At 75.2% G+C, this 57,671-nt stretch carries 24 protein-coding genes (1 of these 24 running past the window's edge); 7 read left to right on the top strand and 17 right to left on the bottom strand.

The window, feature by feature from the left end:
- Positions 1–217 (top strand): chorismate synthase (locus JQN83_RS13450; RefSeq protein WP_208567471.1); only part of this gene is annotated, 217 nt, incomplete at its 5' end.
- Positions 218–461: 244 nt separating this feature from the next.
- Positions 462–2,207 carry a ricin-type beta-trefoil lectin domain protein gene (locus JQN83_RS13455; protein ID WP_208567472.1) on the top strand — a complete coding sequence of 582 codons (1,746 nt, stop codon included), beginning with the start codon at positions 462–464 and terminating at the stop codon, positions 2,205–2,207.
- A 150-nt stretch (positions 2,208–2,357) separates the two neighbouring features.
- On the opposite strand, the gene JQN83_RS13460 is transcribed toward JQN83_RS13455, so the two are convergent.
- From JQN83_RS13460 to eccD, 16 genes are all read right to left on the bottom strand, one after another.
- The gene (locus tag JQN83_RS13460) at positions 2,358–3,377 is read right to left on the bottom strand and encodes a hypothetical protein (protein WP_208567473.1); all 1,020 of its coding nucleotides are present in this window, start codon (positions 3,375–3,377) and stop codon (positions 2,358–2,360) included.
- Positions 3,378–3,458: 81 nt separating this feature from the next.
- On the bottom strand, positions 3,459–4,061 hold the full coding sequence (locus JQN83_RS13465) for a sigma-70 family RNA polymerase sigma factor (protein WP_307799237.1): 603 nt from the start codon (positions 4,059–4,061) through the stop codon (positions 3,459–3,461).
- Between the two features lie 222 nt (positions 4,062–4,283).
- Positions 4,284–7,649: an AAA family ATPase gene (locus JQN83_RS13470; protein WP_208567474.1), complete on the bottom strand. Its 3,366-nt coding sequence runs from the start codon at positions 7,647–7,649 to the stop codon at positions 4,284–4,286.
- Positions 7,650–7,758: 109 nt separating this feature from the next.
- A complete protein-coding gene (locus JQN83_RS13475; protein WP_208567475.1) occupies positions 7,759–10,347 on the bottom strand; it encodes a hypothetical protein in 2,589 nt (862 codons plus the stop codon).
- On the bottom strand, positions 10,344–11,432 hold the full coding sequence (locus JQN83_RS13480; RefSeq protein ID WP_208567476.1) for a hypothetical protein: 1,089 nt from the start codon (positions 11,430–11,432) through the stop codon (positions 10,344–10,346). The genes JQN83_RS13475 and JQN83_RS13480 overlap by 4 nt, the downstream gene beginning before the upstream one ends.
- Positions 11,429–12,517, bottom strand: coding sequence for a hypothetical protein (locus tag JQN83_RS13485; RefSeq protein ID WP_208567477.1), 1,089 nt, complete (start codon positions 12,515–12,517; stop codon positions 11,429–11,431). The genes JQN83_RS13480 and JQN83_RS13485 overlap by 4 nt, the downstream gene beginning before the upstream one ends.
- A gap of 31 nt (positions 12,518–12,548) precedes the next feature.
- The gene (locus JQN83_RS13490; RefSeq protein ID WP_208567478.1) at positions 12,549–37,937 is read right to left on the bottom strand and encodes a toxin glutamine deamidase domain-containing protein; all 25,389 of its coding nucleotides are present in this window, start codon (positions 37,935–37,937) and stop codon (positions 12,549–12,551) included.
- Positions 37,938–38,020: 83 nt separating this feature from the next.
- Positions 38,021–38,353 carry a hypothetical protein gene (locus JQN83_RS13495; protein ID WP_208567479.1) on the bottom strand — a complete coding sequence of 111 codons (333 nt, stop codon included), beginning with the start codon at positions 38,351–38,353 and terminating at the stop codon, positions 38,021–38,023.
- Entirely contained in the window at positions 38,353–38,799 is a 447-nt protein-coding gene (locus tag JQN83_RS13500; protein ID WP_208567480.1) for a YbaB/EbfC family nucleoid-associated protein, read from the bottom strand. Before JQN83_RS13500 ends, JQN83_RS13495 begins: the two co-directional genes overlap by 1 nt.
- 83 nt (positions 38,800–38,882) lie before the next feature.
- Entirely contained in the window at positions 38,883–40,949 is a 2,067-nt protein-coding gene (locus JQN83_RS13505) for a hypothetical protein (RefSeq protein ID WP_208567481.1), read from the bottom strand.
- Between the two features lie 24 nt (positions 40,950–40,973).
- Complete coding sequence (locus JQN83_RS13510; RefSeq protein ID WP_208567482.1) at positions 40,974–43,112, bottom strand: hypothetical protein; 2,139 nt, start codon at positions 43,110–43,112, stop codon at positions 40,974–40,976.
- Positions 43,113–43,116: 4 nt separating this feature from the next.
- Positions 43,117–43,515: a hypothetical protein gene (locus tag JQN83_RS13515; RefSeq protein WP_208567483.1), complete on the bottom strand. Its 399-nt coding sequence runs from the start codon at positions 43,513–43,515 to the stop codon at positions 43,117–43,119.
- A 61-nt stretch (positions 43,516–43,576) separates the two neighbouring features.
- Positions 43,577–43,873: a WXG100 family type VII secretion target gene (locus JQN83_RS13520; protein ID WP_208567484.1), complete on the bottom strand. Its 297-nt coding sequence runs from the start codon at positions 43,871–43,873 to the stop codon at positions 43,577–43,579.
- A gap of 31 nt (positions 43,874–43,904) precedes the next feature.
- Positions 43,905–44,201 (bottom strand): WXG100 family type VII secretion target, encoded by a 297-nt coding sequence (locus JQN83_RS13525; RefSeq protein WP_204923310.1) that lies wholly within the window; start codon positions 44,199–44,201, stop codon positions 43,905–43,907.
- 66 nt (positions 44,202–44,267) lie between these two features.
- The gene (eccB, locus tag JQN83_RS13530) at positions 44,268–45,662 is read right to left on the bottom strand and encodes a type VII secretion protein EccB (protein WP_208567485.1); all 1,395 of its coding nucleotides are present in this window, start codon (positions 45,660–45,662) and stop codon (positions 44,268–44,270) included.
- A 4-nt stretch (positions 45,663–45,666) separates the two neighbouring features.
- A complete protein-coding gene (gene eccD / locus JQN83_RS13535; RefSeq protein WP_208567486.1) occupies positions 45,667–47,058 on the bottom strand; it encodes a type VII secretion integral membrane protein EccD in 1,392 nt (463 codons plus the stop codon).
- A gap of 146 nt (positions 47,059–47,204) precedes the next feature.
- Here eccD and eccCa point away from each other — a divergent pair, with 146 nt between their 5' ends.
- Positions 47,205–51,212, top strand: a complete 4,008-nt coding sequence (eccCa, locus tag JQN83_RS13540; RefSeq protein ID WP_208567487.1) for a type VII secretion protein EccCa — start codon at positions 47,205–47,207, stop codon at positions 51,210–51,212.
- On the opposite strand, the gene JQN83_RS13545 is transcribed toward eccCa, so the two are convergent.
- Entirely contained in the window at positions 51,178–52,647 is a 1,470-nt protein-coding gene (locus JQN83_RS13545) for a S8 family serine peptidase (protein ID WP_208567488.1), read from the bottom strand. The genes eccCa and JQN83_RS13545 overlap by 35 nt on opposite strands.
- 208 nt (positions 52,648–52,855) lie before the next feature.
- Here JQN83_RS13545 and JQN83_RS13550 point away from each other — a divergent pair, with 208 nt between their 5' ends.
- The 4 genes from JQN83_RS13550 to JQN83_RS13565 all read left to right on the top strand — a co-directional run.
- On the top strand, positions 52,856–54,358 hold the full coding sequence (locus tag JQN83_RS13550; RefSeq protein WP_208567489.1) for a LysM peptidoglycan-binding domain-containing protein: 1,503 nt from the start codon (positions 52,856–52,858) through the stop codon (positions 54,356–54,358).
- A 100-nt stretch (positions 54,359–54,458) separates the two neighbouring features.
- Entirely contained in the window at positions 54,459–56,084 is a 1,626-nt protein-coding gene (locus tag JQN83_RS13555) for a S8 family serine peptidase (RefSeq protein WP_208567490.1), read from the top strand.
- 32 nt (positions 56,085–56,116) lie between these two features.
- Positions 56,117–57,268: a S8 family serine peptidase gene (locus tag JQN83_RS33060; RefSeq protein ID WP_208567491.1), complete on the top strand. Its 1,152-nt coding sequence runs from the start codon at positions 56,117–56,119 to the stop codon at positions 57,266–57,268.
- A 162-nt stretch (positions 57,269–57,430) separates the two neighbouring features.
- Positions 57,431–57,671: the start of an acyltransferase domain-containing protein gene (locus JQN83_RS13565; protein WP_208567492.1), read on the top strand. The gene runs 704 nt beyond the window's last position; only the first 241 of its 945 coding nucleotides appear in the window; it begins with the start codon at positions 57,431–57,433; the stop codon falls past the right edge of the window.

Genomic DNA, 57,671 nt, shown 5'->3' on the forward strand with positions numbered 1-57,671 from the left:
CCGGGCTCTGTCGACGGTGGATGTGGCCACGGGTGAGCCGGCGACGGCGATCAACCAGCGTAGCGATGTGTGTGCGGTGCCGGCGGCTGCGGTGGTGGCGGAGGCGATGGTGGCGTTGGTCCTCGCGGAGGCTGCTGTGGAGAAGTTCGGTGGTGACTCGGTGGCCGAGATCCGCCGCAACCTGACCGGTTACCTCGACAGCCTGATCATCCGGTGAGCGCCGGCTGCCAGGAAGGGCTGGCACGGGTGAGCGCGAGGAGTGCGGCACAGCGCAGCCCCGCAGCCGCGAACGGAGGGCTCCACCGGGGAACCCGGGCCGGGGCGCTGCGGTGACGTCCGCCGCGTGCCCCGGCATTGCCGCCTCCCGGCGCTACCGGCAAACTCCTCCCTGATCCGACTGAACTTTCGACTTGCTCGGTGCGTTGAGAGGTCGAAGCCACAGCCTGTCGAGGAGCGCACCGGTGCCACTGACCTTCACGCCCCACCGCGAGCGGCTGGAACGATTCGTCGGTGGGGTGCGGCAGCGGTTGTCACCGCTGCCCGACGTCGTACGGCGACGGCTGTCGCGCCTGCCCGGCCCGCCGATCGTCGCGCGGATCATCGCCGGTCTGGTGGCCCTCGCGCTCGCTGTGCTGGCCGGTTTCGCCGCCACCACCGGGTTCGGCACGGCCACCGCCGACACCGTGGAGGGCAAGCCGGTCCCCGCCGACCAGGCACCGCTGATCGCCCAGGCCGCGCTCTCGTGTCCGACGCTCACCGCGCCCCGCCTGGCCGGGCAGCTCATGGCCGCCTCGGGTTTCGTGGCCGACGCGCGCACCGACAACGGTGGTTCCGGGGTGGCCGGGTTGACCGACGAGCTGTGGCAGCGGTGGCTGCCCTGGCCCGACGCGCCCCGCCTGGACGTCGCGGCGAACATCGTCGCGCTGGCCCACCACATGTGCGACCTCGTCGGGCAGGTCGCCCGGGGCGACGTCGACGGCGACACGTGGGAGCTGGCACTCGCGGCGCACCGCTCCGGGATGCCCGCGGTCCAGGCCGACCGGGGTATCCCCGAGGTGGCGGCCGGGTACGTGCGGACCGTCGTCGGCTACGCCGAGTGGTACTCCCGGCAGCCCGACTTCGACCGGGACGCGACGGGCGGGCCACCGACACCTGTCCCACCCGCGCCGACCGCCGGCAGCGCGCCGCGCCCCATCCCCGACGAGTACCTGTCGGCGGTCCTCGCCGCCGGCCGCGCCTGCCCGGCGGTGACCCCGGCCAAGATCGCCGGACAGCTCATGGCGGCGTCGGGGTTCAACCCGAACCTGCTCGGTGCGAACGGCGCGCAGGGCATCGCCCAGTTCCTCCCCACGGTCTGGAGCCGCTACGCGACGGCGGGTCAGTCGCCGTGGGAAGCCGCCACGGCGATCGCCACGCTCGGCCGGACCATGTGTGCCCTCACCACCGACCTGGGGGGACTCACCGCCGACCCGTACCCGCTCGCGTTGGCTGCCTTCCAGTGGGGTCCGGGGGTGCAGGCCGGTGGCGCCCCGGACCTGAGCATGGTGGACGAGAACGCCAGCCGGGTCCTGGCCTATGCCGCCTTCTACGCCCAGGATCCCCGGCTCGGCGGCCGGCCGTCGACGCGGCCTCCGCTGCCGGCCGGCACCCGGGGCCCGGTGCTGGCCCTGCCGCCCACGCCCGCCGGTGCGGGCCCCGGTCCCGGTCCCGGCGCCGGCACGACCAGGCCCGGTGCCAACCCGACCAAGCCCGCCCCGGCGGCCGCCGCCCCGTCCACGCAGGCAGCGGCCCGTCCCACCACCCCGGCGCCAGCGCCGGCGGCGTCCACCGGCTACCGCATCCGCGGGTACGGCAGCACCTGTGTGTACGCCCCCTCCACCGTCGACGGTCAGCAGTTGGTGATCTGGGACTGCAACAGCTCGGCCCGACAGAAGTGGACCTTCGGCGGTGACGGCACGATCCGGATGGGTTCGCTCTGCATGGATCTGGCGAACGCCTCCAGCGCCGACGGCACCCGCATCCAGTTGGCGACGTGCAACGGCGGCTGGGCCCAGAAGTTCTGGATCAACGGCTCCGGCGACATGGTCAACTCGGCGATCGGCAGGTGCGTCGACGTCCGGGACTGGTCCACCGCCAACGGCACCGGCCTGCAGCTGTGGACGTGCAACGGCGAGGCCAACCAGAAGTGGACGAAGGTGAAGGCCTAGCCGGCGAGGACCGACGGGACGGCCGGACCGACGGGACGACGGGAGCACGGGACGGCCGGACAGCCGGAGCATGGGACAGCCGGACCGACCGGACAGCCGGAAGCACGGGACGGCCCGGCCGGACCGGTAGGGGCGGCGGGACGGGGCTGGTCAGCGGGGGCCGGTGGGGCGGCCGATCCGGGCCGACACGACCGCCGTCCCGTCGGCCTGCGCGACCGCGAAGAACGCCAGGGTGTCGACGGCGACCGCGATCTCACCGGTGACCTCCTGCGGCCCGGTCGTCGCCGTCCACTGTGCCACCTGGTAGGTCCGGGTGTCGGCGGCGACCGCGTAGAGCCGGTACTCGACGCCCGCCGTCAGGCCGATCACTGTGGCCCGTACGTCGGCGACCGGCCCGGGTCGGTCGGTACGGGCCGAGACGGTCACGGAGAGCCGTGCCGAGGCACCCACTCCCTCCACCGTCACTCCCGCGTTGACCGGGTTGACGGTGGACCGTCCGGCGACGGGTGCACCGCTCTGCTGCCGCTGCCCGAGCGTCACCCCCAGGGACACCGCCGCGACCATGGCGAGCGTGCCGGCGACGAGCCACCGCCGTCGCCCTCGCCGGACCCGGTCAGGCTCACGGCCGGCCGGACCACGGCCGGCCGCGTCCCGGCTGCGCGGTCGATCGGTCGGGCCCGGCCGCGACGGCGCGGGAGCCGGACGTGACGACTCGGGCCGGCCGGGCGCGACATCGGCACCGGTGGCCGTGGCCGCGCCGTCCGCCCCGACGGCCGCCGGACCGGTGGACACCGTCGCGGGGTCGGAACCGGACCCCGCGCGCGGGGGCCGGGTCGGGGTGGACCCAGGGTGCCCGGTCGGGGGCGGGTCGGGGGCGGAACCGGGCCGCTCGACCGGGACCGGGCTGGGGGCGGGCGGGCCGCCCGGCGTCGCAGCGGTGTCGGCGGTGAGCAGGCCGGCGACCTCACCGGTGGTCAGCCCGGAGAAGGCACCCACCAGCGGGCCCAGCCGGTCACACTCGTCCAGGCAGATCACGCAGGTGCCGAGGTGGCGTTCGAACTCCCACTCGTCCTGCGGGTCGAGGTCCCCCCACAGGTAGGGAGCGCACTGCTCCAGTGGGGCGTGGGCCACCGGACCGGGGGCGTCGCTGTCGCTTCGGAGGTCGGTCATGGCCTGTCAGCTCTGCTCGGGGAGGCAGCGCCTCGCGGCCCGCCGCCGCAATCGTATGCCATCACGGCCGTGGTGGACGTCTCACGCACCGTCAACCTCCCCGATCACGGCGCGTAGCGCGCGCAGGGCGTAGTGTGCCCGGGATTTGACCGTCCCCTCGGCGATGCCGAACGCCGCCGCGATCTCGGCGGTGGACAGTCCCCGGAAATAGACGGCCTCCACCACCCGGCGGTGCTCGGTGCTGATCTTGGGCAGGGCGTCCCGGATGGTCTGCGCGGTCACCACCCGTTCGGCCACGTCGGCGGTCGCCGGCATCCGGTTGAGATCCAACGTGCCGACCTCGGTCGGGCGGGCCTGCCGGGCCCGCGCCACGTCGATGGCGACCCGGCGGGCCACGGTGAACAGCCACCGCCGTTGGGTCTCCAGGTCGTCGGCGAGACTGTCGATGCTGCGCCAGGCCCGCATCATCGTCTCCTGGAGCAGGTCCTCGGCGAGTTGCCGCTCGCCGACGGCCAGCCTGAGCAGGAACCGGAACAGCGGCTCGGCATGCGCGGCGTGCAGCGCCTGCAACCGTTCGTCGGGCGTCAGGTCGGTGGCGGGTGGTGGGACCCCGGCTGCGGTCGCCGCGTCCGCGTCGGCCGCCACCCCGATGCCGGCCCCACCCGGCGCGTCCGCGTCCGGCACGCGAGAAAGACCTGCCAACCGGTGCCTCCCCAGCACGCTCACCGTCGGCGTGACCGGCTGCGCAAGCGCTCTCGCACCTCCGGTCCCACGTCGATCCAGGAGAGCATACGGGGCGCCCCCGGGCATGCCGTCGCTGATGTCACCCGGTCTGCGGCGACGCCGCCGGGCCCGGCCCGGACGGTCCACCTGCCGGGCGGTCAGCACGCCCACCACCCGGTCCGGCTAGGCATGTGCCACCACCGGCGTGACGTCCTCCGCCAACAGGGTCCGCAGATCCGCGACGGTCGGCCCGGTCAGGCCGCGCAACCGACCGGCCTGCCGGGTCACCGCCTCGTCGAGGACCTGGCGGGCGTACCGGCCGTTGCCGAGGGCCCGGCCGGGCGGGGCCTGCTCGAAGTGCTGACGCAGGGCGGCCAGCGTCTCCCCCGGACAGTCGTACCCGCCGGAACGGGCCAGCCCCTCGAAGATGGCCACCAACTCGTCGGCGGTGTACGGGGCGAAGTGGACCCGGCGGGAGAACCGGGAGGCCAGGCCGGCGTTCGCGGCGAGGAACTGCTCGATCTCCGCTTCGTAACCGGCGACGATCACCACCACCTCGTCACGATGGTCCTCCATCAGCTTGACCAGGGTGTCGATCGCCTCCCGACCGAAGTCGTTACGGGCGTCGGGCGGTGCGAGCGTGTACGCCTCGTCGATGAACAGCACGCCACCGCGGGCCCGTTCGAACGCCTCCCGGGTGCGCTGCGCCGTGTGCCCGACGTACTCACCGACCAGGTCGGCGCGGGCCACCTCGACCAGCTGGCCGCCACGCAGCACCCCCAGCGCGGTCAACAGTTGCCCGTAGAGGCGGGCCACCGTCGTCTTGCCGGTGCCGGGCGGCCCCGAGAAGACCAGGTGCCGGGAGACCGAGGGCGCCGGCAGGCCGGCCCGCACCCGGGTCCGGGCGGCGGCCAGCAGGTCGGTCAGGTCGGCGACCTCCTGTTTCACCGCATCCAGCCCGATCATGGCGTGCAGCCGGGCCAGCAGCGTGTCCACTGCGCCGGCCGGTGGTTCGTCGTCCGCCGGGCCCGCCGTCTCGTCGAGGTCCTGCGGCAGTAACTGGGCCAGCTCCACCCCCGAGGCGGCACCGCTGTCGGACAGCCGGAACGCCTGCCGGCTGACCATCTCCTCGAAGGTCTGCCGGGCCACCCGGGCGTTGCCGAACGACCCGGTACGCGGCATCGACTCGAACCACGACTCCAGGGCGATCCGGGTGTCGTACTCCAGGGCGTAGTGGTGACTGCTGCACAGCCGTTCGACGATCTGCACCAACTCCGGGGAGGTGTAACTCTCGAACTCGACGGTCTTGGAGAACCTGGAGGCCAGCCCCGGATTCGCCGCCAGGAACGTGCGCATCTGCGCCGAGTAGCCGGCGACGATCACCACCACCTCGTCGCGATGGTCCTCCATCAGCTTGACCAGGGTGTCGATCGCCTCCCGACCGAAGTCGTGCCCCGATCCGCCACCGTCGACCGGGGCCAGGGTGTACGCCTCGTCGATGAACAGCACCCCGCCGATCGCCTCGGTGAACCGTTCGGTGGTCTTCACCGCCGTACCGCCGATGTGTTCGGCGACCAGGTCGGCGCGGGCCACCTCGACCAGTTGCCCGCCGGGCAACACACCGAGGGCGGCCAGGATGCGGCCGTAGAGCCGGGCCACGGTGGTCTTCCCGGTGCCCGGCGCACCCGCGAAGATCATGTGCCGGGACATGGGTGGGGCGGGCAGCCCGGCGGCGGCCCGCCGCCGGCCGATCCGGTGCAGCCCGACCAGGGTCGCCACCTCCCGCTTCACCCCGGCCAGGCCGACCAGCGCGTCCAGTTCGGCCAGCAACGGCGCGGCCGGGTCGTCGGCGGGCGCACCGGCGGGCGGTGCCACCGACACCACCGGGGCGGGGTCGGCGACCCGCACCGGGCCGGTCGGATCGGGGCGTGCCGCGGGTGGCGACGACGGGCACACCGGCGTCGCCCCGGTCCCGTCCGCCGCCGGGCCCGGCGGCGTCTGCCCACCGTCGGTACCGACGAGTTCGACCGCAGCGGCGTCGACCGTGGTACGCAGCCGACCGCCCCCGTTGCCCCGCAGCTCTGTCTCGACCAGCCGCACCGGCCGACGCGTCTGCACCAGCACCCCCGGGCCGGTGTTACCGAACACCTCGCACCCGGTCACCTCGCCCTGCGACTCCCCGCCCAACCACACCCCCGGCCCGTCGCTACCCCGCACCCGGCTACGCCGCAGCTGCACCGTCGCCCCGCGCTGTGCGGTCAGCCCGGCGCCCCGGCTGCCGAGCACGTCCACGCCGGTGGCCCGCAGCCGCCCGCCCGACACGACGAGACCGGTGGCGCAGTCGCGCAGGGTCATGCCCTCCACGGTCAGCTCCCCGTCGGTCACCGACACACCGGCCGACCCGGCGTCGGTCACCGCTCCCCCGCGCGCCCGCAGCCGGGCCGACTCCGCCACCCGCAGCCCCTCCTGCGTCGGCGCGGTGACGGTCAGGTCGTCGACCTCGGGCCGGGAGGTGCCCCGGGCCAGCAGCCCGGACCGGGCCCGGACGATCGTCACCTCCCGGGCGCTGCCGGTCGCCGCGTCGGCGAAGAGCAGGCCGACCCCGTCGGTGGCGGTCAGCGTGCCGCCCTCGATCCGGGGCGCCGCCGTACCGCTGACCACCACCGCCGCCCCGGTCTCCACCTCGACCCGTAACCCCAGGTAGCTGCCGGTGGCGGCGGCCTGGACACTCAGCCCGTGCCCGCTGCCGGCCCCGACGACGCAGTCGCGCAACGTCGGGTCGGCCGTCCCGTCGACCAGCACCGCCGGGCCGGTCGCCGTGCGGATCTCGCAGCCGGTCAGCTCGGGGCTGCCCCCGGTCACCAGCACCGGGGTGCCACCGGTGTCCACGATCCGGGTGTCGACCAGCCGGATCGTGCCGTCCTCGACCACCACGCCGGGGCCGTCGACGGCGGAGATCACACACTGCTCCACCAGCCCCCGGCCGCCGCCGGTGCACAACAGCCCGCTGCCGCGTACGTCGGTGATCGTGCAGCCGCGCAGCACCGGGTCGCCGCCGGTGACGGCCACCGCCACGGTGCCGATCCCGGCGACCGTGGTGCGGACGACCTCACCGGTGCCGGCGCGTTCGAACAGCAGACCCGCCCCGGCGGGGTTGCCCACCCGGCAGTCCCGCATGGTCAGCTCCCCCCGGGGCACGTGCACCGCGACGACACCACCGGCCCGTACGCCACACCGGGTGAGGTCCAACCGACCGCCGCCGACCTGAACGGCCGGCATGTGCCCGCCGCCACCGAGCAGCTCGATCCCGTGCAGCGTCACCTCTCCCGCGCCGACGTGCAACGCCACCCCGTCGCCCCCGTCGATGGTGACCGTGCCCGGCCCCTCCTCGGCGATCAGCGTGACGTCGCCGCCGAGCTGGAGCTGTTCCCGGTACACCCCCGGCTGCACGACGACGGTGGCGCCGAACGGGGCGACGGCCAACGCGCCGGCGATCGTCGGCGGGCACCCCGGTTCCGTCTGGGAGACCGCCATCACGGTGCTGTTCACCCCTCACCACCCTCTCGTCTGGTTGATCCCCCGCCCACCGCAAACCGCGCGCCGCCGCCCGGCCGACGGTGGGCGGGTTTCGTCGTACCGGCCCGCCCCGCCACCGGCATCACCCCGACGGCGGGACGAACAGCCGCCCCGCCCCGTCGACGCCGACCCCCACCGGCAACGGCGGGGTGCCGCCGCCCGGCACGTCCCCCACCCCGGCGACCGCCCGCAACCGCTGCAGCGTCTGCTCGCCACCCGGGGTCGGTCGGCCGGCCGGCAACTCCCGCAGGAACACCTGCCGCAGCTCGCGGTCCCCCACCGGCTCGTCCGCCAACACCTGGAAACAGGTCCCGGCGGGGAAGACCGCCGTACCCTCGGTCCGGGGTCCGGTGTGGACGCCGGCGGATGTGGTGCGGGCCCCGGTGCCGGCCGTGCCGAGTCCACCCAGCCGGCGGGCGCCGACGGACCAGATCACGAACTGCACCCCGGCGTCCGGCACCGGCGCGGACGTCGGGTCGACGTCGAGGAAGGCCGGCTCCACCAGCAGTGTGCCGGGCGGGTAGCCGCCCGGTGGTGCGACGGCCGCGGCGCGGAAGACCGGACCGAAGACCACCGGCAGGCGACGCAGCCCGTAGCCCACCCAGCGGGCCAGCACCGCCGCATCGTCGGCCGGCACGGCGTCGCCCCGCAGGACCGCGTTCACCGTCTCCCGTTCCCCGACGCAGTAGGCGCGGACGGCGACCAGGCCCGCCGGCAGGTCCGGCGCGCTCACCGCGGCCACCCGCAGGCCGGGTTCCTCCGCCAGGGTCCGGGTCACCACCTGCGTGTACGAGTCGTAGCGGCCGGCGAGGATCCGCCGCAGCGCCGTCCGGTCCCCGGCGGTGGGCGCACTCCCGTCCAGCCGGAACGTCACCGGGACCCGCGTCGGGCCCGGCGGGGCCGGCCGCGGTCCGGGGACGACGGCCGGCGGCACGCCGGGGCCGCCGGCCACCGGGCCGGGTGCCGGTTCCGGTCGGCCCGGCACCGCGTCGGGCGTCCCGACCGGGATGTCCGGACGGCCGAGTGCCGGGGCCGGTTGGTCGGGAGCTGCGACGGGTGGCACGGTCGGGCCGGGGGTCGGGCTCTCCGGGCCGGGCGGGGGCGCGTCCGTCGGCTGCGGGGCCTGCGGACGACCCTCCCCGGTCACCTCCGGCGACGCGACCCGCAGCAGGTCGAGCCGGGGAGCGGCGATCCGCTGCCACCGGTCCACACAGTCCACCGGCACGGCTGCCGGGTCGACGGCCGACGCGGACACACCGACCAGGAGCACCCCCGGGGTGTCGCGGGCCGTACCGGAACCGTCCGACGGCACGGCGGCCGGCCCGGCCCGGCGGGCGGCGGTCACGACGGGCCCGGCACGGGTCATGGCGGGCGCGGTGCCGGTCGTGGCCGGCGCGGCACCGGTCATGGCCGACGCGTCGTCAGGTGGTTCGGAGGTGGCGGGCGCGACGGGTGGCGTGGGGGACGCGGCGGGCAGGTCCGCCGGGGCGGGGAGCACCGGGCCGAGGTCGGTCACCGTGCGGGCGGTGCCCGCCGCCGGCCGGGGACGCCACCGGCGGAACGTTCCCGTGGTGGTCAGCAGCCCCGTCGCGGTGACCTCGACCCGGGCGTCACCGGCGACGACCGGAGCGCCGAGGGCGTCGGCGAGAGCCCCGAACAGCATCCCGGCCGTGGCCGGGTACGGTGCGTCCCCGCAGAGCACCACGGGTCGCCCGGTACGCCGCAGGGCAGCCAGGTGACCGGCGAGCACCCCGGGTGGCACCGGCCGCCCGTCCACCTGGAAGCCGCCCGCACCGAGCGCCACCTCGACCAGGTAGACGTCGAGCGGCACCGGAGCCTGCCGGCCCGGGTCCGCGACGTCGTCCCGCCCCACCGGCGTGCCGACGGTCGGCGGGCCGACGGGGTCGGGCAGGAAGGACCAGCCACCGGGGACCGGTCGTCCCGGCGGGCAGCCCCGGTCACCGGCCGACTGCCCGCCGGGAGCACCCGGACCGCCACCACCCGCCGGTTCCGGCCGTCCCGCGTCCGCAACGGACCGGACAGGCCCGACGGACCGGGCGGGCAGGGTGGGTTCAGCGGACAGCGCGGGCACGGCAGGCGGGGCGGGTTCGGGGGCACCGGGGCGGCGCGGCCCGGCGGGCGGCGGCCAGGCGGCGGGCAGCCACGTGTAGCCGTCGCCGACCGGGGCGACCAGCCAGCCCTCGGGGCCGCCGACCGGCCGGGACGACCCGGCAGGCGGCGGGCACCAGGCGGCGGGCGGGTGCTCCGGTCGGGCCGATCCGCCGTCGGCGACGATCCACCGGCGGGCCGCCGGCACCCCCCGGGTGGACACGGCCGGGGCGTCCAGCGGCACCGCCCCGTCGATCCCGAGATCCGTGGCGAGGCCGGCCGCCAGGTCCGGCACCGCCACCGGGTCGGCGTATCCGCCGAGCGGGACCAGCCGGAACCCGGCGGCCGACCCGCCGAGCTGACGGGGCAGCAGGTCGGCCAGGAGAGCGAACAGGTCCGGGCGGGCCGACACGGCCGCCGAGCAGAGCACCACGGTACGGTCCGGGTCGGCCGGCAGCCGGGCGGCCACCCCGGCCAGGGCGGCGTACGGCTCCGTGGCGGCGTGGACGAGGAGCACGGCACCGACGACGGCGGCGTGTACGGGGTCGGGCGGGTCGGTCATCGTCGGTCAGCCCGCCGTCGGACCCCGCCGGTGGCCTCGACCAGCGCCGCCCGGGACCGGTGCACCGCCACCGCGTCCACGTCGGGGGGCGCGTAGCCGGCCGCCCGGATCGCCGCCAGCAGGCCCTCGTCCGGGGCGATCCGGTACCGGGTGAGGTAGTGCGCGGTGGCGGCGGACCAGATCCACCGGCCGTCGCCGAGCAGGTCCACCGGCACCGTGCGGCCCGGGGTGACCACGTCGGGCACCCCGGCCGGGCCGGTCAGCAGGGGGAACCCGGCGGCGAGGTAGCCGGCGACCCGGTTCGCCTCCGCGGTCGACAGTCGGGCCCGGTCGGGGCCGAACGTCGGGTTCCCGGTCGCGTCGAGGGTGTCGAAGGTCGCCGCGACGCGTACCCGCTCGGCCGGTCGTGCGGCCCAGAGCAGGACGGCCCCCGCGAGCGCCCGCCGGTGGTACGCCGGCAGCCCGGCGAGGTGCCCGAAGACCTCGACCAGCGGTTCGGTCTCGCCCACCGCCGCCAGGGCGGCCTGGAGCCGCGCGGTGAGCGCGACCGCCCCGGTACGGGCCTGAACCAGATAGACCCGGGTGGCCGACGGGTACGGCGTGGCCGACGCCGGGCGTCGCCAGACCCGCCACAGCCCGGCGGGCTGTGCCGCCCCGCCACCGAGGGCGCCGACGGCGGCCCGGTCGACCTCGTCCACGCCGTCGGACGCGACGTCCCCGACGGGCGGGTGCACAGCGGAGCTGGCCGACCCGGTCGGCCCGGCGGTGTGACCGTTGCCGGGCTGGCCGGGGTCGGTGGGCGGGTCGGGTGTCCAGAGGTAGGGCGGGGTGCGGTCGTCCCCGGCGCGGGGCAGGTCGGCGAGCAGGTCGTCGGGCGCACCGGCGGCGACGAGCACCCCGCTGAGCAGCAGCACGTCGGGGTCGGTCAGCCGGATCTGCCGGGCGACGGCGGCGAAGGCCACCATCCGGGCCACCTCGGTCACCGCACCGTCGGCCAGCCGGGCGCGGGCGGTGCCGAGCAGCGCGGCGGGGGCCTGCCCGGCGATCCGCAGCAGGAGCCGGTGCATCGCCGACGGCACGCTCATGCCTCCACAACGGGGGGTCCGCCGTGATGGTTCACCCCGGTCCGGTCGGGGTCGCAGATCGCCGAGAAGAGGTACGACAGCGAACGGTGCACCGCCACCGCGTCGAGGGTCGGGGCCGTGTAGTCGGCGGCCCGGATCGCCGCGAGCAGGTCCGGTTCGGGGGCGAACCCGTACTGGTCGGCGTAGTAGGTGACCGCCTCCGACCACAGCCACCGCCCGTCGCCCCGGACACCCGTGGGCACCGGGTCGGCGGCCGACGCCGGATCGAAGCCGTCAGCCGACCGGTGCGGGCTGGTCAGCAGCGGCACCCCCGCGCCGAGGTAGGCGACGACCCGTTCCGCCTCGTCGTCGCCGAGGGTGCCGGGTGGGTCGGCGGGGTCCGGTGGGGTGGCCGTCCGCAGCGGCCCGGCGGGGCGGTCCGCCCAGAGCAGCGCCGAGTAGGCCAACGCCCGCCGCTGGTACTCCGGCAGCTCCACCGGCTCACCGAACGCCTCCACCAGCGGATGCCGTTCCCCGGCCGCTTCCAATGTGGACCCGATCCGGGCGGCGAGGGCGACCGGCTCCGCGCCCTGCACGAGGTAGAGCCGCTTCGGCACCGGATACGGCGTGTCCGCGGCCGGGTACCGCCAGGCCCGCCAGAGCCCCACCGGCCCGGGTGCGGCAGCCACCGCGGCGATGGCGGCCCGGTCGAGGTCGTCGGGCCCGCCCGGGCCGTCCCCACCCACGGTCAGGTCCATGCTGTACGGCATTCGCCCGCCGGCCCCGGCCAGCACCTGTGGGCCCACCGGGGCCATCCCGTACGCCACCGGCGGGGCTTCGCCGGTGGACAGCCCGGCGAGCACGTCGTCGTCCGTGCCGGCGTCGGCCAGGAGCCCGGCGAGCAGTACCTGCTCGGGTGCGGTGAGCCCGACGCCCCCGGTCAGGCAGGTGAACGCCACCGCCTGGGCCACCTCGGCCAGCTGATCCGCCGCGAGCCACTGCCGGGCCGCGCTGACCACCTCGTCCGGGGCCTGCCCGGCGAGGCGCAGCAGCAGCCGGTGCACGGCGGTACGCCGATCGGTGGTCGGCCCGGTCGTCGTGGTCATGCCCCCACAACGGCCCCCGGGGCGTGCCGGTTCACCCCCGATCGGCCGCCGGTCGCGGGGTGCGCCGTCGGCGGCGTGGCGGGCTGCCGGGGCGGTCCGGTACCGGGGCGGGTGTGGTCGACGGCGCGCCGGGCGGGTACACCGGCAGTCCGGGGAGTCCGGTGACCAGGATGTCACCGAGACCCGGCACGACGACGGTGTCCGGCAGGGCCACCCCCGCCAGGACCATCCCCACCAGGACCGCGCCCGAGGGCACCACCGTGCCCGACGGGACCGGACCGGCCGGCACCGTGCCCGGCGGGACGGCAGTAGCCGGACCGGCGTCCCGGTGGGCGACCGGGGGGACGGCGGTGCCGGCGGGTCGGTCGGCGGTGGCGACCGGGGCCGGCTCCGGGCGCGGTCGGTGTCGGGCGTTCGGCTCCCGCGTCGGCAGCATCCGGCTGGCCTCGTCGACGGTGATGACCGGGGTGTCGGCGGCGGCGAGCGCATCCAGGGCACGGGTGGTGTCGTCGACCGTCTCCGGGTCGGTCGCGTAGCTGTCCAGCGAGCCGGGTTCGGCCCGGCCGACCAGGGCCACGAAGTCACGGGCCGGAAAGACGTACACCTGCGCGTCGTCCGGGGCGGTGAACGCGTCGGCGTCGACCACGAACCGGCGTACCACCGGGCCGTCGCCGGAGGGCAGACCCACCTGCGCGAGGTGGTCGGCCATCCCCCGGGCCACCCCGTATGCGGTCTCCGGCCGGGTGAACACGGCGACGGGGGCGTACGGGTCACCGGTCGTGAGATGTACCCGTCCGGTGGCCGGGTCCTGGTACAGGTCGGTCGACACCGCCTCCGCAGCCCCGCTCTGCTGCCCCCGGGGCACCTCGACGACCAGGTGCAGCAGGACCTGACCGGGGCCCGGCCGGACCGTCCCGGGTCCGGTCACGCCCGTGGCAGACCGGACCGGGGTGGCCGGGCGGCGGGCCCCGGCAGCCGGCGCGTCGAGCACCCGGTCCGACACCGCACGCGGGTCGCCACCGGGAGCCTCCCGGTTGGCCAGTCGGACGAAGTCGGCCCGACCGGCCGCGATGCCGGCGCGGACCTGTCCGGCGAGGCCGTGCATGGCACGCAGCCGGGGCCGGTCCGGCTCCCCGCCGTTCCAGAGGGCGCTCATCTGCTGCAGGGTGCGCAGCAGCGTCATCCAGTCGGCGAGCGGGCCCGGCGCCCCGGGGATCCCGGCGAGAGCGCCACGGCCGGGGTCGCGGCTGATCCGGAACGTGTCCAGGGCGGCGGTCGCCGCGTCGAGCAGCCCGTCGAGCATCGCCTCCCGGGTGTCCAGGGCGAGCCGGTCGAGCTGCGCGTCGGTGCGCAGACCCACCACCGTCAGCGCGTCGTCGAGCCGGGCGAGCTCCCGGTCTGTCGCCGCCTGGTCGGGCTGGGGACGCAGCCAGCCGGCCAGCACCCCGACCGCCCCGGCGGCCCGGTCGATCGCCGCGAGATCGGCGGTGCCGGCACCGAGCCCGCCGACCACCTCGTGGTACGCGTCGAGCGCCGCAGCGGCAGCCCCGAGGGCGCGTGAATCCGCGACCGGTCCGGGGCCCCCGGTCACGCCGAACCACAGCGCCCCGAGTGCCTGGGTCAGCAGTTGCCAGCCGTAGACCTGCATGATCGGCCCGTCCAGCGCGATCCCGGTGGCGTCGCGCAGCCGGGTCAGCTCGGCACGGAACCGGGCCAGCGCCGCGACGTGGTCCGTGTCGTCCGCCTGGTCGCCGTCGACCAGCGGCGTCAGGTCGAGGTCGCGGTGGGCGGCCGGGGCCAGCTCGATCAGCGGCGTCAGGTCGACGATCACGTCGAGCGTCCCGGTCGCGCGGCTGACCAGCCCGGCGACCTCGACGTCGCCGGTGCGCCACTGCTGCGCCCACCGGCCCACCAGCCACCGGAAGTCGTCCAGCACGCCACGCACCTGGGCGGCGTGGGCCGCGAACGGGGCGGCCAGGGCCGGCGTGACGAGCACCGGCAGCAGCCGGACCAGGACGCTGCCGAGCTGGTGGACGACGACCGCCGCCGCGGTCTCCGGTTCCCCGGCGGGCAGCCCTTCGAGGGCCTGCCGCGCCTCGGTGACGCGCAGCAGCACGTCGTCGCGGAGGTCCCGACCGTCGTGGACTCCGCCGACCGCGCTGCCGGACGTCGGGACGTCGGCGTACACCGGGCCGGGGAGCACCCGGCGCAGGGACAGCTCGATCTGCATCCGGATCTGCTCACGGACCCCGTCGACGACCCCGTCGAAGGCGGTGACCTCGACGAGGACCCGTACCGGGAGCATCCCGACGGGGAGCCGGGCGTCGAGCTGGCCCCGGAGGAAGTCGGCGGCGGCGTCGGCGAGGACGCGGGCCACGGCGTTGTCCCGGGAATCGGCGAGCAGCTCCGGGGGCACGCCCAGCACCAGACCGAACTCCACCGCCGTGCCGGCTGTCGCCGGCTGCGGCAGGCCGGCCAACCAGGAGGTGACCAGCGCGGCCCGCCGGGCGATCGCGTCGCGGGCCGGTACGGTCATCACCGCCCAGTCAGCTACCGGTTCAGCCGGGGTGAGCCGCTGGTGGCCCCCAACGGCCGTCGTCGGCGGGGTGTCGCCGAGCAGTTCCAGGTCCCACGGCCGGCGGAGCAGCTCCACCCGGTCGAGAACCGCCCGGACGGCGTGGTCCGCGGCGATCCGGACCGGGGCCTCGACGTCGAGGCGCTCGGGCCGGGTGCGCCAGGTGCGTTCCAGCTGGGCCGCCCTGACCGGTGGCACCGTCGGATCGGCTGCCGGAGGCTGCTGCCCCGGCTGGCCCGTCGTGCTCTGCGGTGCGAAGGGCGCGACACCGATCGGTCGGAGCACCGGGTCCACCGCCCGGTACTCCCCGTCGGCGTCCGGTTCGCCGACCAGCGCCGCCAGCAGGTGGAGGTGCCGCGAGCGCAGCCCGGCCCACCGCATGCCCCGTAGTTGGGCCTTCTCCTCGTCGGACAGCGCCGCCCGTTCCTCGTTGGACAGGGCGTCGGTGGGACGACCCGCGAGGTCGCCGAGCAGGCTGCCCGGCACGTGCGGGCGGTGCGGTGCGGTGGCGTCGCGGTACTCCTCGCGCAGGCCGAGCTGGTGGGCGAACTCGTGTACCAGGTCCTCCTCTGCGGCGTCGCGACGCCAGTGGAACTGGTCGATGGGCCCCTCGTCGATCACCTGCACCCGCAGGTGGGCGTCGTGCGGGGCGGCGGCCCGCTCCACGGTCACGTGCAGCAGGTCGCCGAACCGGTTGGGCAGCCGGTACGCCGTCGCGTCGGCGCTGGTGTTGAACACCCGGTGCACCTCCCGTTCGAGGGCGGCGAACATCGCCCGACCGGTATCGTCGTCGAGCCACACCCGCACGGTCAGGTCGGTCACCGGCTGACCGCCGTACTGGAACCGGCGGGCCTCGAACCGCGACACGACCTCGTAGCGGTCGTCCCGGGCGGGTCCGGGCCGGCTGACCGGGTCGACCCAGTGGTGCTCGCGGACCGCGACCTGTGCCATCGCGCGCCGGATCGTCCACTCCAACGGCTCGTCCTCCCCGCGCGGCACCGTGCCGGGTTCGGGGCGGGGCGGGGCCGGCTCCGCCCCGTCGGGCCCCAATGGGTCCGCAGTGCCAGGCTGCTGGTCCGGGGGCGGGGCGGTGATCACCGCGCGCAGGTCGGCGGGGACGGCACTCATGCTGCCCTTCTGGTCCGGCCGGAACACCCGCCATCCGCCGAGGCCGTCGTCGGTGGACACCATCCGGGCCGCGCCGGCGCGCGTCGTGATGTCGATGTCCGCCCCGTGGGTCAGGACCACCGGTGTGACGAGAAGTCCCGGCTGCTCGGCCACCGCCTGTCCGAGCACGTCGACCAGGGTCTGCGCCGCCGAGTGCGGCAGCGGGTGCCCGACGAGCACGAGACCCTCGACCGGTGTCAACTGGGCGATGACCGTCTCGACGACGGCCGTCGCCCAGCCGGGCAGGTACGTCGGCGCGTCGGGACCGGCGAAGACCAGCTGGCGGCTGCCGGACGCCCGGATCAGGGGCACCAGGTCGAGCACGTCGGGGTCCTCGGTGCCGAAGAGGGGCGGCAGGACATGCGCCACGTCCGGCGGGTACAGGTTCAGGCGGACCGTCGTCGGCTCCAGCAGGTCGACCCGGTCGTCCAGCGGGACGAGCACCCCGTCGGGGTCGACACCCCGCCGGACCCCCCGGTCGCTGTCGGCGTCGTACAGCGCCGGCAGGAACTCCAGCCAGGGCCGCGTGCCGTCGGGCCAGTCGACCCGCAGCTCCCCCGCATCCGGATCCCACCTCGGCATCGCCTCCCCCGCCAACGCGTAGACGGGCCGGCCGGTGAGGTCCGCGAGGCGTTGCAGGAAGACGTAGTGCTCGGGAAGGCCCACGTGCTGGACGACCCGGATCGCGGTCACCTCGTCGGAGACCGGCAACAGGGGGCGTAGCGACCAGTTCAGCGCGTACAGCGGCAACTCGACGGTGAGCAGGCCGGGCGGGCCGGCGTGCCGCCACATCGGCCAGAGGTCCCGGTCGGGCAGGGCCAGCTGGAGGCCCCCCGGACGCTCCACCGCTATGCCGGTGACCTGCAACGCCTCGTCGAAGGCCGCCCCGGCCTCCCGGCGCAGCACGGCTGCCTCCACCTGGGCGGTGGCGCCGTCGACGTGCTGCGCGCCGAAGTACCGGACCTCCAGCACCATCAGCGGCAGCGCACCGTTGGACGTGTCGAAACCGTTGATCACGGTCATTCCGCCGTACCCGAGATGCTGCCGCACGTCTCCGCGGAGGTAGTCGATGATCGAATGTTGCTTGTTGTTGTTCTTCTCGTCGACGAAGGCGACGTTCTGGAGGAAGTCACCGACCAGCTTGACCCCGGTCCTCAGCTCGAAGCGCTCTTCGAGATCCGGGAACCGGTCCGTGAAGATCCCGCGGAACAACTGCGCGATCTCCGTGAAGTTGGCCTGGAAATAGGCCTGTGCCGCCGGGGACAACGCGTCGAGCAGCGTCCGCATGTCCTGCCGGGACAACGCCGCGACGTTCTCCTTGACCAGACCCCGGTGGAGCCAGGCTCCGGCGACGCCCGCGGTGTTGGAGTACAGCACGGTGGCGAAGCCGCGTAGCTCCGCGACGTCCCGGGGGTTGCCGCCCCCGTCGGCGAAGTGGTCGGCCACGGTGTCGGCGAAGGACAACGCGTCCTCCAGGTGGGGGCGGGCGTAGGAGGGGGACACACTCGTCGGGCTGCGCCAGGTGTGCCGGGCGACGTAGGTCAGGAACGAGTGGGCACCGGCGAGCGGGACCCCGATGCTGTGGTGCACCCGGGCGCCGGGCTCGCTGTCCGACGGGCGCGGGCCGACGTTCGCCTTGTGACCGAGCGGTGTCAGCGCCACCTGGGGGAGGTGGCCGGCGGCCTGCACCGTGCCCAGGAGCTGGGCGAACGGGACGGGCCCGGTGAGCGCCGACAGGGCCTGACCCAACGCGGTCATCGCCGGATACAACGACTCGCCGCCGTGGTGGGCGTCCATCTCGGCGTCGGTGTCGGGTACGACGCCGACGATGACCTCCAGGATGGCGACGGCCTCCTTGGTCCGCTTCGGGCCCGGTCGCCGGTAGAGCTGGCCGTCGCCGCTGTCGCGGAAGTAGGTCTTGGTCTCTACCTCGATGACTGTCGTTCCCTTGGGGTCCCTGGCGAGCGCTTTCGTCCGGGCCAGATCGGGCAGCGTCTCGGCGGTGGCGTCCGTGAACATGTCGGCGGCCGCGCTGAGGTCGAGCATCTCGAAGAACTCGAACTCCGTGCCATGGCCCAGGAAGGTCCGGTTCACCGGCGCGTCCACGATCGCCCGCGCCACCGAGGTCGAGGCGACGGGCGCGAACGTCCCGGTGTCGACGAGCGCCGCCGGATCGACAGTGCCCTCGGGATCCACCAGGACCGCACGGGCGGCGACCTCCGGGCCGAGGGCGTTGAGCCGGGGCAGCCGGTTGTCCGCCGCGGCCCCGGGCAGCAGCACCGCGCCCCGGTCACCGCCGAACTGCACCCACCGCACCGGATCGGTCTCCCGGTCCAACCGGTACCCCGCGAAGGCGTGCCCGGGGGCACTGCCCGGACGTTCCAGCAGGACGAAGACGGCGGTTCCGGGCACGGCGGCGACGAGCGCCCGCTCGACCTGCGCCCAGGAATCCACCACCGCCCAGTCGGACCGGTCACCGGCGAAGTCGCCGGCCCACCGGGTGCCGATCGCAGCGTCGTCCCGGGTCCGACCGACCCGCAGGCCCGGCCGGACGAACCCGTCGATGCCCGGATGCAGGACGACCGCGAACCGGCGGGCCAGAGCCAGACACGACAACGGATCCTCGGGCGGACGCCAATCCGTCACCGAGCCGGCCGGACGGACGGCAGCCTGCACGTCCTGGGTCTCCTGCACGGCCGTCTCCAACCCCGCCAGCGTCAACGGGTGCCGTCCCCGGCCGGTCCGCCGCGGCGCGCCGGCATGACCGCCCGGATGGCCGAGGACGGCACCGTCGGATCCGGCACCGCTCTCGGCGTCACTGTCCGCGTCGCTGAGCACGGCGTCGCTGAGCACGGCGTCGCTGTCCGCAGCGCCGTACCCGGGATCGCTCCCGGTCGTCGTGGGTCGCAGGGTCGCCGGATCGGTGCTCTCGCGCCAGAGGCCGGCCGTCGGGCGGGGCAGTTCGAGCGCCTCCTCCCGGGCCCGGGCCCGATCGAGCACGTCCGGTTCCGGGAGCCACGCCCGGTAGTGGCCGTTCGCCAGGTAGAGCAGCACCGGTCCCTCGCTGATCCGGGCCTCGGCACCGTCGAAGCGCGGGTTGTAGACCGTCCGGATCGACCAGCTGCCGACGTTCGCCTGCGCGTCGTCGGCCGCCTGATCACGGACCGCCGCCTGCGCGTCGTCGGCGGACCGGGAGCCGGCGGTCGGGTCGGCGGTCGGGCGGGCCGACGGGACGGGGGTGGCCAGCACCACCGGCCGGCGCAGCGCCGCTCCGACCAACAGGACGAGGTAGTCGCCGGTGTCGGCCGCCCAGTCCGCCTGCCACCTGTTGACGGTCCGCGCGAGTTGGACGCGTACCCGCCGCTGTGCCCTGACACCCCGGCCCAGCAGTCCACCGTCGGCGATCACCTGTTCCACCTCGGCGAGCCGGCCGTCGACGAGCAGGGCATGGATCTGGGCGCGCAGGCCGTCGGCGACCCGGAGGACCAGGGGGCGCAGGCGGGAGGGCAGGGTCACCTCGACGGGCCCACGGGCGTCCCGCCAGGCCTGGATCGCGTCGAGCTGCCCGTGGTACCCGTCGGGCAGCAGGCCGCGCACCTCGGGCAACGCGCTGACGACCACGGATTCGAGCAGGCAGAGGCCGTTGCGGTTGACGTCGACGACCTCCCCGGCGGCGGGGGGAGGAAGCGCGGTGAACTGGTTGTCGCTGACCGCACGGACCATCGACGGTGACGGTGACGGTGACGGCCCGGCCGGGGCTGCCGCTACGACCGCCCCGGCCGGCGCCCGGTCGTCGACGACCGGGTCGACGGGGGCAACCGGCTCGACGGGGGCAACCGGCTCGACGGGAGCAACCGGCTCGACGGGAGCAACCGGCTCGACCGACTCGACCGGGTCAACCGGGTCAACCGGGTCAACCGGGTCGACCGTCGGCGGGGCGGGTCGTCCACCGGGCGGCGTCGGATCGGTGCCGTCGGTCGGGGGAAGCAGGACCGGGTCGGCTGCGGAACTCCGGCCAAGGTGGCCGGCGGCCAACGCCACCAGCCGTTCGACCTCGGCTCGGGCCTCCCACCAGCGGCGACGGGCCGACGCCTCCGCCTCGGCCCGTTCCGCCGCGTTCGCGGCGGCCGCCCTGGCGACCGTGTCGGCGGTGGTGCCGGCGTCCCCGGGGAACTCCGCGACCAGGGCGATCCGTTCCAGCTCCCGCCAGGACTTCAGCGCCTTCTGCGCCTGCTTCGCGGCGTGGACCGCCTGCTCCAGGAGCCCGGCCACGACCACCCGGTCGACGGGCGCGCTCCCGGGTGCGTCACCGGCAAGCAGGTGGTCCAGGGCCTCGGCCTGATCGACCAGCACCGGCTGCGAGTCGGGCATGGTCACCTGCACGGCGGTACGGCGGGTGCCGGTGAGGTCGGTGTGTTCGGCGACGACGATCGTCTCGGTGGTCCACCACACCTTCGCCCGCGCGCCCTCGTCGTCCAGCCCCAGCCGCAGCACGTCGGTCCGGTGCGCGGCGGCCTCCTGGTGGCTGGAGTTGCCCGGCACGGAGACCCCGAGCGCCGGCACGACCCCGACCGAGGTGCCGAGGGTGTCCGGCAGGGCGGCGTCGGCGCGGGCCACCAGCCGGGCGTCGCCGTGCCGGCCGGCCCCACCGACACCGGAGTTCCCCTCGGCGGGCACGAGCACGGTGTCCAGCCGTACCGCGGTGACCCGGGTGTGCAGGACGAGCCGGTACCCGTCGGCGAGGGTGATCTCGTAGGGACCGGCCATCCGGTGCGGGGTGGCGGCCCACAGGTGGGTCCGTCCCAGCAGGGTCATCAGCTGGTAGTTGAGGGTCGTTCCGGGCATCCCGACCGTCGGTCCGGTGCCGACGATCCGCAGCGCCCGCATCGCGGTGGCCTGCAGGGCGGCGGCTCCGTTGAAGCCGAGCGCCGCATACCCGTCGGGCACCGGCACGGCGTCGGCCCGCCAGGCCAGCCAGTTGTCGGCCGGGATCGGCACCAGCCGCAGCGGCCCGTCCGTCCCGCCCACGGTCAACGGGGCGTCGGTCACCGCGGCCGGGTCGGGCAGCACGGTGGCCGGGCCGGCCGGCCGGTAGGTGAGGTTGAGGTGTTCGGCGGCGGTCTCGGTGCGCAGCGGCACGGTTATCTCGTGCCGGCCGATCTCCTGCCGGCGACGGTGGGCGGTGAAGACCAGCCGTTGTGGCCCGTAGTCGACCGGCAGCCAGGGGCCGGGGGTCTCGACGGCGCTGACCGCCCGGCCGAGGGTGACGTCGCTGGAGCGGCCGGCGGCGGTACGCCCCAGCACCCCGAGCGCGTTGAGCGCCGCCCGCTCGCCGACGTGTGCCACCGGGACCATCTCGTCGGTGACGGCCTCGCCCGACTGGCGTCCGCCGCCGACCTCGCTGACGGTGCTCAACTCCAGGTTGCTGGTGCCCGCCCGCAGCTGACCCACCTGTGGCGGGTCGGTGGCCGGTACCGCCCGGACGATGATCTGCACCGCCGGACGGCTGAGCAGCCCCGGGTAGCGCAGCACGAAGCTCAGGCCACCGTCGAAGAGGTCGCCCAGCTGCGCGGCGACGGTGACCGGGTCGGTGTGGTGCAGGACGGTGCTGATGTTCATGCCGGTGTTCCGGTCGTGGCCGACCAGTTCCATTCCCTCGTCGCCGCCGAGGCGCAGCGCACGCAGCCAGCCCAGCATGGCCTGACCGATGGCCGGGACGTCCACCAGCCGGCTGGTCTGGTGCATCACCTGCGCCGCCGGCGGGGTGACCTCGCGCGGTAGCCGCCAGCCCTCGGGGGTCGGGCCGAGGGCCCGCCGGTACTCCTCGGCCGATATCTGACCCAGCAGGGACACGTCGCCCACCTGCCGGTAGCGGGTGAAGGACCGGTCGGGCAGCACCCACTTCGGTTCGGTGAGCACCACGGCGAGGTGGACCCGCAGTCGACCGTGCACACCCAGCAGGACGGTCCGGGACTCGGAGTGCTTGACGGTCCGCTCGACCTCGGCGACGGCGAGGACCGTCTCGCCGTTGGTCCACTCGATCTGCCGCCGGCCGAACAGCCGCAGCGCCAGGGTCGCGGGCGGCTGAGTGGGGGTGCGGGCAGCCGGTTGGGTGGGGTTCGGGGCGGGTGCCTGACCGCCAGGCGTTTCCCCGCCCGCGTCACCGGGCTGGGCGGGGGCGCTGGGCTCGGCCGCCCGCCACGCCGCGCCGCCCCCGCCGACCTCCAGCCGGAACTGTCCACCCCGGTCCGCGGCCGAGCGGCGGACCGCGTACCCGGCGACCGCGCTCTCGTACCCGTCGCCGGTGACCGCGCCGGACGGCGTCTGGTCGTGGCCGATCACCTCGGCGAAGACGAAGACCGTGACCGGCACGTCGTCGCCGACGACCACGCTGGGGGCGTGCACCGGCTGGGGTTGCTGGGTCGCCGGGGCCAGCAGCGCCGCCAGGTGGCCCTGGTCGACGAAGGCGTTGAGCCACTGGTGCAGGGGGGTGCCGGGGATGTCGCCGCTGAACGCCGTGCCCCGCCGACGACCGCCGGTGCCGGACGGCAGGTGCCCGGCGTCCATGTAGTCCGCGGTGGCGCCCCGCAACGCGTCCAGCAGCTGCTCGCGCAGCTCGGGCAGGCCGTGGATGTGGTGGGTGACGGTGTGCTGGGCCAACGCCGCCCCGAGGTTGCGTAGCCGTTGCCGCGTCGGGGTCACGGCTGCGGGCAGGAGTTCACCGAGCGCCTCGCGCAGTACGATGCCCGCACTCGGTTCGCCGACCGGCGTGGGCAGCACGACCGGCTGCGGCTGCCCGACCGCGATGGTCTGGGTGAACGGCACCGAGAAACCGAGTTCGAGGTCGATGGTGGCGTCGCCGGCGAAGCGCAGTGGCTGCGCCTGCACGGGGTGGTCGGCCAGCCACCGCCAGGTGTCGGCGAGGAACCCGCGGTACTCGACGATGACCGACGCCGACAGTTCCAACCGGACGTCGTCGGCGAACACGGCGACCGCGCCGCCGCCGATGCCGACGACGCCGGCCTGGCTGCCCTGGGTCACCTCGATGACGTCCCGCCAGACGCCCTGGAGCCGCAGGCCGATGCCGGCGGCGCCACCGAGCGCGTCGCTGCCCACCGACGCGCCCGCCTGCACGCCCGACGCGACGCTGCGGACGGCCCGGTTCGTCGCCGCCTGCGCCCGGCCCTGGCTGGTGCGCAGCTTCACCGTCGGCTCGTCGTCCTCCGACTCGCTCGACCCGCTGTCGCTGGGCTCGGGGAGGTCGGCGGTGACCGGGTCCGGGTGGGTGCCCCGCCGGCCGAGGTACCGGGGGGCGGTGTCCGGGTGGCGACGCCGGACCCCGATCCGCACCTCCAGCGTGCGGCCGGAGAAGATGTCCCGCACCCGCAGCTCGATCAGCAGTTCCCCGTCGGCGGTGGCCAACAGGCGTGCCGAGTAGCGGCTCGGGCTGTTCTGCGCCGCGAGGCGTTCCTCGTTGCCGAGCCGGTCCAGGGCCCGCCGGATCCGGTCGGTCTGCACCCGCGGGTTGTCCCAGTCGGGCAGGTACTGCCGGTACACCGCGTTGCGGTCGTCGTCGAGCAGTCGCCGCAGCCGGTCGGCGACCAGGCCGGCGACCAGGTCCCCGCCGTGCAGGAAGCCGCGTCCGATCCGCAGCCGGTCACCCTGCCACAGGTAGTCGGGCAGGGTACGCGGGTCGGCCGGGTCGTCCTCGACGGTGCCGGCGAGCAGGGCGACCAGGTCGCGGTCGGGCCGCGCCGACGGGGTGACCCCGGCGAGCGCCGCCACGTGCTGTTGCGGCATGACCAGCAGCGTCCGCACCGACACCGGCTGCGACCCGCGCCGCAGCCCCCGGTGTGCCAGCGACCGGGTGACCGACCGGTGCATGCTCCACTGCACCGTGCCGGTGTACTCGGCCAGGTAGAGCCTCAGGACGTGGTCGCCCGTCTCCTGCCCGGCGGTGGTCTCGACCTGCGGTGCGACGGCCTGCGCCCGGCGGTCGACGACCGAGAGGGTCGGTCCGGCGGAGAGCCGGAACAGGCCGAATGCCCGGCCGATCAGCACCGCGAGGAAGCCACCCCGGTCGGAGGCGGACTGCACCGACTGGCCGGTGGTGACCGCGGCCGCCGCGCGCAGCAGTGCCGATTCGGGCAGCTCACCGATCGGGGTCAGCCGGGTGAGCCGCAGGGCGGGCCGGACCCCCTGGGCGTAGGCGGGCCGGCCCAGCCACGAGGAACTGGTCGCGGTCAGGCCGGTCGCGCCGGGCTGTACCGCGTCGAGTGCCCGCTGGCCGCCCCAGAGCCGCCAGACCCTGAGGTTGCTCCCCCGGCGGGCCACGTCGGGGATGCCGGACTGCACGGTGGTCGCCAGGGCGCCGTCGTCGACGACCTGCACCGGGTAGCTCGCGTCGCGCAGGAACGCCGCCCCGGCGCGACTCACCGTCAGCGCGGTGCCGTCGCTGATCGGCCGCATCGTGGCCAGCACCTCGGGGGTACGGAACCAGAGGCGGTCGCCGTCGCCGGGCACCCAGGTGGCCGGGACGTCGGCCCAGGCCGGCGGGGCGGGCCGCTCGGTGATCTCGACCTGGACGAACACCGCGCTGCGGGTGAGGAACGAGTCGGGCACCCCGATCACCATGCCGTTGTCACCGGTGGTGAGGGACTGCCCGATCGTGCGGACGGCCCGGCTGCTCAGCACGCCACCCAGGACGGTCACCCCGACACCTCCGGCGGGGATCGGCACCACGACCCGGGCGGTGGTGGCCTGGGGCTGCGCCCACGTCGACGCCGACACACCTGCCGTCCGCCGGTCCTCGATACCACCCAGGCCGGGGGCGAGCCGCACCTCGTCGGTGTCGCTCGGCCGGGGTACGAGGCGCACCCAGGCGTACCGCTTGTCCCGGCCCACCCGGACCGGGTGGCCGGAGCCGTGGTGCAGGAACCCGGTGGGGTCGGCGGCCAGCGCGTGCAGCAGGGGCCGGGCGCTGGCCATGGTCACGCCCAGTGTGCCCAGTCGCCGGGTCACCTGGGCGGTGAGCCTGTCGCTCCAGGCCGGGTGGCCGGTGTGCGGCACCCCGATCAGCAGGGGCTGCGCGGTGACCGCGGTCCGTACTGCGGTGACCTGCTCCGCCGTGGGTTCCCGACCGGGCACCTGGCGGGCCTCGCCGGTCGCGTCGAGCAGCAGCACCTGGGCCCGGCCGGTGCACAGCGCCTCGGTGAGGTCGGCGTCGCTGAGCCCGGCGGCGTCGACCCCGACGACCATGAGCTGCGCCGGCACCGTCGCCAACCCGGGCTCGACGACGAACATGAGCAGATGTCCCGGCTCCTGCGCCCGGGGCAGGTACGCCAGCGCCACCGAGCCCGGGGCGGCGCGCAGCGCGGTGACGGTGGCCTCGACGTCGTGCAGTGGTTCGAACTGCCCGCCCAGCGCGGCGGCCAGGGTGCCGGGGATGGTCTCCGGGGTCACCGTGAGTTGCCCGCCGAGCGTGCGGGGTGTCCGCCCGAAGTAGCCGTCGACCAGCCGCAACATGGCCTGGACCAGGTCGGTGGCGTCGGCCACGACCAGCGCCGGGTCACCGGTGGCCCGGGTGAGGCCGGCCGGCGACGGGGTGAGGAAGTCGGCCAGGTCCATCGCCTCGCCGTGGGCGTCCACCGCCAGTACGGTGGTGCCGGCGCGGGTCAGCGCCGCGGCGGTGACCGGGTCGTCGGCGGCGGACCGGGCGAACACCCCCGGCCGGGCGGGGTCGACCACCCGGGGCACCACGGCACCGTCCCGGTCGTCGGCGACCAGCCAGAACACCCGGCCGGGCGCGTCCGGCGGCTGCTCGTGGACCAGGACCATCGCCCCCGGCCGGCGGGTCAACGCCTGGATGAGCGAACCGGGACGGCCGACGTCGGTTGTCACCGGCCGCCCGCCCAGTGCCTGGTGGAACCCGGCCAGGCTGAGCGTGGTCACCGCCGCTTCGGTCACCGGGAGGTTGCCGATCCGCCCGTGCAGGACGAGGTGGGCGCTGACCGCCCGGACCCGGGAGCTGTCCTCGGTGGCGCCGGCCTCGTCGGTCTGCACCGCGTCGACCCACCCGGCGAGCCGGGGCAGGGACGGTCGGCCCCGGCGGACCTGCCGACCGACCGCGAGGCGGGCCGCCGGCAGCCGGCGCAGCGCCTCCCCGGCGGCGTGCAGCGCCGCCGGGGACGGGCCGGCTGCGGCGGCTGTGGTCCCTTCCGTCGAGCTGGTCGACACCGACGCGGTGCCGCCCGAGCCGGACTCCGTCCCCGCCGCGCCGGTCGACGCGGAATCCGGGTCCCGGTCCGACGAGGCATCCTGATCCGGCTCCCGGTCCGACGGCGCGTCCTGGTCTGCATCCGACGACGGGTCCTGGTCGGCCTCTGACGGCCGGTCCTGGTCGGCATCCGACGGCCGGTCCTGGTCGGGGTCCGAGGGCAGGTCCGGGTCGGAGTCCGCCGGCCGCTCCTGGGCGGGATACGGGGGCGGGTCGGATACGACCTGGCCGCCGAGCATCCGGTGGCCACTCGCGACGCGCACCGCCACCAGCCGTCCCCGCGCCAGCAGCATCCACGGTGGTTCGGTCAGCCCGTCGGGGTCGAGCGCGGTCAGCCGGTCGACTGACTCGGCCTGCGGCCGTACGAGCGTCAGCGTGCCGTCGGGGGCGCGATGGACGAGGACCACGGCGTCGCCCAGCCAGACCAGGGCGACCGCGTTGTCCGGCAGCAACCCCAGGGCCGTGACCGGCACCGGGGCGAACTGCAGCGCGTGCAGCCGTCGGGCCAGCAACGCCGGGTGCTGCCCCGCCGCTCCGGGCAGACCGAGGTGGGTGAGCACGCGGCCCACCGACTGTTCGCCGGAGGGGCCGTCGACAGCGGCCCGCAGCCGGTCCATCCCGAACAGGGCCGAGGCGAGCCGGGCGGCCCGGTCCGCCGGGGTGCCGGCGGGCAGCCCGGACAGCCGGCCCCACAGGTTGACGCCGTCGGGCGGGATGGTCCCGCCCCACTCCTGGCCCAGGTCGTTGACCGCACCCGCCAGCTCGGCCAGGTCGGCGGTGACCGCCGCGACGGCCTGGTGGAACAGCTGGTACGCCTGAGGTCCCGTCATGACGTCGGGAACGCCGGTGCCCGGCCGGGGACGGTGGGCCTGCCACTGTCCGTCCCCGGTGCGGACCAGCACCACGGCCGACCGCGCGGCGAGCGCCCCGGCGAACTCCTGGGCCGTCGTACCGGTGTCGAGCAGCACGACGACGGGGAGGCCGGCGGCGGTGTCCGGCAGGATCGCCCGGTAGTCGTCGGCGGGCAGCGCGCCGCGCCCGTCGGGACGCCCGGTGGTCACCCCGTCGCCGCTCACCACGCCGGGTTCGACGAGGACGCCCCGTTCGCCCAGCAGCGGGCCCAGCCCCCACGCCCAGACCTGGTCGGGCATGACTCCCAGCAGCGGTCCGTCCCGGTAGGGGACCGCGATCAGCTGCGGCGGCGGCACGTCGTCGGACGGTTGCCCGGTGTCGGTGGCGGGGGGTGTCACCTCCCACGCCAGCACCCGCCGGGCGGGGAGCCGACCGGCGGGGGTCGACGTGATCTCGATGACCGACACGTCCGCGCCGACCCACCAGGCCGGTCCGACCGGCGGGCCGACCGGCACCGTCCAGTCGGGTACGAAGGTGCGGTCGGCCGGGCGGATCCCGTGCTGGCGCAGCGGATTGTCGGTCACGGGCTGTCCGACTCCGACGAGACGGGCCAGTTCGAGCATGGCGAGCCGCCGGTCGTAGGACAGGTCGTCGGCGAGTTGGGTCGGCAGGGTCGCCGCCAGCGTTCCGTCCTCCTCGCCCAGGATGTCGTGCCCGACCTCGGCCAGTTGATCCCCGTCGATGAACCACCCGTGCAGGATGTGCTCCCCGTCCGGACCGGGCGCCATGACGCGCATCACCGAACCCTCCGGCAGGGTGTACACGTGGTCGTCGGCGCTGATCTCCTCGACGGCGACGAAGGCGACGTCGGTGACGGCGGGGCCGTCGGGCTGGTCGACGTCCCGGGCAGCCACCGTGTCGGCCAGGAACCGCACGGCGGCCCGGGGCAGCGCCAGCATCGTCGGGGCCGGCACGGTCTGCTCCCGGAGCGTCGGGTCCGTGGCGGCCAACCCGGCGATGACGTACGCCAGGTCCGCGCCGGTCAGCACACCGATGCGTTGTTCCTCGTCGGACCACGCGTACGCCGTCCACGTGCCGGGGTCGCCGATCGTGGAGCGGGTCACCACCGCGAACACCGCGTCGAAGATCTCGGGGATCTCCGCGATCGATTCGACCTCGCCGGGCACCACGATGATCCGGGTCCCCTCGGGCAGCCGCTCCTTCAGGACCGCGACCGCCTCGGCTGCGGGAAAACCCGCCCGGACGCCGTCGACGACGTCCTCCATCTCGGACAGTGGTACCACGGCCACCCGGGCCGCGGCACGCAGGGAGGCCGGCAGGCCGGAGCGACCGGGCGACCAGAGCACCACGCCGTCGCCGTACCGGTCGGCGGCGGGCACGGCCGACACCGGCATGCCCACGGCGAGCAGGGATTCACCGGCGTCGACCGGGAACTCCACGGCGGCCATCTCGGCGCCCAGCCACACCAGGGCCTGGGCGTCGTCGTCCGCGTCCGGGTCCACCGCCCAGCCCAGGCTGCGCCATGACGGGTTGTCGCGGATCGTCCGGATCAGGTCGTCGACGTGGCCGGCCGGGATCGGCAGCCCGCCCAGCGTGAGGTGGTCCGCATAGGGCCGGCCCACGTCCGCCGCCCGCGCCGCCCGACCCAGGTCCGGCGTCCAGCGGACGACGGGGCCGGTCGCGATCCGGTCGCGGAGGAAGTCGCTGACGGGCGCGATCGTGGCCTGGTCCACCGTGACCAGGTAAAGCTCCTCGCCGGACCAGCGCTGGAACACCCGGACCTGGTCGACGGGGACCCGCAGGGTCACATCGTGCTGCTGCTGGTCGGGGCCGCCGACGAGGACCAGCCCGTCGTGGCCGGCCTCGGCCGCGAACGCCTCGGCCGAGGCCCACCGGTCCAGGGGGAGGTGGAGCTGACCGTCGACGATCTCCTGCCCGAACGGCCGACCGAGCAGGTCGAAGACCGCGCGCACCAGCGCGGTCTGTGTCGGGGTCCGGCGGCGGGCCTCGGCCGCGCTGAGCACCACCGTGTCGAACTCGTGCCGGAGCTCGCGCAGCAGGTCCGCGCTGTCCGGGCCGGTCAACTCCAGCTGCCAGCCGGGGAGCTGGTAGACGGCGGTCCAGCCGGCCAGGTCGGCGTCGGGCGCGAGCACGCCGACGCCCCGCTCCAGCAGCCGCTCGACGAACGGGCTCCCCTCCGGCGGCGACCGGTCGAGCAGGACGACCCGGGGATGCGCCCGTAACGCCTCGCTCTCGATCACCTCGTCGGCGGTCACCTCCCAGCCGTCCCCGGTCAGCCGGTCGCCGTCGAGCTGCCCGGTGGCGACGACCAACCCCCGGCCGTGCAGGTCCTCGTGCTGCGGGACGGTGACCGCCACCCGGACCTCGGGTGGTTTCGGGACGAAGTAGACCATCGGATGATCGACGATTGTCCGGGCGGCCGTGTCGACCAGCAACAACGTCTGACTGGGCGACTCGGCGGACTCGGTCCAGATCACCCCCTCCCGGGTGGACCGGCCGGCGAACAGTTCCCGCACCTGCGCCAGTGCGGCGGGCGACACCGGGGCGAAGCGGTGACCGGCTCCCGGCCAGGCACCCGGGGTTTCACCGATGCCCCGCGCAACCTGGTCCCGATGTGCCATGGCCAGCAGGAACTGGTCCCAGGGATAGGTCCGGCCCGGGTCGAGGACGGCCAGCCAGGACTGGATGCGCGACCAGGGCTCGCTTATCACCCGCCACGTGTCGGGATGGTCGGCGGCGTACCTGCCGTCGAAGAGGAACTGCGCCCAGCGTGTCCCACCACGGGTGGTCTGGAAGGACTGCACCAGCTCCGGATGGGGATCGGTGATCTCGATCAGCACGCGGTGCCTCGGTAGCACGGCTGGATCGATCAACAGGACCCCGGCCTGCCGCAACTCCGTTCGGATGCTCGCGACGTCTCCCCTTTCCGCCCGACCGAGCAGCAGCCGCACGGGTTCGGTCGGCGTGGCCAACAGCCCGCTGTCGAAGATCTCGGTGAGCCAGTCGTCGTCCTCGTAGATCCGCAGGTCAGGGTCGGCGAGCAGCGCCTGGGCCAGCTCACGGCCCTCGACCGGGTCCGCGGCGTGCAGGGTGGCCCGGGCGAGCGCGTCGTCGAGTTGGGTGACGAGCTGGCTCACCTCGGCGCCGGTGACGGCACTGGTGCCGAGCACGATCCAGTGCACGTCGGCGGGCAGCAGCGTCGGCAGGACGACGATGGCGGAGGCCCGTACCCCCTGGATGAAACCGGAATCCACCACGGCGGCGTGGTCGAGGTCCGGGAAGAACAGCACCCGGGTGCCCCCGGTGGTCGGCAGCCGGGCCAGGTAGTCGGCCGCGGTGTAGCGGGTGCCGTCCGGGGTGACCAGCGCGTCGGACGACCCGGCGTCCAGCCGGCCGGGCTGTACGACGATCCGGTGTGCGCCCCGCCAGCCGTACCGGTCCACGTAGGTCACCAGCACCCCGGAGAGCAGCTGCCATGGACGCCGCATGATCAGCTCGCGGACCGGTTCGTGCTGCCAGTAGTCGTCCAGGGGCGTGTCCTCGGGCATCTTGAGGAACGCGGCCAGCCCGGCGGCGTACGCCGGGGTATCCCCGAACGTCTCCCAGAAGGTCTCCCGGATCGCGGCGAGGACGCGGGCCTGCAGCATCGCCCGCTCGATCCCGTCGAGCGGGCTGTCGTCGTGCTGGTCGGGCCGCTCGGCCAGGATCCCGGCGGTCTCGGTCTGCTCCGTGTCCTCGATCACGTACTGCCAGGCCCGGCGGACCATCTCGGGCGGGTCCGTGATCGGCTGGGCCACCGGGCCGTCGACGAAGTCGTTGCGCCACAGCGGGACCACGGTGATCAGGCGTGGGTCGACGTCGAGCGACGCCCCTGCCGGCGGTTCCACCAGCGCGTCCACCTCCAGCGCCGGCTGGTCCTCGACCGCGGGCAACGACAGCCGGACCAACCGGGTGGTGTCGGCCGGGGCCGCCACGGCCAGCTCCACCGGGGCCGCCCCGGTGGTGCCGGTCACCGTCGACGGCCATCCGCCACGCAGCAACCAGCCCCGGTGCCCGCCGAGACCGTCGGCCAGACCGGTGTCCGCGACGGTCACCCGCCGCACCGGGCCGGGCGGGGTGGACTCCGCGCGCAGCGGCGTCGCCGCCCCCGGCTCCGCCGTACCCTCGTGCCGCCGGTCCGGCGACGACGGCTCGTACGCCGGGGCCGGATCGCCGGCCGTGTAGTCGGGTGGGGCGACGTACGCCTGCCGGACCCGCTCGGGCAGGCCGGCGAGCTGCGCCCGGGACAGCTGCCCGGCGGGGGGTACGGGGAGCCGGAAGCGGAGCCGGGGTATCCGTACCGGCTCGGCGGGCACCTGGGACTCCTGCATGACCACCACGCTCAGGTGGGCCGGTGCCGCCTGGCCCACGTCCAGGCGGCGGCGTAGTTCCCGCTCGACGGAGCGACCGAACGCCACCGCGTTCGCGTCGTCGTCGCTGACCACGGTGAGCACCAGCGGCGCCCGCGGGTCGACGGCGATGGTCGGCGCCCACGGCCCGCCGTTGTGCCCGCCGGCGAAGAAGGCGTCCAGCACCGCCTCGGGCAGCACCCGCCCACCGAGCAGCAGCGCACGTTCGGCGTCGGCGAGCAGGACGAGCAGGTGCTGGCCGGGCAGGTCCACCGCGTCGACCTGCCGGATGAGCGTGGTCATCGTCGTGGCCAGGTCCTCGCCGTCCCAGGGCCACAGCACCCCCCGCTGCTTCGGGCTGCCGGCCACCCCTCGCCAGTCGGGCTCCTTGCCGCTGTCGCCGGTGTCGACGGTCCGGCCGCCGTCGTCGGGGACGCCGGCCGGGGTGGCCGGGGTGACGAGGGCGTCGGGGACCCAGGCGTCGTAGTGGTCGCGCCCGTTGTAGAGCAACCGCACCGGCGTCCCGTCGCCGTCCGGCCAGAGGACCGTCACCGACGGCGGGTCGAGCCGCCCCTGCCACACCGGCCGGCCGAGCGCCGCACCGATCACCAGGGGCAGCACGTCACCGACCCGGCCACCGTCGTCCGGATCGTCCTGGCCGGGCAGCAGCCGCTGCCAGTCCCAGGTGTCGACCGCGTCGAGCAGGGTGGTCTGCACGTCGTATCCGACCGGGAACAGCCAGGTCGTGGCCACCTGGTCGAACAGCTCGACCATCGCCGGGGAGGGGTCGGCCACCCGCCGCCGGATCTCGTCCCGCAGCGCCGTGTCGATATCGGTCAGGTCGGTGTCGTGGACGCCCGCGCGGCGTACCCGAAGCAGCCGGTCCACCGCGTCCGGCGGCATGCCCGGGATGTCGGCCATCGCCTCGGGCGTCGCGACGGCCACCGCACTGAGCAGGCAGAGCCCGTCGCCGATGATGCGGATCCGGTCCCACCCGGTCGGCGGAAGCGGGGCGTTGGTCAGCCGTACGCCGTCCGGGTCGGCGTCACCGGCCCGGCTGGCGTACCCGGCGAACGGCACGGCGAACGGCGCGTCCGACCGGTCGGGGTCGACGATCTCGTCGTTGACCACGTCCCACGCCCCGGTGCCGTCGGGCACGAACAGTGCCCACGGCCGACCGTCGACCGACACCGGCAGGTGCCCCGTCGTCCCGGCCACCACCAGGTCGCCCTCGGGCGCGTACACGTCGGTGTCGCGCAGGTCGGCCAGGCGCTGCACGGACCGCGCGCCGATCCGACCCGCCGCGCAGGACAGCAGCGCCAGTCGCCGGCCGTCCCGCTCGGGCGACTCCAGCATCGTGTGCAGCTCGTCGACGCTCAGGGTCACCTCGCCGGTACGGCCGTCGGTGTGCCGCAGTGGCACCCGGAACCGGTCGCCGGCCCCGTGCACCAGCACCGTCACCCCGTCGGTCGCGGCGGGTAGCCGAGGGTCGCGGGCCATCCGACGCCATTCCCGGTCCGACAGCAGGGCGATGCTCCCCGGTCGGCCGGGCACGTCGTGCGTCACCACCCGGCTGCCGCCGTACCACCAGGTCCCGTCCGGGTCCTGCCGCAGTCGGCCCGCAGCGGGCCGGTCCGCCCGACCGGCCGGGGTGGACCCACGCCCCCGTCGCCGGTCCCGGCCGGTACGGTCCTGACCGGCGCGCCCGGTCGACGCGGTGTCCCGGCGACGGATCCGGTTGGTGTAGGCGGGCCCCGGCTCGGTCCAGAGCACCGCCCGGCGGCGTTGCCCCGGGGTCGCCGGGCGCTGCGTGCTGCCGGGTGCCTTCGACCGGCCGGCACCCCGGCTACTCTGGTCGACCCGCACCATCCGTAGCGGAATCCCCTCGGTCCGCAGTCGCGCCGCCACCATCGTGCCGACCAGCTCCGCCAGCGAGGCCGCTCGCCGCTGTCCGGTGCGGTCGGCCCCCCGCCGCAGCAGCCGGCCGCCGTTGCCGCCGCCCTCGATCCGGACCCGCACCACCCGGGGCCGGTCGGATTCCCACGCCCGGCGGGCCTGGGCGACGACCTGGTCGACGAACAGGTCGAGCTCGGGCAACTGCCCGTCCTCGGCCGCCCGCTGGCCGGGGGCGAAGTCGACGGTGACGGTGGCTACCGGGTCGGCGTCGTCGGGGGTGTGCCGGACCGCGGTGACGTCCCGGTCGAGCCGGTCGCCGACCACCGCCGCGACGGTGTCCAACCAGCTCTGCACCTCGGCGGGGTTCATCGTCGGGCGGGTCGCCCCCATGTACTGGGCCGAGCGGTCGTCGACCTGCCAGCGCCGGGCCGACTCGTTCCAGGTCAGTTCGCCACCGACCCGGGCGTGCCGCTCGATGGCCCGGCCCCGCGCGTCGAAGCCGACCGCGAGGCCCGCGTGGCCCTGCCCGCCGAGCTGTTCCCGCAACCGCTCGGCGGTCAACTCCGGATCGTGCTGCCGCATCCCCGCCAGCAGTGCGCGGAAGTCCCGTGGCCGCATCGCTGCGGCGGCGTCGGCCGCACCGAGGTAGATCTCGCCGTCCTCGGCCACCACGTAGCGCCAGGACCGCGTCCGCGCCGGGTCGAGCAGGTGGGCGGGGAAGTCGGCCAACCGGTACCAGAGCGGATTGAGGCGTACGTCGCCGGTGTCGTCGCGTTCGCCCGGCGTGATCCGGGCGGCCCGTACCGCCGGCCCGTAGGTCTCGTCGAGATCCACGCCGACCGGCGACTCGTCCGGGACGTCGGCGACGCTCAGGGAGTCGGGACTGTCGGGGGTGACCGGCCTTCCCGGGGTGCCCGGCACGCCGAAGAGGTCGACGACGACCGGAGCGGCGATGGTCGCAGACGGGTCGACGACGACTGGAGGGGTCGGATCGTCGGCGGTCGCCGATGGGTCGACGACGACCGGAGCGGTCGGATCGTCCGCAACAGTCGGCGGGTCGGCGACGACCGGGGAGTCGGGAGGGGCCGGAACGTCCCGAGCAGCCTGGCGGTCGGGAGTGTCGGTGGCGGGGAGACCGGCGGGGGCGGGGGTGTCCGCCCCGGCGGACGAGGCGTCGAAGTGGTCACGGTCGTTGTGGTAGACCGACACCGCTGCGGCGTCGGCCGGTCCGTACACCGCGCGGACCCGGCCGTCGGCACGGCTGCGCACGCTCAACGACACGTCGAGCGCGTAGGCCAGCAGGGGCAGCAAGGCCACACCGACCGGTTCCGACCAGGAGCGGGACCAGTCGCGTACGGCGGCCAGGAGCACGGCGAACTCCTGGTCGGTCAATGGCCCGGCATGGAAGCCGTACCAGTCGAGGTAGGTGGTGCGCAGGTCGTCGTCGGTCAACCCGGTCAGGTCGGTGAACCCGTGCCGCTCCAGCACGGCGATCCGGTCGGCGCGGGAGACCAGGTCGGGTTCGACCCGTTCCCGGTCTGCCAGTGCCTGACGGACCTCGGGGATCACCGTCGGTAGGGCGTCGCGGTGCATGGTCAGATATCCGGCGACGAGATCGATCATGGCGTCGGCGGTGCGGTCCAGTGGTGCGTCGGCGGGGACGGGCACCGCGCCGATGGAGAGCTGTTCGGCATGCCAACCCACCGCCGCACGCACGTCGTCGGGCTCTGCCAGCCACCCAGCCACCTGCGGCGACAGCAGCTCGGCAGCCGCCAACCGATGCGACACCAGCCCCGGCGCGGACGTCAGGACCGCGTAGGGCAGACACCGCCCGTTGGCCGGCACCCGCACCAGGTCCGCCGGCAGCTCCTGGACGGTCCGGGTGGCCGGCTCGGCCGTCGGCACGGTCACCGGCTCGACGGGCTGGCTGGTGGTGGGGTCCGGGGGCGTCGGTTCCGGCCGGGACATGCCGTACCGGCTGGTGCTGGCGGGGTCCACCAGGGCACTCACGGTAGCCGTGCCGCCCGGCGTCACCGGCACCGGCATTCCCTGCCCGTCCCGCACGATGACCCGGGCGCCCACCGGCAGTTCCGGCGGTTCGCCGACCGGGCGGACCCGTCGGCCCTCGGTCGCCTGGGTCTCCACCCAGAACAGCTCGCCACCCTCATTGACCAGGGCGAAGGCGTGCCGTGGGGCGTTCGGTGGCTCCACCAGCACCGCCGCCACCGCGTTCGGGCCGGCGGCACGGACCGGGCCGAGCACCTGCGCCCAGTCGGAGACCGGCTGCCAGTCGGTGCCGAGCTGCGCGGCGAGGTTCCGCTCCGGACGGGCGGGGTCGACCGCCGTGTCGTCCCGGGTCACCCGGGGCATGGCCGAGAACTCACCGACCACCGCCGCCAGCCGGATCACGCAGTCCGCCGCCGTACCGTAGTACGGCGGCAGCACCCCGGTCAGCCGCTGCTCCAGGACGGCCCCACGGACCTCCCCCGGGGCCCCGGGGGCGACGGTCACCGCACCCACCGGCACCGGCTGTGGACCCGCCGCGGGTACGCCCGACGACGCACCGGTTCCGGAGGCGTTCACCGGCTGCGCCCGGGAGCCCGACCCGACCCCCGGCTGCGATCCGCCCGCCGCCTGCGTCGCCGACCCGGCCCCCGACGGCGGGGTGACGGGTGCCGATCCGCCCGGCACCTGTCCGCCCACCGGCTGCGGTCCGCCCGCCCGGGTACCGGCCGACGAGGACGGGTCCATCGGCGCGGACGCACCGGGCGCGGTGGACAGGTCCGGGGCGGTGGACACGCCGGGCGTGCCCGACGGGCCCGCCGAACCCGGAGTGCCACCCACGGCGAGCGGGTCCACCGGCACGGGCCCGGCCGGCTCCCCCGACGGTGTCGACACACCGTCGGCCGGCCGGGGCCCGGCCGGGTCGGCGTCGCCGGAGCCACCGCCGGCACCCGGACGGGCCGTCGGCCCGGTCCCGCCGGCCCCGGAGCCCGCACCCCCCGCCGCACCGCCCCGGCCCGCATCGCCCCGGCCCGTACCGCCCGGGGTCGCGCCACCGGGGGTCGTCCCGCCGGGGATCGCACCACCGGGCGTCATTCCACCGGGGATCGCGCCGTCGGTGCCGGTGCCGCCGGCACCCGCCTCGGGTACGGCGGCCACCGCCTCCGCGTACGACGGTGGTTCGTCGTACGCCGGCAGGCGGACCGGGTCGTACGCGGGCAACTGCTCGTCCGGCACCGGGTCCGCAGGTGCCGACGGGTCCGCCTTGCGGTCCCGGTCACCGCTCGTGGCCTTGTTCAGCTGCTGGCCGATGGCGGTGCCGGCGACGCTCGCCACCCCGGAGAGCGCACCCGCGACGACGGCCGCCCCGTCGGCGTCCCACTCGCCGGTCGTCATGCCGTTGTAGACGAACTCGGTCAGCCACTCGCTGATGCCCTCGTTGGCGACCTCCTGGGCCGCCTCACCCGGCCGGAAGCCGTGCGGGTCCGGGGTGTTCGACGAAGCCGTCAGCCCGACCCGCCGGCCGATGTTGGTCGACCGGACCAGCCGCTCCAGCCCCTGCATGAGCCCGCCGAGGCCGAGACCGACCGCGCCGCCGAGCGAGCCGACCTCGGCGGCGGCACGGGTCAGCTCGTTGTTCCAGCCGTCCCGGGTGTGGTTGCGGATCTGGTAGAGCTGCACCAGCCGGTCCATCACCGTCTGGAGGCCGATCCCGACGGCCTGCGCCATGGCGACCTGGAACAGGACCCGGGTGGTGACGTTCTGGAAGATGACCCGCATGATCACCCGGCCGACCGCGAGTCGGGCCAGCGCGGCGCCCGGGTTGATCCAGGCGATCGCCAGCGCCGTCAGCAGCTCCACCATCAGGGCGAGCAGCGCCGCGATGATCATCAGCTTGGCGTACTGCACCTCGGTGGCGGTGCCCCGGTAGCTGTCCCCCATCCGGTTGGTGTACTTCGACACCAGACCGAGGTAGCCCGGGCTGTGCAGGACGTAGCGCTCCATCGTGTCGACGAAGGAGTCCTCGGCCTGCCCGTTCACCCCGGCCCGGTACGCCCGTACCCCGTCGCCGAACGTCTCGCTCGACGTGGCCACCTGCTCGGCAGCCTGCCGCAGCGCCTCGGCGGTGGCGAAGAGGTTGGTCTCGTCGGCCTTCGGGAACTTCTCGCCGACCAGGAACCGCAGGAAGTTGGCCAGTTCGGCCGAAACCTCGATCGCCACCGGAGACCACCCCTCGTCGTCACGCCGTTGTCAGGTGTTGCGCCAGAGCACCGCCCGCCCGGGGCGGGCACCGCTGTCGGCCGTTAGGTGTGCCGCCCGCTGTTGACCCCGCCGGAGATGTCGGCGTTGGTCGACTCCATGTCCGCCAGGAGTCGGCCCAGTTCCCGCAGGTCCTCCTGGTAGCCCTGGGGCACCGCGCCGAGCAGCTTGATGAGGTCCGCGCCGACCGACGCCTTCGGCAGGTTCGCCACGATCTCGTCGATGTCCGCGTACGGTTCCCCGACGAGTCCGGGATGGTCGGTGTCGCTGCGCCGCAGCGCCCGCTGGACCCGGTCCAGTTCCTCGGTGAACGGGTCGAAGTTCGGGTTGGTCAGCCGGCCGGTGTCCGCACCGATCGGCCCCACGGCCGGGGGCATCAGTGGGCTCCGGCCGGGGGCGTCGGCGTCGGGTCGTCGTCCGGCCCGACCGTCCGGAACATCTCGTTGAGCAGCTGGTCCATCGGCAGCGGGCCGTGTTCCGGGTCGGCCCCGCCGGTCAGCAGGTCCATCATGGGCAGGCCGGCGGGGAGCAGCGACTCGAACGCGGCGACGGTACGGGCCATCGCCTCGCCCCGGGCCGCCTCGATCGTGTCGACCAGCAGCTCCCCCAGCTCCGGACCGGCCATCGTCCGGTACGCCGAGGTCGGAAACTTGATCCCCGTGACCGCTCCCCGACTGTCGACGGTCACCGCCACCGCCCGGTTCTTAGCGGTGACCGTGCTGTAGACGGTGTGCAGGCCACCCTGGATCTCGTCGATCGCGGTCTTCTGCCGTTCGAGTTCGGCGAGCGCCTGCTCGACCTGGTTGGACAACGGACTCGACATCTGTCCTCACCTCCGGTTGTCTCTGCGGTTCGTCTGCTGCGGGGCACCACGACGGTCGACCCGTCGTGCGGTGCCGACGGCGGTCAACCCCGGCCGCGCGCCTGTTCCCGGCCGTGCACCACCGGGCCGGCGGTGGGGGTCTGCTCCACCTGCACCGGTGTCGCCACCGGCCGCCGCCTCGGCGGGTCGGTCCGGCCGACCACGGCCGCCGTACACGTCGGGTCGGCTCCCCAGGCCTGCTCGTCCTCGGTCAGCCGGGTGGTGCGGCGGGTGTCGTCGCCCTCCCGGCCCGGTGCGCCGATCGGCGGCAGGACCGGCGGCCCGAACGGCCGGCCGCCGAGCTGGCCGGGTGCCGGTTGGCCGCTGCCCGCCGTGCCCGACAACCCCGGGCCGCCGGCCGCACCGGACGACCCGGCACCGCCGGGCAGCCCCGCGCCTGCGGGCAACCCCGCGCCGCCGGCACCGCCGAGCGGGCCGGCGAGCAGGGCGGCGAGTTCCCGGCCGACGGCGGAGCCGCCGACGGCCGCCCGCGACGGCGGGGCGACCGGCCCGTCCGCCAGGTCACCGATGTCGACGCCGCCGCCGGCCCAGTCGCCCAGCGCGCCACCGGAGCGGCGGTCGCCGTCCGGGACGCCACCGCCGGCCCGTCCGCCGATCACCGGACCGACGCCACCGGCCAGACCACCCACACCGGCCAGCGCACCGCCAGCCCAGCCGCCCACGCCGCCACGCCCCAGGGCACCGATCGCGCCGACGCCGACGCCGGTCGCCCCGGAGGTGCCGAGGACGCCGAGGTCTGCGGAGTCGCCGGCCAGGCTCGTCGCGCCGAGCGCCGACAGACCCGCCCCGCCGAACCCGCCGACGCCCGACGCGCCGAACGCGCCGATGGCCGCCGGGCCGCCGCCGAGAGCGGCACCCATCCCACCGGCTCCCGAGGAGGAGGACGAGAACGACAGGTCCGGCCCGCCGCCGCCGGCCCCGTCGAAGCCGGAACCACCACCGCCGGTCCCGTCGAACCCGCCGCCGCCGGACTGGATGGTGGACCGCACCTCGTTGGGGGGTGGAGCGCCGGTGGGGCCGTCCGAGGTGCCCGGCGGTGGCGGCGGTTGGTCACCGCCGCCGGGCGGTCCCGCGAACCGGTTGACGATCCCGCTGGTCTCCCGCAACGCGGCGACGAGCTGCGCCAACGCGTCGCGCATCGCCAGGTCGAGCCGGACGAGCTGGCGCAGCCAGGCGGTGCGCAGCAGCACGTCGAGGGCGGTCCAGCCGGCCGCGGTGGTCAGGTCGAAGGTGCCACCGACCGGCCCGGTGCCGTAGGTGTCCGGGATGGTGACCCCGACCGCGTTCAGGCTGCCCTGGTCGACCTGCGCGAGGATGCTGCGGACCGCGTTGAACAGCGCGGTCGGGTGGTACGTGTTGAACCACTGGTGGGTGTGGTCGCTGAACTCCCGCCACGCGTCGTTGATCCGCTCGCGGAACATCAGCAGGTCGTTGGACTGCCGAAAGACCCGGTCCGACCAGGCATTGGTCTCGTTGGTGGCGTTCATGTCCCGGGTCAGCCGGTCGATGTCGGCGTGCAGGGTGTTCAGGGCCGCCACGAACACCGCCGACGCCGACCCGTCGAAGCCGGAACCGGCCCCGCTGATCCCGTCGCGCAGCACCCGCAGCTCGGCGGCGGTGGTGAGCAACGTCTGCTCGACCCGCCACAGCAGGTTGCCGGCGTCGGTGAAGCTGCGTTCGCTGAACCAGCCGTTGGTGCCGGCGTACAGGCGGGTGAGGGCGTTGACGCTCGCCCGGTAGAAGCTGTCGAATGCGGTGGCCGGTGGGGGGCCGCCGGTCCCCTCCCAGAAGGTGACGTGGCCCCGCACGATCTCCCAGAGGTCCCGTTGCGGGTCGTCCACCCCGGGACCGACCCGGCGGTAGCCCATCAGTTCCCGGTCCCCCGGGTCGATCGTGGGGCGGGTGCCCCGGTCCAGTTCCTGGGTCCGTCGTTCGACGAACCGGACCCAGGTGACCCCGTGGCCGGCCACCAGGTTGCGGTCGATCAGCGTGCCGCTGCCCTGGTCGGTGCCGTCGCGGCCCTCGTTGAGGACGTCCTGGAGCATCCGTTCCCAGGTCCAGCCGGCGTACTCCGGGTTCGGGGCGGTCACCGCGCGGCCCGCCCGGGTCGCCGGTCAGCCACGGCGACGTCCCGTCGTACGGGTGGGGCCGGGCGACTGACCGGGTCGGCGTGGCGCGGCCGGCATCGTGGTGGCCGGTTCCTCGGCGTGCTCGGAGCGGCCGATGACGGCCATCCCGCACTCGGGGTCGGTGCCCCACACGTCCTCTTCCTCTTCCAGCCAGGTCTTGCGTTCACGGTCCTTCTCCCCCTGCTGGCCGCCCCCACCCATGCCTCCCATGCCGCCCATCGGCGGCATCATCGGGAACCCGCCGGCCGCTGAGCCGGCGGAGTCGACGCCCCGCGCCCCGCTGCCACCGGGCCCGAGCCCGGCCGGTTCGCCGAGCAGTGCGGCCAGTTCGCTGCCGAGGGCCACCCCGCTGGTCGAGGACTCGCCCGGCGAGCCGCCGCCCAGGTTGCCGACGTCGACACCGTCCACGTCGGTCGGGAACTGCGCCGACGGGTTGGTCGTGTCGTCGCCGAGGCCACCCGCCCCGCCGCCCTTGACACCGCCCACGCCACCGGAGCCGCCGGAGGATCCCAGGTTGCCCAGCCCACCCAGGCCGGGGGTCAGGCCGGGGACGACGACACCACCGCCGAGTCCACCGCCGCCCGCCGAGCCGGAGCCGGTGCCACCGCCCAGGTCGCCCCAGTCGATGCCGCCGCCACCGAGACCACCCAGCCCACCGCCCGACCCACCGGTGCCGAGCTCGCCGCCACCATCGAGGCCCAGGCCACCGGCCCCGCTCCCCCCGCCCAACCCGAGGCCGGACCCACCACCCAGACCGAGATCGCCACCGCCGCCCAGCCCGGAGCCACCGCCCAGGCCGAGGTCCCCACCGCCACCCAGGCCGAGATCGCCGCCACCGCCCATGCCCAGGTCACCACCGCCACCCAGGCCGAGGTCACCACCGCCACCGCCCAGGCCCAGGTCACCGCCACCGCCCACGCCCAGGTCACCACCGCCACCGCCCATGCCCAGGTCACCGCCACCGCCGATGTCGGGGCCGCCACCGCCGTTCAGATCCGGACCGTTGAGGTCGGGGGTGCCGCCCGGCGGCGGGGTGGTGCCGGTGGTGGTCGGTGGGGGCGAGATGACGCTCACCAGGTGGGTGACGGACCGCAGCCGCGTGGTCAGCCGCGCCAGCTCGGTACGCATCGTGGCGTCCAGCTCGTGCAACTGGCCGAGCCAGGCGCCCTTGATCATGTTGTCGACGCTCTGCCAGCCCGCCTCGGTCATCAGGTTGAACGTGCCGCTGTTCACCGAGCCGTTGCCGTACGCGTCCGGCAGGGTGACCGTGACCTGGCTGAAGTTGCCCGTCCTGACCTCGGTGACGATCTTCTTCAACGAGTCGATCAGCGTGGTCGGGTTGTAGCCGTTGAACCACTGGAAGGTGTGGTCGCTGAACTCCCGGAACGAGCTGGCGATCTTGTTGCGGAAGGTCGTCATGTCGTCGACCACGTCGTCGACCTGATCGGACCAGGCCCGGTCGGTGCTGTTGGCGTTCATGTCGACGGCGAGCCGGTGGACGTCGCGCCGCATGTTCGCCACCGCACCGATGAACACCCCGGAGGCGTTGCCCTGGAACCCGGAGGCGTCGTCGCCGACCCGGTCCAGGATGGTCTTCAGCTCCCGTTCGGTGCTGACCAGGCTGGTCTCCACGTCGTGCAGCATCTTGGCGGCGTCGGTGAAGCTCTTCCAGCTGAACACCGGGTTGGTGCCGCTGGTCAGCCGTTGCAACGCGCCCTCACTGGACTTGTAGAAGGTCTCGAAGGCGCCGCGCGGGGAGGGCGCCCCCTCGGTCTGCGAGTCACTGAAGACGATCTTCACCTGGATGAACTGGGTACGGGTGGTGTAGTGGGGTTTCCCGTCGCGCACCGAGCCGACCGTGCTGATCCGGTAGAGGAAGAACTCGTTGCCGTCGAGCGAGTCGATCCGGTTGGTCACGTCGCCGTCGCTGGGCGGCTGCGAGGACTCGGTCACGTCGTCCAGGTGGTCGACGAGACGCAGCCACCGCACGTCCGGGCCGGCCACCAACCGACGGTCCAGCATGGTGCCGCTGGTGCCGTCCGGGCCGTCCCGGCCCTCCCCCAGCACGTTCTGGAGCATCGATTCCCAGGTCCACTGGGACATGTCCTGGTACGGCGCGGTCACCGGATCACGCCGTCGGGTTCGGGGTGGGGTTGGGCGGGGTGCCGGTGTTCGGCGGGGTGCCGGTGCCGGGCAGGAACTCCAGGAAGCGCTCGGCGGTGATCGAGTTGAGCGACTCGATGTAGTCCGAGTTCGCCAGCAGTTCGGTCAACCCCACGGCGAGGCTGTTCATCGTGGTCCGGTGCGTGGTCATCCGGGCCAGCAGCGTGTCGCCGGTCTTGTTGAGCTGGTCACGGATGGTCTTGCCCGGCTCGAAGTTGTTCGTGCCGGCCGAGACGACCAGGTCACGCAGCGTCTGCGAGACGTACTGGCCCTGGCCGGAGGTGGCGGTGTCGACCGCGTCCCGCAGGCTGTTCAGCTTCGCGACGAGCTGGTTGATGTACGGCTCGTCGATGACGATCGGCATCTGGTGCTCCGTTCCGTGAGGTGGGGGGCGGGCGGCCCGGTACCGCCCGCCACACCGAAGGTCAGACGTTGCCCTGGAACAGCGCGGCACCCCGCGCGTCGCCCAGCCGGTAGTTGTCGTGGATCTGGTCCAGCCGGGACGAGGCGTCGGCGAGCGCGCGGCGCATCTCCTCGATCCCGGCGTTCCACTTCGCCTGCGCCGCGGTGAACGCCTCCCGGGTGTCACCGGAGTTGGCGCTGACGTACGTCTGGACGACGGTGTTGAGTTCGTCGATCGAGTTCTGGATGCTGTTGGTCACGCCCTGCAACTCGGCCGAGCTGTCCAGCAGACCGTTGGGGTTGAGTCCGTACGACGGCATGGGTCGTCCTTCGTGAGGGGTCGGTCGGTGGTCAGGTCCAGCTCGCGGAGAGGGCGTTGTCCTGCTCCACCTGCGCGCTGGTCTGGTAGTGCGAGGTCATCGCGGTGTTCAGGTCGAGCAGCCCCTGCTTGACCTTGCTCAGCCCTTCCAGCCACTGCTGGATGGAGGTGGTGAAGGCGGTCTTGGCCTCCCCACGCCACTGGGTGTCCAGGAAGCTGGACGTGTTGTCGACGGCGCGCTGCGCCGCGTCGCACTGGGCGTCGGTCTGGTTCATCGCCGAGATGGTGCTGCGGATAGTTTGCTCGTCTACCTCATTGCCGAGTGGCATCGGCGCTCCTTCCGGTTGGGGCGGCCGCGGCGGTTCCGCGTCGCCGGTTCCGCTGACCGGCCGGTCTCATCCGACGACCCGGGCGGGGTCGAGGGCGGGTCCGGTCGGCAGCAGATCGATCAGGTCCGGTGACACCACGGTCGCGGTCGCGGGGGCGTAACCCAGCCGCTCCGCCACCGCCGCACCGGCGAGGGGATACTTCACCCCGGCGTCGGTCACCAGGTGGTAGCCGGTGCCGGGCTGCCCGGCGCGACCGGTGACCACCAGCCCGCCGCGTCCCGGGGTGACCGCCACCGCGTCGGCGGTGTGCGCCGTCCGGGTCACCCCGACGCCGCCCCGGACGATGCCGGTCGCCGGCACCGGCCGGGCCGCCACGACCCGGGGGCGACCGTCGGCACCGAACCGCAGGCACCAGGCCAGGCCGGTGGCCCGGGAGGCCGCCGCTGGCGCCACCGCCGGCAGTTCCTCGGCCACGGGTGGTCGGGCCGCGAGGGGCAGCCGGGCCAGTGCCGCCGGGCTCAGCACGGTCGGGACCACCGCGCGGCCGCCGTACCCGGCGACGGTCGCCGGGTCGGCGGCCAGCAGCGCGTACGCCAACGGGGTCAGCCGGGCCAGCCCGTCGCGGCGCAGCAGGTAGTGCCGTTCCGCCCCGTCGGCCGGGCGGGCGGTGAACAGCTGACCGATCCGGGTCGGTTGCCCGTCCACCTCCGGCCCGGCCTCGCCGCGCCCCGGCACCGCCACCGGCCCCAGGTCCACCCCGGCGGGAATCAGGTCCAACCAGGCCGCCGGTACGGTGACCGGCGGCCCGTCGTGGCCCAGCACCGCCGGCAGCCACGGCGCGGTGAGCCGGAACCGGTGACCGTTCCAGATCAGATAGCCGGCGGTCAGGTCGCCGGTGGGCCGGGCCAGCACCGCCCGGTCGGCGGCCAACGGGGTCCCGTCGGCCGCCGGGGCGACGGACAGGGTCAACGCCGTCGTCTCGGTGCCGGCCAGATCCGTGGCGCTGGGCGCGCACGCGGTCCACCCGACCCCGGCCAGGCCACTCGTCGGCAGCACATCGGGGGCGCCGACGATGCCCAGCGGCTGCCCGTGCGCCACCCCACGCAGCGACTTCGCCGACACGGTGACGACGGCGAGTTCCTCACCGAGCAGCAGCCGGGCCGAGGCGTAGTTGAGCACCGGGCGCAGCCGCCCGCCCAGATAGAGGTAGCGCGAACCGGTCTCCTTCTCCACCACCAGCGACCCGGCCTTGCGCCAGGCGGTGGCCCCACCGGGGGAGAAGAAGCCGTACAGGGTGAAGCCGCCCATCACCAGCGCGGCGACCAGGACCCCGGCGAGCAACCCCACGGTGGTACGCCGGTGCGGCGTCTCCAGGCCGTCCGGTTCGCCGGCCACCAGTGCGGCGGTGAGCCGGCCCAGCAGGTGCGACTGCGCCTGCACCTGGTCACGTCGGGACTGCACGACGTCAGCCCCCGATCGCCCGGAAGTAGTCGTACACGTGCAGGACGGCGAGCCCGATCGGCAGCAGTGCCACCGCCGCCGCGGTCAGGGTCAGGTCCCCGACCCGCCCCCAGTACGGCGTCACCCGCCGCCCGGTGAGGCTCCGCCCGGCCAGCAGCAGCGCCGGTACGGCGACCGGCAGCACCCCGAGCGCCACCACCCGCCCCAGCGGTCCCGCACCGGCCAGGGCCTGCACGGCGACCGCGGTGGGTCCGACCAGCGCGGGCACCGCCTGGGTCAGTCGGTGCCAGGCGCTGGTCATCGGTCGGGCGTTGAGCGACCAGACCAGCGCGACCAGCAGCACCAGCGTCGTCTCCGCCCAGCCCGCCCGGTACGCCACCGGCAGCAGCGCCACGGCGGTGGCCGCCGACAGCCCGGCGTACAGGGCGGTCATCAACCGGTCGACGGCCCGCGCCCGGTCCATCAAGGGGCCGGCCGGTTCCGGGTCGATGTCCTCCTGGAGGTGCTCGGGTCGGGTCGGCAACGGGGCGAGACGCAGCCCGGCGAGGCGGAACGCGAACAGGGGCACCGTCAGCACCAGCGCGGTCGCGGCCACCGCCACCACCGCGCCCGCCTGCGGCCCGGTGCGCCCACCCACCGTGGCGGCGGCCCCGCCGAGCACGCCCAGCAGCAGCGCGGTGGACCCGGCGACGAAGACCGGGGTGGCCGCGCCGAGCAGCACGGCGGCGAGCACCGCCACCGCCGCCCCGGTCGCGGTCCCGCCCAGCACCTGCGGCCCGGTCAGCCCCGGCCCGACGGCCGCGCCGTCACCGGGCAGCACCAGCCCGGCCAGACCAGCGTAGCCGGTAGCGGCGACGGCCAGCAACACGCCGAACCCGCGCTCACCGCCGGCCCGGACCACCGCGGCACCGCCACCCAGCGCCACCGTCGCCACCGCCAGCGCCGCCACCGCCCGCAGCAGCACCGGTCCCGGCATGAGCAGGGCCACCAGGCCGACGACGAGCAGCAGACCGGCCAGCGCCAGCACCACCGGGCGGATCAGCTCGGGACGCCACCGGCCGGGCCGGTCCCGCACCCCCGTCGCCATCCCGTCGACGAGGTCGTCGAAGTCGACCTCGGGCAACTGGTCGGCGCGCGGACGCAGGTGGACCAGGTCACCGTCGCGCAGGTCGAGCGCGGTGACGGTGCTCTCCTCGTCCAGCGGGGGGGAGCCGGCGCGTTGCAGGACCCACCCGCCGTGGCTCAACCCCGTGTCGGCCAACCCGTCGCCGAGGTGGTGCAGCAGCGCCGGCAACAGGTCGGCGACGACCACCCCGACCGGCACGGCCACCTCGATTTGCCGGCTCGGTCCGCGTACGACCAGCCGGCACATCTGCTCGGTCTCGGTGCCCGTCACGGCTCCTTCAACGGAGCCGCCCGGAGATCGTTCAACGGCTCTGCGGAATTTTCTTTTCGCCGTCGCCCCGGGAAACCGGATCGACCCGCAACGGCCCGCGCTCCGTTGTGGAGGGGGGCCGACGGCCCGGGTGGAGGGAGACGACCATGGGTACGGTGCTGTTCCGGCGGCCGGCGCGACGCAGTGGGCCGGAGATGCCCACCGGCGAGTTGACCCTCCAGGAGCCGCCGGAGCTGAGCGAGCCGCAGCAGAACGGCGCCCGGCAGGCGATGATGGTGCTGCCGATGGCGCTGATGACCGGCGTGATGATGCTGATGTTCATGGGCCCGTCGCGGGGCCCGTTGACCTGGGTGATGGCCGGCATGATGGCGGTGGCCATGGGCGGGGTGATGATCGGCTCGGTCATCGCCAGCAGCGGGGAACGCAAGCAACGCCACGGCGGTGACCGCCGTGACTACCTGCGTTACCTCGCCCAGCACCGCCGCCGGGCCCGCCGGTTCGCCCAGGACCAGCGCGACTCCAGCCTGTGGCGGCACCCCGACCCGGCGTCGTTGTGGTCGCTGGCGATGACCACCCGCCGCTGGGAGCGCCGCCCCACCCACCCGGACTTCCTGGAGATCCGGGTCGGCACCGGTGAGCAACGGTTGGCGGTCCGGATCGCGCCGATGCAGACCAAACCGGTGGAGGATCTCGAACCGGTCGCCGCGAAGGCGCTGCGCCGGTTCATCCGGGCCTACAGCACCCTGCCCGACCAGCCGGTGGCGTTGTTCCTGCCGGGCTTCGCCGAGATCCGGGTGACCGGGGACCGGGCGGCGGCGCGGGCGTTGCTGCGGGCCCTGCTCACCCAGCTCGCCACGCTGCACGCCCCCGAGGAGGTGCGGGTGGCGCTCTGCGTCGACCCGGACGGGTTGACGGCATGGGAGTGGGTCAAGTGGCTGCCGCACGCCCAGCACCCCGCCGAGCAGGACGCCGCCGGTGGGCTCCGGCTGGCCGCCGACGGCATCGAACGCCTCGAACGGCTGCTCGGCGCGGAGTTCACCGGCCGCCCCCGCTACGAGGCGGGTGCCACCCCCGACCGGGACGAGCCGTACGTGGTGGTGATCCGCGACGGCGGCCGGGTGCCGACCGGTCACCGGCTGACCACCGGCGGCTACCGTAACGCGGTCTTCGTCGACCTCGACGACCCGCCGGTGGCGACCGGGAAGGGCATCATCAACCTGGAGGTCGCCGACGGCACGCTGACCATGCTCGGGCGCGACCGGGTGGGCCAGGAGACCCGGCAGGTGCTCGCCGCCCCCGACCTGCTCGGTCCGGCGTCGGCCCGGTCGGTGGCCCGGCTGCTGTCGCCCTACCGGCTGGCCGTCGCCACCGAGCTGGCCCCCGAGCCGATGAAGGCCGACTTCGACCTCGGCACGTTGCTGCGTATCCCCGACCTGGAACGGTTGGAGCTGGCCGCGCTACGCGAGCGGCGCGGCCCCGACGAGCGGCTGCGGGTGCCGATCGGGGTCGACGCCACCGGCGCCCCGGTCGAGCTGGACATCAAGGAGTCCGCCCGGGGTGGCATGGGTCCGCACGGCATGCTGATCGGCGCGACCGGCTCCGGCAAGAGCGAGCTGCTGCGTACGCTGGTGCTGGCGCTGGCCGTGACGCACTCCTCGGAGACGCTCAACCTGGTCCTGGTCGACTTCAAGGGCGGTGCCACCTTCCTCGGCCTGGACCGGTTGCCGCACACCTCCGCGGTGATCACCAACCTGGCCGACGAGGCGGCACTGGTCGGGCGGATGCGCGACGCCCTGCACGGCGAGCTGGTACGCCGGCAGGAGCTGCTGCGGGCCGCCGGCGGCTTCAGCTCGGTGCTGGACTACGAGAAGGCCCGCGCCGGTGGGGCCCCGCTCGACCCGCTGCCCACCCTCTTCGTGGTCGTCGACGAGTTCTCCGAGCTGCTCGCCGCGCACCGGGACTTCATCGACCTGTTCGTCATGATCGGCCGGCTCGGCCGGTCGCTGGCCGTGCACCTGCTGCTGGCCAGCCAGCGCGTCGACGACGGCCGGATCGGGCAGTTGGAGTCGCACCTGTCGTACCGGATCGGGTTGCGGACCTTCTCGGCGATGGAGTCCCGCTCGGTGATCGGGGTGCCCGACGCCTACGAGTTGCCGGCCGCCCCGGGCAACGGCTACCTGCGGATGGACGTGTCGACCCTGCTCCGGTTCAAGGCCGCGTACGTCTCCGGGGAGTACCGCCCCCGCCGGGCCCGGGTCCGCCAGGACGTGGTCCAGCGGCAGGTGGTGCCCTACCGGCTGGACCTCGTACCGGCGGAGAACCCGACCCCGCCGGCTCCTGCCGACCAGCCGACCGACCCGGACGGGCCGCCCGTGCCCGCCGCGCCCGCCGCGCGCAGCGTCTTCGCGATCGTCACCGACCAGCTGGTCGACTCCGGGCCGCCGGCCCACCAGGTCTGGTTGCCGCCGCTGGCCGACTCCCCCACCCTGGACAGTCTGCTGCCGGCCCTGGCCCCCGATCCGGACCTCGGGCTGGTCGCCACGGACTGGCCCGGCAACGGCCGGCTGGTGGTCCCGCTCGGCTTCATCGACAAGCCCTACGAGCAGCTGCGTGACCTGCTCACCGTGGACCTGTCCGGGGTGGGTGGGCACATCGGGGTCGCGGGCGGCACCCGCAGCGGCAAGAGCACCCTGATCCGTACGCTGATCTGCGCGTTGGCGCTCACCCACCGCCCCACCGAGGTGCAGTTCTACTGCCTGGACTTCGGCGGCGGCACGCTGGGCACCGTCGCCGGGCTGCCGCACGTGGGCAGTGTCGCGGGTCGGCTCGACACCGACCGGGTCGGCCGGACCGTCGCCGAGGTCACCGGCCTGATCAACCAGCGGGAGCGGCGCTTCACCGAGCAGGGCATCGACAGCATCCAGACCTACCGGCAGCTGCGGGCCGACGGCCGGGTCGCCGACGACCCGTACGGCGACGTGTTCCTGGTGGTCGACGGCTGGTTCACGTTGCGGCAGGAGTTCGAGGCGTTGGAGGTGGCGCTGCGGCAGATCGCCGCCCGGGGGCTCAACTTCGGCGTCCACCTGATCGTCAGCGCGGCCCGCTGGTCGGAGGTGCACCACAGCATGCGTGACCAGCTCGGCATCAAGCTGGAGCTGCGCCTCGGCGACGCCGTGGACTCCGCCATCGACCTGCGGCTGGCGGCCACCGTGCCGCGTGCGCCGGGGCACGGCCTCACCCCGGAGAAGCTGCACTTCCTGGGGGCCCTGCCGCGCATCGACGGCAACCCGGACCCGGACAGCACGGCCGACGGGGCACGGGACCTCGCCGGTACGGTCGCCGAGTTCTGGTCCGGGCCGGTGGCGACGCCGGTGCGGACCCTGCCGGCGGTACTGCCCGCCGCCGAGCTGCCGCCGGCCGAGGGTGACCTGTGGGTGCCGCTCGGCCTGGACGAGGCCGACCTGAAGCCGTACTGGCACGACTTCTCAGAGCTGCCGCACCTGACCGGGCTCGGTGACAGCCAGAGCGGCAAGACCAACCTGCTGCGGCACCTGGCCCGCCTGATCGTCGGCCGGTTCAGCCCGGCCGAGGCCCGGATCCTGATCGTCGACTACCGGCGGCAACTGTTCGACTCGGTCCCGGCCGAGTACCGCCTCGGCTACTCGGTCTCGACGGACTCCACCCGGGAGACCGTCGCCGACGCGGTGGTGGGGCTCAAGGGCCGGCTGCCGGGTAAGGACGTCAGCCCCGAGCAGCTGCGCCGCCGCGACTGGTGGACCGGGCCCCGGCTGTTCGTCCTGGTCGACGACTTCGAGATGCTCGCCGGGCAGGACAACCCCCTGCAACCACTGATCCCGTACGTCCCGCACGGCGTCGACATCGGGTTGCACGTGGTGGTCGTGCGGGGCACCGCGAACCTGATGCGGATGTCGATGGACCCGTTGCTGCGGCGGCTCCAGGAGGCCAGCAGCCCGGACCTGGCGCTGTCCTGCCCACCCACGGAGGGGCCGCTGCTGGGCGGGGTGAAGGGCCGGCACCTGCCGCCGGGGCGGGCGATGGTGCTCACCCGTCGGGGACACCGCGTGATCCAGACCGCATACGTCGAGCCTGATCCCGGGGTCAGTGGCGGCGGCGCCGACGCAGGCCGACGGTGAGGGTGGCGAGCGTGAGGATCGTTGCCAGCACGGCGATCGCACCGGCAGGACTCCGGCGTTGCACGGTGGTGGCGGGGCCGGCCAGTGTCGCGTTCACCGCCGCCGCCGGATTGATCATGCCCCAGCCGTACCACGGGTCGGGTCGGCCCGCCGCCGCCGTCGAGGCCCCGTCGGCCGTGGCCCTGACCCGGGCCGCCGCCGCGACGGCATCCAGCCGGGGCTCGCTGGCCCGGACCAGGGCCACCAGACCGGCGACGAAGGCGACGGCGTAGTCCGTGCCCGTACCCTGCACCTCCCCCGAACCGATGCCGAGGCTCACCACGTCCACCCCCGGCGCCACCACGTCGACCTCGCCCGACCGGTAGACCTCGGCCAACCGGTCGTCCGGGCCCACCGCACCGACCCGCAGCACCCCCTCGGGCAGGGTGGTGCCCGCGGGGGCCGTCGCCGCCCGGGCCGCCACCACCACGGTGGTACCCCGGGCGACCGCCGTGCGCAGCGCCGCCACCACCCGCTTGTCGGTGGTGTCCACCGACGCGCCGATCAGGGCCACCCCCGCACCTGCCGCCGTCGCCACCCGCAGTGCGGTCACCAGGCTGGCCGAGTCGGCCGTCCCGGCGGACCGGCCGATCCGGACCGGCACGATGGTCGCCTCCGGGGCGAGGCCGACGAAGTCGGTGCCCCGCTGCCGGCTGGCGGCGACGATCCCGGCCATCGCGGTGCCGTGGCCCGTGCAGTCCCGGTCTCCCCGGGAACCGTCGGTGGGGTCCACGGTGGCGTCCGCCCCGGGCCGCACCCGGCCGTCGAGGGCCGGCAGGGCACCGTCCACCCCGGAGTCGATGACGGCGACCGTGACGTTCGCCCCCCGACCCCGGGTCCAGGCCACCTCCGGGGTCAGCCGCAACTGCGCCCAGGGCACCCCGCCGATCCGCCGGCCCGGGGCCACCGTGCAGACCACCTCGCTGGCCGGCGGTACGGTCGGTCGGGGGCGGCGCGACGCCCGCGGGCTGGCCGGGGTGAACACCGGCAACGGACCGTAGCTGACCTCGGCACCGACCGCGTCCCACGGCACCACCAGCAGCCAGCCCTGCCGCAGCTCGGCCGGATCGGTGACCGGCACGCCGTCCGGCTGGACGCGTCCCTTGTTCAGCGCGAAGATCTCCAGGTAACGCTCGGCGTCGCCGAGGACCCGCAGCGCGACCTCCCAGAGGTGTTCGACCCTCCCCTGCGCCGCGCCGACCACCACGTACTTCACGAAGCCGTTAGGTGCGACGGCCCCACCGGGCAGGTCCGGCGGGGCGGCGGCGGTGGGTGCCGGCGCGGGCGCGGCCACCGCCGGCACCGCCGGGACCATCGTGGAGGCCAGGAGGCCGAGCCAGCACAGCAGCAGTGCGGGCAGTGGGCGGGGCCACCGGACCCGGTGGCGTCCGGTCACCGCAAGCGGGCGGGACAGCGCTACCTCCCAGCGTCGTCGTGGCCCGCCCAGGCTACGGCGTCCCGCTCGCGCCCCCGATGTCCGGTCGATTGCGATTCGACCAACCCCCACGGATGGCGGAGAACCCGTGCTGAACAGATCGCCGGTCGTCGCCGTTGTAGGCACCGGCCGGGGAAGGGCTCCCCCGGTGCGGACGGAGGAGGGAACCGTGCACATCCCGACCGCCCCCGGTGGCGGACGACCACCGGAGCAACCGGCGACCCGGCACGCCACCCACCACGGGTGGCTCGGCACACTCCTGCCGGCGGTGGCGGTCCTGGCCGCCCTCACCCTCACCGCCGGTCCCGCCGCAGCCGGTGCGGCGTCGGCCGGCCCGACGCCGGCCAGCGCGACACCGGCCAGCGCGACACCGGCCGGTCCGACGCCCGCCAGCGCGACACCGGCCGGGCGGTACTACGTGGTGGGGCCACCGGTGGCCGGCCAGCGGGAGTACCTCTACCAGATCGCGGCCAACACCCTCGGCGACGGCAACCGGTACCGGGAGATCTTCGAGTTGAACCAGGGCCGCCGGCAGCCCGACGGGGGGCGGCTCACCGACCCGGCCGAGCTGCGCCCGGGCTGGGTGCTGGCGCTGCCGCCCGACGCGCGGGGGACGGGCGTACGCACCGGTCCGCTCCCGCCGACCGGCGGGGCCGCCCCCGCACCACCGGAGACTGCCGACCCCGGGCACCACGGTCGACTGGTCGGCCTCGCCGGCCTCGCCGCCGTCGCCCTGCTCGTCGCCACCCTGCTGCGCCGGCCGGTCCGGCGGCGTGCCCTGCCCGGACGGCCCCCGCCGCTCGCCCTCGACGCGGGCCGGGTGGCGTCTCCACCACCGGCCGTCGAGGTCGACCCACCCGCCGAGGTCGACCCGCCCGCCGAGGGGGTGCCCACCGTCGTGGCCGTCGCACCTCTGCCGGAGGGTCCGCGGCAACGGGCGGGTCGGCCGGCACCGGCGGATCCGGGGCACCGGCCCGGCCCGGTGCCCGTCGCCGACGTGCTCCCGCAGCCCCTGCCCTGCGTGGCCGACGACCTCGACACCGAGGTGACCTCGCCCTCGGGCACCCTCGCGGTCCGGGTGCCCGGGGTCGCACCGGGCGGCCGGCCGCACTACGCCTGGCAGCTCCCGGCACAACCCCCGCCGTCGATGCGGCTGCCGGTCCGGCTCGGCCACCGGCGGGGCTGGGCGCTCTGGATCGACCTGGCCGGCACCCCGGACGTGTTCACCGTGACCGGCCCGGGCGGGGCCGCCCGGCAGCGGGCGCGGACGCTCGCCGAGCAGGTGTACGCCGCCGGGCACACGGTCACCGTGGTCGGCGACCTGTTCGGACCGGACCTGCCCGAAGGCTGGGCACACCGGGCGGCCTTCCCCACCGACGAGGCGGATCTCCCGGACGGCCCCGGGGTGTTGTGCACGGCCGCCCTGTCCGGCCCGGAACTGACCTTCGCCCACCGGATCGCCACCCTGACCGGGCACCGGCTGGTGCCGGTCGTCGTCGGCCGGGCGCTGCGGGCCCGTTGGGCGGTGACCGTCCGGCCGACCACCGCCCCCGCTGCTGTCGCCGAGCTCGTCGGTGCCGTCGTCCCGGGCGGCGGAGGTCGCTCGGCCCGCGAGGGCGGCGGTAGCTCGGCCCGCGAGGGCGGTTTTCCCGTCGAGCGTGGTGAACCGTGACCGGTCGCGCACCGTTGTGGGCCCGGGGGTCCGCGTCCACGGCACCTGCGGGCCGGGGCGTCACGCCGACCGCTGCCCACCCACGACGAGGAGACGGTGCATGACCCGGTTGCTGCTTTCCTGGGCCCGTTCGCTGGGTTGCCTCGTGGCGACCGGCGTGCTGGTGATCGCCCCCCTCACCCCGGTCCGGGCGGCCCCACCGCCGCCCCCGACCTATGTGAAGTACTACCCGGTGGGCGCGGGGTCGGAGAGCACGGGGTCCGAGGGCGCGGTGACGAACCTGACCGGGGTGGCTGCCCGGTTCCTGGCCGACCCCGACCGGGCCGACGAGATCTACCGGCTCAACGAGGGCCGCCGTCAACCCGACGGCGGGCGACTCACCGCCGTCGGGCAGCAGTTGGTCGCCGGATGGTTGCTGGTGCTGCCCTGGGACGCCTTCGGCGACGAGGTCCGCTACGGTCTGCTGCCGACGGACCCGCCGAAGGCGGCACCGGCCCGGCCTGCTCCCCGGGCGGGCACCCCGACGTGTGCCGCTGCCACCTCCGGTGGCGGCGGGTCGAACTGGGCCGCCACGAAACTCTCCACGGCACGCGCCTGGGAGCACGGCACGGGGGCCGGGGCGCTGGTGGCGGTGGTCGACTCCGGCGTCGACGGCGAGCTTCCGGCCCTGGCCGGGCGGGTGGCGCCCGGGTCGGACGTCATCACCGGCAAGGCCCGCGCCGACACCGACTGCCTGGGTACGGGCACCGCGATGGCGAGCGTGATCGGGGCGGACTCCGGTGCCGGCTCGCCCGCACCGCCGGCGGTCGGCGTGGCCCCGGAGGCGGCCATCCTGCCGGTCCGGATCGTCGCCGACGGCACCGGCGCCGACCCGTCGCGGACCGCCCTCGGGATCGAGGTCGCCGTCTCGGCCGGCGCGACAGTGATCGCACTGGGCGGGTACGCCAGACTCACCGACCCGGCCGTGACGGAGGCCGTGCGCTCGGCGGTGGCGCACGACGTGGTGGTGGTCGCCCCGGCCACCACCGACGGCACCGCGGCCGTGGCCCAGGAGGGTCTGCTCCGGGTCGCCGGGGTCGGCCCCGACCTGCGGCCCGTGCTGGCGTACCCGGCTGGTGGGGTCGACGTCACCGCGCCCGGCCTCGACGTGGCGACGCTCGGTGTCGGTGACCCCGGCCCCCGGGCCCGTACCGGCACCGAGTACGCCGTCGCCTATGTCGCCGGGGTGGCCGCGCTGGTCCGCTCGGCGCGGCCCGGGACGAACGCCGTGCAGGTGGCGCGTCGGATCAGCGCCACCGCCGACCCGGGGACCCGGTCGAGTCCGAGCCCGGAGAACGGCTGGGGCCTGATCGATCCGCTGGCGGCGGTCAGCCCCGACCCGGCCCAGGCGGTGCCGCCAGCCCGATTCGGTTCCGCCCTCTGGCCGGCGTTGGTGGCCGGCGGGCTCGGGCTCTTCCTGCTGGCGGTGGTGGGGGTGTTCGCCAGACGGGCCCGACGGCTCACCCACCACGGACCGGCCACTGTCGAGGTCGCCGCACCGGTGGTCCTTCCGGTGCCGGCGACGCACCACGAACGGCGGAGCCTGCACGTGCCGGACGTCCGGCACGAGCCGCCGGCACCAGTCGCTGCGCAGGAACCGCTGGTGCCGCAGGAAGCCGTGGCACCGCAGGAACCGGTGGTGCCGCGCGAGCCGGGGGCAGTGCGCGAGCCGGGGGCGCTGGCGTGACCGGTGCGGGCCGCCGTCGTGGTCGTGCCGTCGTGGCCGGGGCACTCGTCACCGTCGGGGTGCTCGTCGCCCCGCCGGTCCCGGCCGCCGGTGCCGGGGAGCCACCGCCGCTACCGACGACGGCGGGCGGTTGTGTCGGGCCGTCCCCGGTGACGGCCCGGGAGACCCCCTGGGCGTTGCGCCTGCTCGCCCCGCAGACCATCTGGCCGTTGACCCGGGGCGCCGGGGTGCTGGTCGCCGTCGTGGACTCCGGCGTCAGCGCCGCCGCACCCGCCCTGGCCGGTGCCGTACGACCGGGTGTCGACGTCACCGGCGGGCGGGCGGACAGCGACTGCGCCGGCCGGGGCACCGCGCTGGCCGGGATCGTCGCGGCCCGGCCGGCCAGTGGTGAAGGCCCCACCGGCCTCGCCCCGGAGGCCGGGATCCTGCCGGTCCGGATCACCGACGCGAACCGGCGGATCAGCCCGGCCAGGCTCGCCACCGGTATCCGGCGGGCCACCACCGCCGGGGCGGACGTGATCCTCGTCGCCACCGGGGTCACCACCGCGACCCCCGACCTGGCCGCTGCCGTGCAGGCAGCGGTGGACCGGGACATCCTGGTGGTCGCCGCCGTCACCGACCGGGGTGGGGACAACGGCGGGGACCCGCCGGTCGGCTATCCCGCCGGGTTCGCAGCGGTGCTGGCGGTGAACGCGGTTGGTGTCGACGGGGGGTCCGGTCCGGTGGCGGCCGGCGCGGGCACCGACCTCGCCGCCCCGGGAGCCGGGCTGGGCGTCGCCCCGCGCGGGTCCGGCCACTACACCGTCGGTGGCGCGGCCGTGGCCGCCGCCTACGTCGCCGGGGTCGCCGCGCTGGTCCGGTCGTACCACCCGGAGCTGTCCCAGGCCGAGGTCCGCGCCCGCCTGGAACGGACCGCGATCCCCCCACCGGGCGGCGGGCCGGACCCGGGCGTCGGCGGTGGGACACTCGACGCGTACGCGGCGGTCGCCGCGCTCGCCCCCCGTCAGGCCGGCCCGCCGGTGCCGGTCCCGGCGGGGCCGGTCGACGTGCCCACCGTCCCCGGGCCGTCCCGCTCGGCACGGGTGGCCGGCCTGACCACCGTCGGCGCCCTCGTGACGACCCTGCTCGTGGCTGCCGCCGCCCGTTCCCGCCGGACCCGGCCCGCCGGGAACGGCAACAGGTGAGGGTGGGAACGGCCGGTGTCGCGGGGATCAGTCGGCGGCCTCCGCGCGGTGCCGACCGTGCGCGCTGCACCAGCTCTGGCAGCCGTACGCCTGGCTGACGGTGGCCGTCTTCGCGCTCCCGCTCGCGGTCGTCGCCCGACGGCCGGCCGGTAGGATCAGCCGGTGGACCTGGACGACACCGCCGCCCGACTCGGGGTGCCCGTCGCGGAGGTCGAGCGGGTGCACCGGCTCGCCGGTGACCGGCCGGCGGCCCCGCTGCCCGCCAAGGCCGACGCGCCCCCGATCCTCGACCGGCTGGCGGTACGACCGGACGACGCAGCCGAGATCATGGCCGGCTGGCCGGACCCCGGCTCTCCGTTGTGGACGCCGGAGCTGCGCTGGCTGCTGGACCGTTCGACCGCCC

This window comes from Micromonospora antibiotica, assembly GCF_017599305.1.
In the GTDB taxonomy this organism is placed as follows: Bacteria; Actinomycetota; Actinomycetes; order Mycobacteriales; family Micromonosporaceae; genus Micromonospora; species Micromonospora antibiotica.

What these genes read in the sequence shown, in the direction of transcription:
- eccCa (WP_208567487.1), top strand. Translation starts at nt 47,205, where the DNA reads ATGGGTACGGTGCTGTTCCGGCGGCCGGCGCGACGCAGTGGGCCGGAG.
- JQN83_RS13480 (WP_208567476.1), bottom strand. Translation starts at nt 11,432, where the DNA reads ATGAGCGTGCCGTCGGCGATGCACCGGCTCCTGCTGCGGATCGCCGGG.
- JQN83_RS13460 (WP_208567473.1), bottom strand. Translation starts at nt 3,377, where the DNA reads ATGACCGACCTCCGAAGCGACAGCGACGCCCCCGGTCCGGTGGCCCAC.
- JQN83_RS13485 (WP_208567477.1), bottom strand. Translation starts at nt 12,517, where the DNA reads ATGACCACGACGACCGGGCCGACCACCGATCGGCGTACCGCCGTGCAC.
- JQN83_RS13495 (WP_208567479.1), bottom strand. Translation starts at nt 38,353, where the DNA reads ATGCCCCCGGCCGTGGGGCCGATCGGTGCGGACACCGGCCGGCTGACC.
- JQN83_RS13475 (WP_208567475.1), bottom strand. Translation starts at nt 10,347, where the DNA reads ATGACCGACCCGCCCGACCCCGTACACGCCGCCGTCGTCGGTGCCGTG.
- JQN83_RS13515 (WP_208567483.1), bottom strand. Translation starts at nt 43,515, where the DNA reads ATGCCGATCGTCATCGACGAGCCGTACATCAACCAGCTCGTCGCGAAG.
- JQN83_RS13555 (WP_208567490.1), top strand. Translation starts at nt 54,459, where the DNA reads ATGACCCGGTTGCTGCTTTCCTGGGCCCGTTCGCTGGGTTGCCTCGTG.
- JQN83_RS13500 (WP_208567480.1), bottom strand. Translation starts at nt 38,799, where the DNA reads ATGTCGAGTCCGTTGTCCAACCAGGTCGAGCAGGCGCTCGCCGAACTC.
- JQN83_RS13520 (WP_208567484.1), bottom strand. Translation starts at nt 43,873, where the DNA reads ATGCCGTCGTACGGACTCAACCCCAACGGTCTGCTGGACAGCTCGGCC.
- JQN83_RS13525 (WP_204923310.1), bottom strand. Translation starts at nt 44,201, where the DNA reads ATGCCACTCGGCAATGAGGTAGACGAGCAAACTATCCGCAGCACCATC.